This window comes from Streptomyces cyaneus (genome assembly GCF_004028635.1).
In the GTDB taxonomy this organism is placed as follows: Bacteria; Actinomycetota; Actinomycetes; order Streptomycetales; family Streptomycetaceae; genus Streptomyces; species Streptomyces cyaneus.
On sequence record NZ_RQJW01000023.1, the window covers coordinates 1 to 57,033 of the forward strand.

The window sequence follows — 57,033 nt, forward strand, 5'->3', positions numbered from 1 at the left end:
AGGTGATCACGGCGACACCGGAGGACAGGTCGAACTCGCCGCCGATCATCAGCAGCGCGACCGGCAGAGCCATGATCCCGATGGTCGACGACTGGTACAGGATGTTCGCCATCGAGCTGCCGTCACGGACCGGGGGTGCCGCGACCAGGAAGAAGATCAGCACCGCGACGGCGCCGAGAAAGACGCCCACCTCGGGGCGGGCGAGCAGCTGAAGCGCCACAGGGCGTGCCTTGGTCCGCCCGTCTTTCTCCTGACCGGGGCCGGGGGCCGGCGGTGAGGTCACCACCGGCCCAGCCTGCTGCGTCATGCTCATCACCGGGTGCCCTTCGCGGCGAACGCGGCGATGGTGTCCACATTGGCCTTGTCGACGAACGCCGGACCCGTCAGGATCGGCGCCTCACCGCCACCGCTGTAGTTGCCGTTGTTCTTGTAGAGCCACAGGGAGTCGATCGCCAGATAGCCCTGCAGGTAGGGCTGCTGGTCGACGGCGAACTCGATGTCGCCGTCCTTGATGGCCGCGATGAGCTCCTTGTTCAGGTCGAAGGTGGCGATCCTTGCCTTGCTGCCGGTCTCGTCCACGGACTGCGCGGCGGTCAGCGCGATCGGGGCGCCGAGCGTGACCACCTGGTCGATGGAGGAGTCCTGCTTGAGCTTCGCGGTGATCGTCGACTTCACGGACGGCATGTCGGCGCCGTTGACGTACAGCTTGTCGGTCTTGCCCTTGAAGCCCTTCTCCACACCGGCGCAGCGCTGCTCCAGGTTGACCGCGCCCTGGACCTGGACGACACACAGGGCGTGCTTGGCGTCGGTGGAGTTGAGCCGCGTGCCGAGAGCCTCGCCGGAGATGGCCTCGTCCTGGCCGAAGAAGGACAGCAGGCCCTGCTTCTGCCAGTCGGACATCCCGGCGTTGAAGCCGACGACCGGGATGCCGGCCTTGACGGCCTTCTCGACGACGGCCTTCATGGCGTCCGGCTTGGCGAGGGTGACCGCGATGCCGTCGACCTTCTGGTCGATCGCGTTCTGCACCAGGTTGGCCTGGTCGGCGGCGGTCTCGTCGTTGGAGTAGATCAGCTTGACGTTGTCCTTCGCGGCCGCGGCCTCGGCACCCTTGCGGATGGTGTCCCAGAAGGTGTCGCCGGAGGGCGCGTGGGTGACCATCGCGATCGTCATACGGGGAGTGGTGGCCTTGCCGGCCGACACGTTGCTGTCGGCTTCCTCGGCCTGCTTGCCGCCGGAGCTGCTGGAACAGCCGGCGAGGACCAGCGCGGCCGCGGCGGCCACGGCCACGGCGGAGGCGAGTCTGCGGGAGCGGGAGCGGGAGAGGGGTGTGCGGTTCATGCGCGTGCACCTCACTGTGCGAGGGGGCCGGGCCTGGATCGGCCAGGGGAGCCGGAGCCGGAGTCGGAGTCGGAGAGTGCGGAGCGATAGGCGCCCGCACGTTCCGTCCGGCGTGAACGGGGACTGACTTTGTCGGTACAACAGAATGTTTTAAAGCGCTTTAAGTGCTGGTACTATCAGTCCGGTTTCACGGATGTGTCAAGGGTGTTGCGCCAAGAGATTGCCGGGGAGGTCCAAGTGGGCGATGTCGACTCCGGGCGTCGGAACGGCACGAACAAGCGCCCCCGGCTGGAGGACGTGGCCGCGCGGGTCGGTGTGTCCACCGCGTCCGTGTCCCTCGTACTGCGCGGTGTGCCCGGGCCCAGTGAGCGCACCCGGCAGCGCGTCCTGAAGGCCGCCGCCGACCTCGGCTACCAGGTGGACCGCACCGCAAGCATGCTCGCCAGCAGACGCACCCGGTTGCTCGGCGTCATGGTCGACGTCCACAGCCCGTTCCACGCCGAACTGGTCGAGCATCTGCACACGGCCGCCGAAGAGGTCGGCTACGACCTCGTCCTGAGCACCCAGACCCGCACCCGCGACGAGCACACCGCCGTCGAGACGCTGCTGGCCTTCCGTAGCGAGGCCCTGATCCTGCTCGGCCCGACCGCCCCCGCCGACACCCTCGCCGCCCTCGACCGCAAGGCGCCCGTCATCGTCGTCGGCCGCCGCATCGCCGACGGCGAGCTGGATGTCGTCCGCACCGCCGACGACGAAGGGGTCGGCCAGATCGTCGACCACCTGGTGGGCCGCGGTCACCGCGAGATCGCCTATGTCGACGGCGGCAAGGGCGTGATCGCCACGGACCGGCGCCGCGGGTACCGCACCGCGATGCGTCGGCACGGCCTGGACGCGCAGATCAGGGTCCTGCGCGGAGACAACACCGAGGAGGCCGGCGAACGTGCCGCCCGCCAACTCCTCGACTCCGGCGACCTCCCTACCGCCGTCGTCGCCTTCAACGACCAGTGCGCCATCGGCGTCCTCGCCGCTCTCCAGCGCGCCGCAGTCGCCGTCCCCGGCGAGGTGTCCGTGGTCGGCTACGACGACGACACGCTCTCCCGCCTGAGCTGCTTCAACCTGACCACGGTCAGCCAGGGGGCCCGGGAACAGGCCCGGTACGCGGTCGCCGCAGCCGTGGAACGCCTGGACCAGGACCGCACCGAGCCGCGTGAGGTGGTCCTCACCCCGCAGCTCGTCGTACGCGGGACCATCGCCGGACCTCGTTGAGCCGTGGGACCGGCTGACGTGCGTGCCTCGCAGTCGCAGTCGCAGTCGCAGTCGGCGTCGGCGAAGGAGGCGGTCTCACCCCTCCCGCGCTGCAACCGCTGAGTCCCGAACGGCTCATCGCTCCAGCGGCTTGTGCGAGGTTTCCGGCAGCCGCAGATACACCAGCGACGAGCCGAGGCACAGCGCGGCGACGTACCAGGGGAACAGGCCCGCGTGACCCAGCTCCTTGAACAACGTGCCGACGTACGGCGCCGTACCGCCGAACATCGCGACCGTCAGCGAGTACGGGAACCCGATGCCCGCCGCCCGCACCCGGGGCGGAAACACCTCGGCGTTCACCGCCGCGCTGATCGAGGTGAACCCGGTCAGCAGCACCATGCCCGCGCACTGCACGAGCAGCAGCACCGCGAACGAGTCGCGCAGGGCGTGCAGCAGCGGGACGGTGAGGAGGGTGAAGCCCAGGCCGAAGAAGAGGAGTAGGGGGCGGCGGCCGAAGCGGTCGGAGAGCAGGCCGCCGAGGGGCTGGAGCAGGCCGAAGAAGGCCAGCGAGATCGTGCCCGCGAGCAGCGCGTCCGACTTCTCGATGCCCGCGTTGAGTTCGGCGTACGTCGGCAGGTACGACGTCCATGTGTAGTACGCGATGGTGCCGCCCGCCGTTATCCCGCAGATGAGGAGGGACTGGCGAGGGTGGCGGCGCAGTGCCTCCAACAGGCCGGGGCGTGGGGCCTGTTGCTGCTCGGCGCTCCTCGTCTCCTGTGCGCCCTGCCGGATCCAGAAGCCGACCAGGCTGAGTACGGCGCCGAGGACGAAGGGCAGCCGCCAGCCCCAGCCGTTCATCTGCCCGTCGCTCAACGTGTCCACCAGCAGCGTCGCGATACCGGACGCCACGAGCTGCCCGGCGGTCGTCGACACGTACTGGAAGCTGGAGAACAGGCCGCGCCGGCCCGGCCCCGCCGACTCGACCAGGAACGTCGTCGACGCCGCGAACTCGCCGCCCACCGAGAGGCCTTGGAGCAGGCGGGCGAGGACCAGGACCACCGGAGCGAGGACGCCGATCGCTTCGTACGTCGGGGTCAGGCCGACCAGCAGGCTGCTGCCGCCCATCAGCAGAATGGTGACCGTCAGGGCGGCGCGTCGGCCGCGGCGGTCCGCGATCGCGCCCATGAGCAGTCCGCCCACCGGACGCATGAAGAAGCCCACCGCGAAGACCGCGAACGTCGACAGCAGCGGCACCAGGGAGTTGTCCGCGCTCTTGGGGAAGACCTCGGCAGCGATATAGGTGGCGAGGAAGGTGTAGGCGTACCAGTCGTACCACTCCACGGCGTTGCCGACCGAGGCGGCGAGGAGCTGGCGTACGGGCCGTTTCGTCGGCGGGGAATCCGTGCGCGTCGTCTCTGTCATGATCGCGACCATCCCCGCACCCGGGTCCCGGCACACCTCCCGTACCGACGACTTTCACACGAGCGCCACCGGACCCTTCCCTGACGTTTGGTGCTCCTGGAACACTCCTTCCGCGCGGCTTCCGTCACCAGCCGGCGGTCAAATCACCCCCTATGGGAAGAGGTCCCTCACTCATGCCCGAAGTCAATCGCCGCAGATTCCTTCAACTCGCGGGCGCGACCACGGCGTTCACGGCCCTGTCGAGCAGCATCCAGCGTGCCGCCGCGATTCCCGCGAACCACCGCACAGGGTCGATCGAGGACGTCGAGCACATCGTCGTCCTGATGCAGGAGAACCGTTCCTTCGACCACTACTTCGGCAAGCTGCGCGGTGTCCGCGGCTTCGGTGACCCGCGCCCGGTGAAGCTGGACAACGGCAAGTCGAACTGGCACCAGTCGAACGGCACCAAGGACATCCTCCCGTTCCACCCGGACGCCGACGACCTCGGCATGCAGTTCCTGGAGGGCCTCCCGCACGGCTGGACCGACGGCCAGCAGGCCTACAACGGCGGCAAGTACGACAAGTGGATACCCGCCAAGGGCACCACGACCATGGCGTACCTGACCCGTGAGGACATCCCCTTCCACTACGCCCTCGCCGACGCCTTCACCGTCTGCGACGCCTACCACTGCTCGTTCATCGGCTCGACCGACCCGAACCGCTACTACATGTGGACGGGCTACACGGGCAACGACGGCACCGGCGGCGGCCCGGTCCTCGGCAACGACGAGCTCGGCTACGGCTGGACGACCTACCCCGAGCGCCTGGAGCAGGCCGGCATCACCTGGAAGATCTACCAGGACATCGGCGACGGCCTCGACGCGGCCGGCTCCTGGGGCTGGATCGAGGACGCCTACCGCGGAAACTACGGCGACAACTCGCTGCTGTACTTCAACAAGTACCGCAACGCCAAGGCCGGCGACCCCTGGTACGACAAGGCGCGCACCGGCACCGACGTCAAGAGCGGCGACGGCTACTTCGACCGGCTCAAGGCCGACGTCAAGGCCGGCAAGCTGCCGCAGATCTCCTGGATCGCTGCCCCCGAGGCCTTCTCCGAGCACTCCAACTGGCCCTCGAACTACGGCGCCTGGTACATCGCCCAGGTCCTGGACGCGCTGACCGCCAACCCGGAGGTCTGGTCCAAGACCGCCCTGTTCATCACGTACGACGAGAACGACGGCTTCTTCGACCACGTCGTGCCCCCGCTCCCGCCGAAGGACGCCTCGCGGGGCAAGTCCACGGTCGACGTCTCCCTCGACCTCTACCCGGGCGACAGCAAGCGCCCGGCCGGCCCGTACGGTCTCGGTCCGCGTGTGCCGATGCTGGTCGTCTCGCCGTGGAGCAAGGGCGGTTACGTCACCTCCGAGACCCTCGACCACACCTCGATCCTCCAGTTCATGGAGCGCCGATTCGGCGTCAAGGAGACCAACATCTCCCCCTGGCGCCGGGCCATCTGCGGCGACCTGACCTCGGCCTTCGACTTCTCCCGCAAGGACAGCCGCCCGGCCGCGCTGCCGGAGACGGACGAGTACGAGCCGCAGGACCGCGAGCGGCACCCCGACTACAAGCCGACTCCGCCGGCCGACCCGGACATGCCCAGGCAGGAGCGCGGTCTGCGTCGCTCCCGCCCGCTCAAGTACGTCCCGCACGTGGACGGTTCCGTCGACGCCGCGGCCGGCAAGTTCACGCTGACGTTCGCCTCCGGCGCCAAGGCCGGTGCCGCCTTCCATGTGACGTCCGGCAACCGCACCGACGGCCCCTGGACGTACACCACCGAGGCCGGCAAGACCATCGCCGACACCTGGAACTCGGCGTACTCGAACGGCTCGTACGACCTGACCGTGCACGGCCCGGCCGGCTTCGTGCGCTGGTTCAAGGGCTCGAACAATGCCGCCGGTCCCGAGGTCACCGCCCGGCACACCGGCGACGACGTCGAGCTGACCTTCACCAACAAGGGCCCTGCCGCGGTGGTGCTCAAGGTCACCAACGGGTACGGCGGCCGCCCCACGACGGTGACGGTACGGCCCGGCGCCACGGTACGGCGCACCGTCGACCTGACGGTGAGCCGGCGCTGGTACGACCTGACCGTCACCGCCGACGGCGACCCGGCGTTCCTGCGGCGGTTCGCCGGGCACGTCGAGAACGGGCGGCCGGGTGTGAGCGACCCGGCGATCATCACCGAGTAGCCCGGATCAGAGTGCTGTGAGGTGCCCCGGCTCCGGTTGCCGGGGCACCAACGCAGGCTCCGGCTTCGCCGATTCGGGCTCCAGGGCCAGTACGGCGGCCACGGGGTGCTCGTCGTCGACCGGCGCGGGATCGAGGTGCTCCTCGTCCGCGGCCGGCTCCGGTGTCGCCCGGGTGAGCAGCACCACGCCCCAGGACGCCAGCCCCGCCCCGGTCAGCGCCAGCAGGATGCCTGCCGCGCCGCCCTGCAGTCGCTCGCCGAGCAGGGCGAGGCCGATCACCGCGGCGGCCAGCGGGTTCGCCAGCGTCACCACCGCGAGCGGGGCGCCCAGGCCACCCTGGTAGGCGGTCTGCGACAGCAGCAGTCCGCTCGCCGCGAGGGCCGCGATCAGCAGCGCCACCCCGGCCACCTGGAGGCTGAGCAGTGGAGCGGAGTGGTCCGTCAGGGCCACGGTCACGGTCTGCGTGAGCGCCGAGGCCACCCCGGAGGCGAAGCCGGACGCGGCCGCGTGCCGCAACCCCGGCCGGGCCCCCGGCCGCGACAGCATGCCGATCAGCGCCACCGTCACCGCCGCGACCGCGAGCGCCTCGGACGTGCTCAGTACCTCGTCGGGCGCGTGCCCCGACGCCGTGACGAGGATCGCGGCCAGGCCGACGAGCGTCAGCGCCGTACCCCGCCACTCGACCGCGCTGACCCGCCGGCCCGCGATGCGCGCGCCCAGCGGCACGGCAGCCACCAGGGTGAGCGCGCCGAGCGGCTGCACCACGGTCAGCGGACCGTACTTCAGGGCCAGGACGTGCAGCAGCGCACCGGAGCCGTTCAGCACAACCGACCCCCACCAGGCGCCGGAGCCCAGCAGCCGCAGCGTTCCCGACCCCTGGACGCGGGAGGCCAGCCGCTCCTGGGCGACGGCCGCGGCGGCGTAGGCGACGGCGGAGAAGAGGGACAGGACGACGGCGAGGAGGGTGGCGTTCATCGGCCTGCTCCCACGAGTACGGCTTCCTCGTCCCGGGCTGCCGGTACGAGCTTGTCGGCGCCGCGTCCGGCCGTCGTCGCCGTGCGCTGCGGCAGGTTGATCACCGCGAGCGCGACGCCGAGCATGGCCGTCGCCACGATCGCGTCGAGCCAGTAGTGGTTGGCCGTGCCCACGATGACCAGCAAGGTCACCAGCGGGTGCAGCAGCCACAGCCGGCGCCACCGCGACCGGGTCGCCACGATCAGGCCGATCGCCACCATCAGCGCCCAGCCGAAGTGCAGCGACGGCATCGCCGCGAACTGGTTCGAGAGATGGTCGGTCTCGGGCGAGCCGTACACGGAGGGGCCGTAGACCTGCCCGGTGTCGATCAGACCGGTCGCGGCCAGCATGCGCGGCGGGGCGAGCGGGAACGTCAGATGCACCACCAGGGCGGCGGCGGTGACCGCGGCGAGGACGCGGCGGGCCCAGACGTAGTGCGTGGGGCGCCGCAGGTAGAGCCAGATCAGGAAGGCCGCGGTGGCCGGGAAGTGGACGGTCGCGTAGTAGGTGTTCGCGATGTGTATGAGCGTGTCGCCGTGCAGCAGCAGGTTCTGCACCGATCCCTCGCCGGGCAGATGGACGGCTCGTTCCAGGTCCCACACCCGGTCCGCGTTGCGGAAGGCCTCGGCGGTGTGGCCGGTCGCGAGCTGCCGGCCGAACTTGTAGACGAGGAAGAGCCCTACGACGAGCAGGAGCTCCCGGACGAGCGGAGGCCGCGCTATCGCGTCGGTCTCCGCCTGAGCAGGCTCGGTGCGGCCATTCATTCCCCCGGCCCTTTCGCAGACGGTGGGTGGTGCTGGGTGTTGCTGGGTGGTGCTAGGTGGTGCGGGTGGAGCTGGATGCTGCCGCGTGAGCTTGTCGAGCTGCTGACTGTGCGCGCTCGGCCAACTCATCGATACGTGGACGTACCGAAACGCCCCTGTACCGATACGCCACTGTACCGATACGGGAGCGTTCCGGTACAGTGGCGTATCGATAGACGTACGACACACTGGAAGCGCGGCCTCCTTCGCACCGCGGGGCCGCCGCACCCGAGTGAGGAGAAGAGCTCATGACGTCGCAGGCCGCGGACGGACCGGAGACGGTCGCCGCCTCGCGCCGCTCCAAGATCACGGCCGAGCGTGAGCAGGAGTTCTTCGACGCTGTGCTCGAACAGATCCGCGCGTGTGGCTACGACTCCGTCACCATGGAGGGCGTCGCCGCCAGCACGCGCTGCAGCAAGTCCACGCTCTACCGGCAGTGGAAGACGAAGCCGCAGTTCGTGGCGGCCGCCCTGCGCGCCAGCCGGCGGACCCGCTTCGAGGGCATCGACACCGGCACGCTCGCCGGCGACCTGTGCGAGGCCGCCCGGGCCGCGGGGGCGTGGTCGGGCAAGGACACCCGGCTCTTCCAGGCGCTCGGCCATGCCGTCATGCAGGACCCGGAACTCCAGCGGGCCCTGCGCGAGGCACTCATCGACCCCGAGCTCGACGCGCTGCGGGAGATCCTGCGGCGCGGGGTCGAGCGCGGGGAAGTCGCCGCCGACCATCCGGCGCTGGAGTACATCCCGGCGCAGATCTTCGGCGTGCTGCGGGCGCGTCCCATCCTGGAGGGCGAGGACGCCGACCCCGAATACATCGTCCGGTTCGTGCGGGCCGCCGTGCTGCCGACGCTCGGTCTGACCTGAGACTCAGGCCGCCGTCCATGGGATGACTGGACGACGACCTGTTCCGCGCCGCACCGTGGGGACGGGGGCGGCGCGCACCCCCCGGCCGGGTGGGGTGCCCCTTGAGCGGAGGGGCGCCCCACCCGGCCGCTTGATGTCCGGGGTGTGTCAGACGTCCTGGCCGTTGCCGCCGCCGGTGGACACCTTGATGCCCTTGGCGATCTCGTCGATGACCGACTGCTCCCCGGCGTCGACGCCGATGCGGACCACGACGATCTGCTGCTCACTGACGGGCGAGGGGAAGGCGAGGGACTCGACATAGCCGTCGGCGCCCTTGCTCGTGACCGCCTTCCAGCGGACCAGATAGCCCTTCTGCCCGGCCACGGTCACCGCCTCGGAGGCCAGCACCTCGTGCGAGGTGATCTCTCCGTACCCCTTGCCGTAGGACTCCTCGGCGTTCGCCGCGATGTCCGCCTTGGCGACCTCCTCGGCCGTGTCGCCCTTGGTGCCGAGCGCGAGCGCCGGGGCCGAGTAGGCGCCGCCCTTCATACAGGTCTGGGAGGTGTCGGAGGGGCACTTGTACGTCTCGTTCGACCCCACGTGCGCGCCCCAGTTGATCTGCTGGCCGTACCAGCCGTCCGGGATGGCGATGCTGATCCCGCTGACCGGGTCGGTCACCGAACCGCTCTCGACCCTCGGCGCCTCGGACTGGCCGGGGGAGGGGGACTGCCCGCCGGAACCGCCGCTGCCGCCGCCGTTGCCGCCACCGGAGTCCCCGAAGGGCCCGCCCTGACCGCCACCGGGCCCGCCCGGGCCCTGCTGCTGGGAGTTGGCGCTGCCGCCGCCCGAGCCGTCGTCGGCGGTCAGCGCGTACACGCCGACGCCGATGCTCGCGAGGACCACCGCGGCCACCCCCACGGCTATGCCCGTGCGCAGGCCGCGCCGCCCGCCCGACTGCAGTTGGCCGGGATACCCCGGATGCACCGGATACGCGCCGTCGGCCGACAGTTGCTCGGGAGGACCCCATACGTCGGCCGACCCCGCGGGCCGGACCTGGTCCGTCCATGCCTTGCCGTCCCACCAGCGCTCGGTGGGCGGACCGTCACTTTTCTGGCCCGGGTCGGGATACCAGCCGGGAGGAGTCACCTGCGTCATGGGTCCACCGTATGAGGCCTCGGTGAAAGTCGGATGAGAGGATCCGGCCTGGGCTCTTCGAGATCCGGCCTGGGCTCTTCGAGTTCGGGCCCCGGCTCTTCGGGGTGTGGTCTGGGCTCTTGGGGGTCGGGCTTGGGTTCTTTGGGTTTGGGTCCCGGTCCTTCGGGGTGTGGTCTGGGCTCTTGGGGGTCGGGCTTGGGTTCTTTGGGTTTGGGTCCCGGTCCTTCGGGGTGTGGTCTGGGCTCTTGGGGGTCGGGCTTGGGTTCTTTGGGTTTGGGTCCCGGTCCTTCGGGGTGTGGTCTGGGCTCTTCGGGGGCGGGCTTGGGCTCCTTGGGTTCGAGTCCCGGTCCTTCAGGGTTCGGGCCCGAGCCGTTCCGGATCCGGCCCGAGCTCTTTGGGTTCAGGCTCCGACTCTTCGAGATCCGGCTCGGGCTCCTCAGGATCAGTCCCCGGCCTTCGGCGTTGGGGCCCGGTCCTTCGGCGTTCGACCCCAGCTCTTCCGGATCCGGCCCCACGCTTTGCGATCCGGCCCTCCGCAACCACCTCGAGCGCCGGCCCTCCGCAACACCTCGAGCGCCGGCCCTCCGCAACCACCTCGCGCGCCGGCCCTCCACAACACCTCGCTGTCCGGCCCTCCACAACACCGCGCGATCCGGCCCCGCCCGCCGGGCTTTCGGTCCGAGTCAGTTCAGGACGAGCAGGACGGGTCGATCCCGAGCGGGCGGCGGGAGCCGGAGCCCGTCGCGGCCCGGGGTGATCGAGCCGAGCACGCGGGCGTGCCGGGCTCCGGTGGCCGCCGGATCGGTGCCGGGCAGCCCGTGCGCGGTCAGAAACCCCAGCACGGCGAAGGCGTACGCCTCCTTCGCGGCCGACGGCAGCCCCAACTCGTCGGAGGTGCGCAGCGCCACCCCCGGCAGCCGCTGCCCGAGCATGCGCATGAGTACGGGGTTGCGCGTCCCGCCACCCGAGGCGATCACCTCCGTGGCGCCCACCGCGCGCACGGCGTCGGCGACCGTACGGGCCGTGAGCAGGGTGAGGGTGGCGACGACGTCCTCGGCGGGCAGCGTCCCGAACCCGGCCAGCGCGTCGCGCAGATGGCCGAGGTGGAACAGCTCCTTTCCGGTCGTCTTCGGCGCGGGCAGCGCGTAGTAGGGCTCCTCCAGCAGCCGTCGCAGCAGCGGCTCGTGGACGCTGCCGCGACCGGCAAGCGCCCCGTCCACGTCGTACGCGAGGCGCCCACCGCTGAACCCCGTCGCCGCCGCGTCGATGAGCGCACAGCCCGGCCCGGTGTCGAAGGCGGTCCCGTCGGGCGCCGTGAGGTTGGCGATGCCGCCGAGGTTGAGGGCGACGGGCGTGCCCGGCCGGCCGCGCAGCCACAGCAGGTCGACCAGGCTGACCAGCGGCGCGCCCTGGCCGCCGGCGGCGATGTCGCGCGGCCGGAAATCGGCGACGACGGGAAGCCCGGTCGCCTCGGCGATCCACGCGGGCTGCCCGAGCTGCAGCGTGCCGTACACCTGCCCGTCCTCGGCCCAGTGGTACACCGTCTGCCCGTGCGAGGCGACCAACTCGGCCATCCCGTCGCACAGTTCACGGTCGGCGCGGACGGCCGCCGCCGCGAAGGCCTGCCCGATACGCGTGTCCAGCCGGCATACCTCGGCCATCGAGATCATCCCCGGTGGCAGCGCCGCCGTGAGCGTCTCCCGCAGTCGGTCGTCGTACGCCTCGCTCACCAGTCCCAGCGGCTTGAGGGCGAGGCTGTCGCCGACGAGGTCCAGTTCGGCCGCCGCCGCGTCGATGGCGTCGTACGACGTGCCCGACATCAGGCCGATCACCCGCATTCGTTCAACCCGCCTTCCGTCGTGGTGTCTTGGCCAGTGCGAGGACGCTCACCGCGCATGTCGCCGCCGCGTAGTACGCGGGGATGTCCACGTTCCCCGTTCGTTCGATCGTCTCCGTGATGATGAGGCCGGCGCAGCCCGAGAACACCGCATTGGACAGGGCGTAGGCGAGTCCCAGCCCCGTGTAGCGCACGTTCGTCGGGAACAGCTCGGCGAGCATCGCCGGGCCGGGGCCCGCCATCAGACCCACGACGGCACCCGCGCCACACACCGCCGCACCCTTCACGGTGAGGGAAACGCCCGGGTCCTGGAGAAGGTTGAGCAGCGGCACCGCGAGGACCACCACCAGCACCGCCCCCGTCAGCATCACCGTCCGCCGCCCGAAGCGGTCGCTGATCCGGCCGGCCGGCACGATCGTCAGCGCGAACCCCAGATTGGCCAGCACTGTGGCGATCAGGGCCTGCTGGAAGGTCGCGTCCAGCGTGGACTGCAGATACGACGGCAGCACGACCAGGAAGGTGTACCCGGCCGCCGCCCACCCCATGATCCGCCCGGCGCCCAGCGCGATCGCCCCCGCGACCTCACGCACGGGCGGCCGCTCGGCCTCCCGCTCCTCCCGGAACGCCGGCGTCTCGTCCAGCCTGAGCCGCAGCCACAGGGCGCCAAGACCCAGCGGCAGCGTCAGCAGGAACGGCAACCGCCAGCCCCAGTCACCCAGTTGCCGCTCGGTCAGCACGGTCGCGAGCAGCGCCGCCGCCCCCGCACCGCCGAGCAGCCCCAGCGCCACCGTGAACGACTGCCACGACCCGTACAGCCCGCGCCGCCCGGGTGGCGCGAACTCGGTCATCACCGACACCGCCCCACCGAACTCGCCACCGGCCGACAACCCCTGAAGCACCCTCAGGAACGTCAGCAGCCAGGGGGCGAGGGCGCCGACCGTGGCGTACGTCGGCAGCACCCCGATCAGGGTCGTCGCCCCGGTCATCAGCAGGATCACCACGATCAGCACCGGCCGCCGGCCGATCCGGTCGCCGAGCCGGCCGAACAGGGCCGCGCCGACCGGCCGGAAGAAGAACGCCAGGGCGAACGACGCGTACGTCCTCACCAGCGCCTCGGCCTCGCTGCCGCCCTCCGGAGTGAAGAAGCGCGCCGCGATGATCGTCGCGAAGTAGCCGTAGACACCGAACTCGTACCACTCGATGAAGTTGCCCACCGAACCCGCGACCAGCGCCCTGCGGGACCGGACCGTGCCTCGACCATGGGAAGTCAGCGTCATTCCCGCGCCTCTCGACTGTCGTTCGGACGTCGGTTTTTGACTGTCGGTAAGTAACTGCGGGGCAGGTCGGGGGCCCTTCGCGTCGCCCGCCCGCACCCGCTGTCACCCATCACGGCAACAGGTGCCCCGACCGGCCTCCACTTAGGCAGCCGGACGGCTACGCTCGAGGTCGTACGTCGTTCGGGCGACTTGGGGAGGTAGCGGGATGACGGAGGTACGGCCCACACAGGCCGCCTCGGCTTCCCTGTGGGAGCGCGACGAGGAACTCGCCGCCGTCGAGCGGGCCCTCGACACCCTGTGCGCCGACAAGTCCTCCTCGGGCAGTCTGCTGGTGCTGCGGGGCGAGGCGGGAATCGGCAAGACCGCGCTGCTGGCCGAGACACGCCGCATCGCCGAGGCCCGCGGCTGCACGGTGTGGTCCACCCGCGGCAGCGAGACCCTGAGTTCCGTGCCCTTCAACGTCGTACGGCAGCTGCTGCAGCCGGCGCTGCTGTCGCTGATGCCGGAAGAGGCGCGTGAATACCTCGGCGACTGGTACGACATCGCCGGACCCGCCCTCGGCATAACGGACCCCGGCGAGCGCCAGGCCGACCCGCAGGGCGTGTGCGACGGACTGGTGGCCGCCGTGCGCAGGCTGGCCCGGCGCGACTGGCCGCTCGTGCTCTTGATCGACGACGCCCACTGGGCCGACCAGGAGACCCTGCGCTGGCTCGCCGCGTTCGCCGAGCGCCTCGGCGAACAGAACGTCCTGGTCGTGGTCGCCCGCCGCCCCGGCGAGGTCAGCGGCGACAGCGCCCGCCACCTCGACGCGGTCGCCGCCGCCGGCAGCTCCGTCGCCAACCTGAGCGCCCTCACCCCGGACGCGACCGCCGGCCTCACCCGCGCCACCCTGGGCGCGCACGCCGACGCCCCGTTCTGCCGCGAGGTCTGGGCCGTCACCGGCGGCAACCCGTACGAGACCGTCGAACTCCTCGCCAAGGTGCAGGACAGCGAGTTCGAGCCGACCGAGTCCGCGGCCGGCGAACTGCGCGACCTGAACCGTTCGGCCCGCGGCGGCGGCCTCGTCGCCAGGCTCAAGGACCTCGGTGTCGAGGCCACCCGGTTCGCCTGGGCGGCCGCGATCCTCGGCACCGAGATCACCGTGGATCTGGTGGCGGAGCTGGCCCAGATGAGCACCGAGGACGCCGGGCGGTGCGCCGAACTGCTGCGCACCGCCCGTATCCTCACCGTGCCCGACCCCGCCAACCCGCTGGCGGACGACGGCGACCTGCAGTTCGTCCACCCGCTGATCGCCTCCGCCGTCTACAACTCCATCCCGGACGCCCTGCGCACCGCCATGCACGGCATCGCCGCCCGAGTCGTCACCGACAACGGACGCGGAGCCGCGGTCGCCGCCCGCCACCTGCTGGAGGTCCACCCGGACAACGACGAGGAACTCGTCGAGCAGCTGCGCGAGGCGGCCCGCGAACACCTCGCCGTCGGCGCCCCCGACGCGGCCCGCCGCTGCCTGGAGCGAGCCCTGCTGGAACCGCCCGTACCCGACGCCCATGCGCGCGTGCTGTTCGAACTCGGCTGTGCCACCCTGCTCACCGCGCCCGCCACCACCGTCGACCACCTCCAGACCGCGCTCGCCATGCCCGGCCTGGACGGCGGTGAGCGCGTCGACGCCGTCTTCCGCCTCTCCCAAGCACTGCTGCACAACGACCAGTTGGAGGAGGCGGTCCGCACGGTCGAGGCGGAGGCCGCCCGGCACCAGGTCGGCCCCGCCAAACTGCGCCTCCAGGCGGTGCAGTACATGTGGGAGAGCATCCACGCGGGCGAGGCGACATCGCCGAACCGCCGGGAGCGACTCGCCGAACTCGCCGGTACCTGCACCGGCCGGGACAACTCCGAGCGCGCCCTGCTCATGCTGCGCGGCTTCGACGCCATGGCCCGCGGCGAGAACGCCGAGGAAATCGTCGAGGTGTGCGACCGGGCGCTCGTCAACGGCCGCCTCGCGCCAGGACTCGGCTGGACCGACACCGAGTGGGGCCCCGAGATCATCTTCATGCTGGCCAACGCGTACGCCTACACGGACCGGCTCGACCGGGCCGAGGCCCTGTACATGGAGGCCCTGCGCACCTGGGAGTCGGCCGGCTGGCGCGGCGGTCACCTCGCCCTGGGCCATGCCTACGTCGGGCTCGGCCACCGCAGGCGCGGCCGGCTGCGCGAGGCCGAGGCGTCCCTGCGCCAGTCACTCGAACTCGCCGAGCGCGTCGGCCGCCGACTGCCCCTGCACTGGTCCGCCACCTGCAACCTCGTCGACACGCTGCTCGCCCGCGGCCATGTCGACGAGGCGTGGGAGATCGCCGAGCAGTACGGCTTCGCACCGCCGTACCCGTCCACCATCGTCCTGCCGGACCCGCGCTCGGTCCGCGGCCGTCTGCTCCTCGCCGTCGGCCGCACCCAGGAGGGCATCAACGAACTGGAGGAGGCGGAGAAGGCGGCGGCCGTGCGCGGTCACCACAACCCGGTGATGGTCCCCTGGGCCGTCGACCTGGCCCGCGCCCTCGCGAGCGTGGACCCGGCGCGCGCCGCCCGGCTCGCCACCGACGTCCGCCGGCACGCCGAGCGCTTCGGCACCGACACCGCCATCGGCGAGGCCCTGCGCTGCGCTGCCGCGCTGGAGACCGGGCAGCGCGCGGTGCGTCTGGCCGAACAGGCCGTCACCTATCTGGAGGCCTCGCCCTGCCAGTACGAACACGCCGCCGCCCGCGTCGAGTACGGCATCGTCGCCCGCTCCTCCGCGGAGCTGCGGCGGGGGCTGACGCTGGCGCGGTCGTGCGGTGCGGACGGGCTGGTGGCGCAGGCGGAGTCGGCGTTGCTGTCGGGCGTGGTGTGAGACGGGTCCGAAGAGGCGTGCGGCGGGTCAGAGGGCCAGCAGCTGATCGGTGACCGCGGCCAGCCGCTTGCGCACTTCCGGGTCGTACGTCCCCTCGTGCGCCCGGGACGGGCTCGTGCCGTCGAAGTAGGCGCCCGTGCCCAGGTCCTGGGTCGCCAGGGCCAGGACGCCCGGGGCGCCGTCGGCCACCGTGTTGAAGGAGGTGAACCCGCCTTCGCGCACCATCGCCGTGTCCATGAAGGTCGCCGGGTGGAGCACGTTCACGGTGACACCTGTGTCCGCCAACTCCTCGGCGAGGGCGAAGGTATGGGCCGCCAGGGCGAATTTGGCTCGCCGGTACGCCGCGAAGCCGTCGTATCGGCGTCGGAACTCGACGTCGTCGAAGTCGAGGGGCTCCTGGCCGACCGAGCCCACGTTGACGATCCGGGCGGGTGTGTTCGCACGCAGTACCGGAAGCAGGGCGCGGGTCAGTGCCACCGGCGCCAAGTAGTTGACGGCGAGCCGTAGTTCGTGTCCGTCGACGCTCAGTTCGCGTCCCGTGCCGGGGGCGCCCGCACCCACGCCCGCGTTGTTGATCAGCACGTCCAGGTCGGGATGCGCGTCGGCGACATGCGCGCCCAACTCGCGCACCTGCGTCAGCGAGGCCAGATCGGCGACGAACCCCTCGGCGTCACCCTCGGTGCGCAGCTCGGCGACCAGCTGCTCCGTACGGCCCGGGTCGCGTCCGTGCGCGAGGACGACGTGCCCCGAGCGGACCAGCTCGAAGGCTACGTACCGGCCGAGACCGGACGTGGCGCCGGTGATGAGAATCGTGGACATGCCTCCACCGTAGACACGTGGTGGAGGCATGCGCGAGGTGCTGCTGAGGCTACGACCAGCAGGGTCACCCTTCCTCTTCCGCGAGGACGCGCTGCGCCGCCGCGAACGCCGAGTTCGCCGCCGGCACCCCGCAGTACACGGCCGTCTGCAGCAGTACGGCGCCGATCTCGTCCGGCGTCAGCCCGTTGCGCCGGGCCGCCCGCACATGCATGGCCAGCTCGTCGTAGTGGCCGTGCGCGACCAGCGCCGTCAGGGTGATCATGCTGCGCTCACGGCGGGTGAGTGTCGGGTCGGTCCAGATCTCGCCCCAGGCGTAGCGCGAGATGAAGTCCTGGAAGCGTGCGGTGAAGGGCGTCTGCCGGGCCTGTGCCCGGTCGACGTGGGTGTCTCCGAGCACCTCGCGCCGCACCTCCATGCCCCGCTTGGCGCCCCCGGCTGCTCCGTCGAAGTGCGCCCGCAGTGCCGTCAGCACGGCCTCCGGACACTGTGCCGGCGCCAGGTGCGAGGCCCCCGGGATCTCGACGAGCGCGGCACCGGGCACGGCGTCCGCGATCTCCCGCAGATGCGGCGGCGGAGTCGCCGGATCGTCACGCCCGGCGATCAGCAGCGAGGGCGCGGTGATGGACGCCAGATCGTCCCGCAGATCGAACGCGGCCAGCGCGTCACAGCAGGCGGCGTACGCGCCCGGATCGGCGTTGCGATGGTCGGCGACCAGCTCCGGCACGGTGAACCCGGACGTGAACCACCGGGCGTCCGCGCTCTCCGCCAAGCCGGCCAGCCCCTCGCGCCGCACCAGCGCGGCCCGCTCCTCCCACGGCTTCGCACCGTTGAAGTGCGCCGACGAACAGATCACGGCCAGCGAGGAGAGGCGTTCGGGATGGCGCACGGCCAGATGCAGCCCCACCGCACCACCCAGCGACACCCCCGCGTACGCGAACCGTTCGACGCCGAGCGAGTCTGCGAGCGCGAGCACCAGGTCGGCGAGGTCACCCACCGTCGCGCCCGCCCCGATCAGATCGGCCGCCGAACCCCCGTGCCCCGGCAGGTCCCAGCGGATCACCCGATGGGTGATCGACAGCTCGGGAGCGACCTTGTCCCACAGGGCGTACGAGGTGCCGAGGGAGGGTCCGAGCAGCAGCGGGGGCGCCGAAGGGGATCCCTCGGCACGGTGGTTGAGGAGTTTGGTGGTCAACGTCGCTCCAGAGCACGGTCGGTGAGGACTCCGGCGGAGCCGGTGTAACGGGCGGGGTCGGTGAGCTCGTCGAGGTCGACGTCCTTCAACTCCGGTTCCTCGGCGAGCAGTTCGGCCAGCGAGCGTCCCTCGGTGTAGGTCCGCTTGGCCAGGTCCGTGAGCAGGGCCTTGGCGCGAGCCCGGCCCAGCATCGGAGCCAGCTCGGCGGACAGCCGCTCGGAGACGATCAACCCATGGGTGAGATCCAGGTGTTCCCGCATGACATCGGGCCTGGCCCGCAGTCCCTCGGCCAGCTCGACGGCATCCCGGGCGGCCCCGCCGACCAGCCGCAGCAACTCCCGCAGCGGCTCCCACTCCGCATGCCAGGCCCCGGCCGGCCGTTCGTCCTCCGCCGCCAGCGACCCGTACAACGTGGCCGCGAGCTGAGGCGCCCGCCGCGCGGCGGAGGCGATGAGGGTGGACCGTACGGGATTGGACTTGTGCGGCATCGCGGACGAACCCCCGCCGCTGCCTTCCGTGACCTCGGCGATCTCGGTGCGGGACAGGGTGAGGACGTCCCCGGCGAGCTTGCCGAGCGCGCCCGCCGTGAAGGCCAGGCATCCGGCGAGATCGGCGACGGGCGTACGCAGCGTGTGCCAGGGCAGGTCGGGTGCCCGCAGACCGAGTTCGCGGGCGTACGCCGCCGGCAGCGCGGTCGGATCGCTCGCACCGTACGCCCCGAAGGCCGCCAACGTCCCCGCCGCACCCCCGAGTTGGGCGGGCAGCGAGTCCCGTACGCCCGTCACCCGGTCCCGCGCGTCGAGTACCAGCGCCCGCCACCCGGCCGCCTTCAGCCCGAACGTCGTCGGTACGGCGTGCTGGGTGAGCGTCCGGCCCGGCATCACGGCGTCGCGGTACTCGGCGGCGAGGCGGGCCAGGGCCTGCTGGGTGCGGTCGAGGTCGGCCAGTACGACGTCCAGTGCGCGCGCCGCGACCAACATCGTGGCCGTGTCCAGGATGTCCTGGCTGGTCGCACCCCGGTGGACGTACGGGCCGTACTGCGCACCGACCGCCTTGGTCAGGTCGCCGACCAGCGGGATGACCGGGTTTCCGCCGCCGCGCGCACGCTCGGCGAGGGACCGAACGTCGAAGCGGCCGGCGTCGGCAGCCTCGGTCACCGCGGTCGCCGCCTCGGCCGGGGCCAGCCCCAGCAAGGCCTGCGCCCGGGTGAGAGCGGCCTCCGCGTCCAGCAGCGCCTGGAGATAGGCGCCGTTACCGGTTACGGAGGCGGCGGGGGAGCCTGCCCACCCGGGGGCCAGCAGGCCGGTGTCCGAATCGGGAGAAGTCACTGGAACTCCAGGAAGACCGTCTCGCCTTCGCCCTGAAGGCGGATGTCGAAACGGTAGGTGCCATCGCGCTGCTCTCGCGCGATCAGCGTGTCGCGCCGCTCGGCCGGCACGCGGGCCAGCAGCGGGTCCGCGGCGAGGGCCGCCTCGTCGCCCGGCAGGTAGATGCGGGTGAACAGGTGCACCAGCAGCCCGCGCGCGAACACGCACACGCTGATGTACGGCGCGCTCTGCCCGCGCGCCCCCGGCCGCAGCGTCCGTGCGGACCAGTGGCCGTTGGCGTCCGTCTGGATACGCCCCCAGCCCGTGAACTCCACCCCGTTGCGGCCCAGGAAGCCACCGCTCGCCGGGTCGCGCCGCATCGAGCCGTCGACCTGCGGGACGTTGCCGTCCGGGTCGGCGCCCCACAGCTCCACGAACGCGTCCGGCAGCGGGTTGCCCTCGCCGTCGTGGACGTATCCCTGGATCGCGATCGTGTCGGGGTGGCCGACCGGGGCGATGTCGCCGCCGCCGGGGAAGGGCAGGGCGTGGCCGTAGAAGGGGCCCACCGTGTGCGACGGGGTCGGGAGCACGGTCTCGGGACGGCTCGTGTCGATCTTCGTCATGGCAGGTCAGCGCCCTTCTTCGATCCAGGTGGCGTTCGGCCCGTCGAGCACGATGTCCCAGTGGTAGCCCATCGAGAACTCCGGCACCGACAGGCTGTGGTCGTAGGTGGCGACGAGCCGCTGGCGGGCCGCGTCGTCCGTCACCGACTGGATGATCGGGTCGTACGGGAACAGCGGGTCGCTGGGGAAGTACATCTGTGTCACGAGCCGCTGGGTGAACGCCGTGCCGAAGAGCGAGAAGTGGATGTGCGCCGGCCGCCAGGCGTTGACGTGCTGGCGCCAGGGGTACGGGCCCGGCTGGACGGTGGTGAACTCGTAGAAGCCGCGGTCGTCCGTCAGCGTGCGGCCGACGCCCGTGAAGTTCGGGTCCAGCGGGGCGTCGTGCTGCTCGCGCTGGTGGGCGTAGCGGCCGGCCGAGTTCGCCTGCCAGATCTCGATGAGCTGGCCGCGGATCGGGCGGCCGTCGCGGTCCAGCAGCCGGCCGGAGACGGTGATCCGCTCACCGATCGGCTCGCCGTTGTGCTGCTTGGTGAGGTCGTTGTCGATCTCGGTGATGTCCCGCTCCCCGAAGGCGGGGGAGGACAGCTCCACCAGCTCCGGGTCCTTGGTGACGTCGATCGCGATCGGCGGCTGCTTGGGGTGACGCAGGACCGAGGAGCGGTACGGCGCGTAGTCGCGGCGCGGCTGATGCTCGACGGGCGCTCCGTCGGCGACCCGCTTCTCGTACGCGGCGTGCTCGGCCGCGATCTCCTGGTCGATGTCGTGTTGCGTGAGAGTCATGAGGGTTCCTCGGGGGGTTCTTAGCGCTCCAGGACGAGGGCGAGGCCCTGGCCGACGCCGATGCAGAGGGTGGCGACGCCGGTTCCGCTGCCCTTGCGGGCGAGTTGATGGGCGACGGTGCCGGCGAGGCGGGCACCGGAGGCGCCGAGGGGGTGACCGAGGGCGATGGCGCCGCCCTGGGGGTTGAGGACGGCCGGGTCGAACTCGGGCCATTCGGCGACGCAGCCCAGGACCTGGGCGGCGAAGGCCTCGTTGAGCTCCAGGGTCGCCAGGTCGCCGAATCCCTTGCCCGCCTTGGCGAGCGCGCGATTGACGGCCTCGACCGGAGCGAGCCCGAAGTAGTGCGGGTCGATCGCGGAGACACCGGAGGCGCTGACGCGGGCGAGGGGCTCGCGGCCGGTGGCCCTCAGGCCCTCCTCGTCGACCAGCAGCAGGGCCGCGGCACCGTCGTTGAGCGGTGAGGCATTGCCCGCGGTCACCGTGCCCTCGGAGGTGCGGAAGGACGGCTTCAGCTTGGCCATCGCCGCGAGGGAGGCGTCCGGCCGTACGCACTCGTCGGCGCCGAAGACGACCGGGTCGCCCTTGCGCTGAGGGATCGACACGGGTGCGAGTTCGGCGTCGAAGAGGCCTGCCTCCTGGGCCTTGGCGGCCTTGTGGTGGCTGGCGAGCGCGAACTCGTCCTGCTGCTCGCGGCTGATCTTGTGCTTCTCCGCGATGAGCTCGGCGGACTCGCCGAGCGGGATGGTCCACTGCGGTTCCATCCTCGGGTTGACCATGCGCCAGCCCAGGGTGGTGGAGTACAACTCGGTGTGCCCGGCCGGGAACGGCCTGTCCGACTTGGGCAGCACATACGGTGCCCGGGTCATCGACTCCACCCCGCCGGCCACGGCGATGGAGGCGTCCCCGACCGCGATCGCGCGGGCCGCCTGGATCACCGCCTCCAGCCCCGACGCGCACAGCCGGTTGACCGTCACGCCCGGCACCGAGGTGGGCAGACCGGCCAGCAGGGCGGCCATGCGGCCGACGTTGCGGTTCTCCTCGCCGGCGCCGTTGGCGTTGCCGAAGTACACGTCCTCGATCCGGGACGGGTCCAACTCCGGGGTCCGGGCGAGGAGTTCACGGATGGCGTGGGCGCCGAGGTCGTCCGGACGCACGGCGGCGAGGGCGCCGTTGTAGCGGCCGATCGGGGTACGGACCGCGTCGACGATGTACACCGGGTTCACAGCAGGCCCTCCGCGACGGTGAGTTTGGCGTCGGTCTTGGCGATGATCTCGTCGACGCTCACGCCGGGCGCGGTCTCGGTCAACACCAGACCGTCCTGTGTCACGTCCATCACGCCCAGGTCGGTGATGATCCGGTTCACACAGGCTTTGCCGGTGAGCGGCAGCGCGCACTCGGTGAGGATCTTCGGGCTGCCGTCCTTGGCGGTGTGGGTCATCACCACGATGACCGTGCGGGCCCCGTGGACCAGGTCCATCGCCCCGCCGATCCCGGTGATCATCTTGCCGGGGATGGCCCAGTTCGCCAGGTCACCGGACTCCGACACCTGCATGGCGCCCAGCACGGCCACGTCGATGTGCCCGCCCCGGATCATCGAGAACGACAGCGCCGAGTCGAAGAAGGACGCCCCCGGCAGCACGGTCACGGTCTCCTTGCCCGCGTTGATCAGATCGGGGTCGACCTGATCCTCGGTGGGGTAGGGGCCGGTGCCCAGGATGCCGTTCTCCGACTCCAGGATCACCTCCACGCCCTCGGGCAGGTAGTTCGGGATCAGTGTCGGCAGTCCGATGCCGAGGTTGACGTACTGGCCGTCCTCGAGCTCGCGTGCGGCCCGCGCGGCCATCTCTTCCCGCGTCCACGTCATGACTGGGCCACCGTCCCTCGTGCCGTAGGCACGGCAATCGTGCGCTGTTCGATCTGCTTGTCCGCCGCCTGCTCCGGGGTGAGCGCCAGCACCCGCTGGACGAAGATCCCCGGCAGATGCACCGCGTCCGGGTCGAGCTCGCCGGGCTCCACCAGCTCCTCCACCTCGGCGATGGTGACCTTGCCCGCCATCGCCGCCAAAGGATTGAAGTTGCGGGAGGACTTGTTGAACACCAGGTTCCCGTGCCGGTCGCCCTTGGCCGCCCGCACCAGCGCGAAGTCGGTACGGATGCCCCGCTCCAGCACATACTCGGTGCCGTCGAACTCCCGCACCTCCTTCGGCGGCGAAGCCAGAGCGACCCCGCCCTGGCCGTCGTAACGCCAGGGCAGCCCCCCGTCGGCGACCTGCGTACCCACCCCGGCCGGCGTGAAGAACGCGGGGATCCCGGCGCCGCCCGCCCGCAGTCGCTCGGCGAGCGTGCCCTGCGGGATCATCTCCACCTCCAGCTCGCCGGCCAGGTACTGCCGGGCGAACTCCTTGTTGGCGCCGATGTAGGAGCCGGTCACCCGGGCGATCCGCCCCGCCGACAGCAACACCGCGAGCCCCGACTCCATCGCCCCGCAGTTGTTGGAGACCACCGACAGTCCGCCGGTGCCCTGCTCGTACAGGGCCTGGATGAGCACGTTCGGCACACCACTCAGCCCGAAACCGCCCACCGCGAGCGAAGCGCCCTCGGGCACATCGGCCACTGCCTCAGCGGCTGTGGCGACCACCTTGTCCATCCGTAAGCCCCATCTCTCCAATTACTCAGGGCACTGAGTATTTCAGCGAGGTCTTCCTCACGCTGCCACTGGAGCGGCCAGGCGTCAAGACCCCTGAATTAACGCAGGTCAGGTGGATCGAGTGAAGGCGGATGACAGAGACAGGGGTGGGTGTGTGCGGTTATCGTTCAGTACACCAACGAATTCGACCTCGGGAGCGCACATGGCCGCGGTGGACCTCACCACCCACCCCGGGCACCTCGCCCGGCGGCTCCAGCAGGCGCACTACCTGCTGTGGAACACGATGGTCTCCGAGGAGATCACCTCACCCCAGTTCGCCGTCCTCAACGCGCTCGTCGCCGAGCCGGGTCTGGACCAGCGGACGGTGGGGGAGCGGGTGGGGCTCGACCGGTCCACGATCGCCGAGGTGATCAGCAGGCTCGGCCGCCGCGGGCTGCTCGACAAGGTGCGCGACCCCCAGGACGGCCGTCGCTTCCTGCTGCGCCTGACGGACGACGGACTGCGCACCCACAAGAAGCTGACCGTCCGCACGGCCCGGATGAACCAGGTCTTCCTGGCCCCGCTGTCCGCCGAGGAGCAGACGCTGTTCTTCGACCTGATCCGACGGGTCGCGGACGCGGCCGAGGGGCTCCGCAACCCGGCCGAACCCCTCGTCACGCAAAGCTGATTCGCGGCCCTCCGGCTGCTCGCCCGGAAAGCCTCATCCCCGGGCCCCGGGCCCCGGGCCCCGGGCCCCGGACACCCGGAATGCTCAGGGCGCCTTCGCGAGCACCACCCACACCTGGCCGTGCTGGAAGTTCATCGGCTCGCCTTCGCCGGTCGTGAACGCGGTGCCCTCCGAGGCCTTCGGGCGCTTCCAGTTGACGTCGTAGGCGCGCCCGTCGCGCAGCACCTCCGCCTTCCCGGAGCCCACGGTCTCGGTGTACGGCGTGAAGTTGCCGCCGGAGTCATGGAAGGCGGACGTGCGTATCTTCACGTACTGCACGACGACCGTGCCGGCCGCCAGCCGCTTGCCGTCCGTCGTCTCGGCGGCCTTGCCGTCCATGGCGACCAGCCAGCGCTGCTGGCTCTCGGACCAGGTGAAGGTGAACCGGGCCGCCGGGTAACGCACCGTCCGCGAGGTCTCGGCCTCGCCGCCCGCGGGCGCCGCGCCGAAGCGGAAGCCGGTCGTCAGCACGGAGGTGCCCGGGGCGGCGGACATCAGCCGGCCGGGCCGCAGATAGAGGTTGTGCGGCGAAGGCCTGTCCGTGCCGCGGAAGTAGGCGTCGGCCGCCTTTTCGGGGGGCGTCGCCTGTAGTGGCGCCTTGTCGATCAGCGGCAGGAGCTTGCCCTGCGCACCGGAGAAGGCGAGCGTCGGCCGGTCGAACTGGCCCAGTAGCTCCAGATCGCTCTCCCGGGCGCTGCGCACCGGTCCGATGACCTCCGGCAGCTTCTGTGCGTACACCGCCATCAGCCGGCTCAGCCCGGCCTCGACCTGTTCGACGTACACGATGTCAGCGGCGTCCAGGCCCGTGGGGGGCCGGGCGGCGCGGACGTTGTCGATCTTCACGGCGAGCACTGAGGCGTCGTTCACGCGGCTCTCGCTCGTAGCCGGCGAGGGCGGACGCTCCCGGCCGCGGCCGTCCTCGCGTGGGCCGTCGGACGTCGTGCATCCGGCCGCCAGGGAAGCCGTCAGGATGACGGCCAGCAGCCCCGCCATGGTCGTGGCGCGTCTCGTGCGCGCCCCTGGTTGCCCGCTCACCGGTTGCCTGCTCACCGTCGTCACCCGCAGCCACCCGCCCTGTCCGTGTAGTTAATTGTGCACTTATCAGTTGATAGGAGGCCATACCTGAACCGGCGGCCCTACCTGACCAGCGGTTCGGCCGGGGAGCGCAGGGGTACCCGGGCGGCCACCGCACGAGCGGACGCGCACACGTGACGGAGGGAGCGCGGGCGATGAGGGCTGTGACCTGGCAGGGCAAGCGGGACGTGCGCGTGGAGAACGTGCCCGATCCGACGATCCAGGAGCCGACGGACGCGGTCATCCGCATCACGTCCACCGGGTTGTGCGGCTCCGACCTGCACTTGTACGAGGTGCTGACGCCGTTCATGACACCGGGGGACATCCTCGGTCACGAACCGATCGGCATCGTCGAGGAGGTCGGCGCCGCGGTGCCGGACCTGCAGGCGGGGGACCGGGTCGTGGTGCCGTTCCAGATCGCCTGCGGCAACTGCTGGATGTGCCTGACCGGGCTGCCGACCCAGTGCGAGACCACCCAGGTCACCGGCGAGGGCATGGGCGCCGCCCTGTTCGGCTACACCCGTCTGTACGGTGCGGTGCCGGGCGCCCAGGCCGAGTACCTGCGGGTCCCGCAGGCGCAGTTCGGCCCGATCAAGATCCCGGAAGGACCGGCCGACGACCGGTTCGTCTATCTCTCCGACGTCCTGCCCACCGCCTGGCAGGCGGTCCGCTACGCCGAGATCCCGGAGGGCGGCAGCATCGCCGTGCTCGGCCTCGGGCCCATCGGCGACATGGCCTGCCGGGTCGCCCAGGTGCTCGGTGCCGGGCGGGTGTTCGGCGTGGACCTGGTCCCCGAACGGCTGCGGCGGGCGCGCGAGCGGGGTGTCGAGACGTACGACCTCAGGAGCTTCGACGACGAGAAGGAACTGGTCGCCGCCATCCGTGACCAGACCGACGGCCGCGGTCCCGACGCCGTCATCGACGCGGTCGGCACCGAAGCCCATGGCAGCGCCGCCGCGCGGCTGGCCCAGCAGGCCTCGGCGATGCTGCCGCGCAAGCTGAGCGGTCCGCTCGCCGAACGCTTCAGCGTCGACCGGCTCTCCGCCCTCTACACCGCCATCGACCTGGTGCGGCGCGGCGGCACGATCTCCCTGTCCGGCGTGTACGGCGGCACGGCGGACCCGATACCGCTGCTCACCCTGTTCGACAAGCAGATCCAGCTCCGGATGGGGCAGGCCAACGTGCGCCGCTGGAGCGACGACATCATGCCGTACCTGACGGACGAGGACCCCCTCGGCGTCGACGACTTCGCCACGCACCGCGTGCCGCTGAGCGACGCCCCGCACGCGTACGAGATGTTCCAGCGCAAGCAGGAAGGTGCGGTCAAGGTGCTGATGAAGCCCTGACTCCGGCTCGGCTTTCCCGTCCGGCCTGTGGCGAAGTCCCTGTCACGCCTACTCCCTGTCAGGCCTGCGGCGCGAAGATCTCCGCGAGGTCGTAGCGGACCGGCTCCTCCAACTGCGCGTAGGTGCAGCTCTCGGGCGTGCGGTCCGGGCGCCAGCGGCGGAAGCGGGCCGTGTGCCGGAAACGCACCCCGTTCTCCATGTGGTCGTACGCCACCTCGGCCACCCGCTCCGGCCTGAGCGGCACCCAGGACAGGTCCTTCTTGCCCGACCAGCGGCTCGGCGCGCCCGGCAGCCGGGCCGACTCGTGGGCCGCCTCCTCGGCCCAGGCCGCCCAGGGATGCCCCGCGGCATCCGCCATGCGCAGCGGCTCCAGCTCCTCGATGAGTTCGGCGCGCCGCTTCATGGGGAACGCCGCCGACACACCCACATGCTGGAGGGTGCCCCGTTCGTCGTGGAGACCGAGCAGCAAGGAGCCCACGACCGGTCCGCTCTTGTGCAGGCGGTAGCCCGCGACGACGACGTCCGCCGTGCGCTCGTGCTTGATCTTGAACATGGCCCGCTCGTCCTGGAGGTAGCGCAGGGTGAGCGGCTTGGCGATGACACCGTCCAGTCCGGCCCCCTCGTACTGCTCGAACCACCCCTGAGCCGTCTCGATGTCGGTCGTCGCCGGCGCCACATGCACCGGCGCCGTCACCCCGGACAGCGCCATGGTGAGCATCGCCCGCCGGTCCGCCAGCGGGGTCTCCAGCAGCGACTCGTCCGCCAGCGCCAGCAGGTCGAAGGCCACGAACGACGCCGGGGTCCGCTCGGCCAGCATCCGCACCCGGGAGTCGGCCGGGTGGATGCGCTCGGTGAGCGCGTCGAAGTCCAGCCGTCCCTCCCGAGCGATGACGATCTCCCCGTCCAGCACGCACCGCTCGGGCAGCCGCTCCTTCAACCCCGCCACCAGCTCGGGAAAGTACCTGGTCAAAGTCTTGCCCGTACGGCTCCCCAACTCGACCTCGTCCCGATCCCGAAATGCGATCGCCCGAAACCCGTCCCACTTCGCCTCGTACTGCATGCCCGGCGGGATCTTCGCCACCGACTTGGCGAGCATCGGCTTCACGGGCGGCATCACCGGCAGGTCCATGCTGTCGATTCTGCTCGCATACGGCTGCCGCCGCCCGGTGTGCGAGGTGTGCCGGGTCCGCCTACCGTGGCTCGCATGGGCGAAGCGGTGGAACTGGAAGCGGGCGGCCGGACCGTTCGCCTGTCCAACCCGGGCAAGATCTTCTTCCCCGAGCGCGGCTTCACCAAGCTGGACCTCGCCCGCTACTACATCGCAGTCGGCCCCGGCATCCTGCGCGCCCTGCGCAACCGCCCCACCACCCTGGAGCGCTACCCGGACGGCGTCACCGGCGAGTGGTTCTTCCAGAAGCGGGCGCCCAAGAACATGCCCGACTGGATCCCCACCGCCCACATCACGTTCCCCAGCGGCCGCAGCGCCGACGAGATGTGCCCCACCGAGGAGGCCGCCGTCCTGTGGGCCGCCCAGTACGGCACGCTCACCTTCCACCCCTGGCCGGTGCGCCGCGACGACGTGGACAGCCCCGACGAACTCCGCATCGACCTGGACCCACAGCCCGGCACCGACTTCGACGACGCCGTCCGCGCCGCCCACGAACTGCGCGCCGTCCTGGACGAGTTCGGCGGCCTGCGCGGCTGGCCCAAGACCTCCGGCGGCCGCGGCCTGCACGTCTTCGTGCCCATCGAGCCGCGCTGGACCTTCACCCAGGTCCGGCGCGCCGCCATCGCGGTCGGCCGCGAGATGGAACGCCGGATGCCCGAGCAGGTGACGATCAAGTGGTGGAAGGAGGAGAGAGGCGAACGCATCTTCATCGACTACAACCAGACGGCACGCGACCGCACGATCGCCTCCGCCTATTCCGTACGACCACGCCCCCACGCCCCCGTCTCGGCCCCCCTGCGCTGGGAGGAGGTCGGCGAGGCCCACCCCCAGGACTTCGACCTCGCGACCATGCCCGCGCGCTTCGCCGAACTCGGCGACGTGCACGCGGACATGGACGACCACCGCTTCTCGCTGGACGCGCTGCTGGAACTGGCCAACAAGGACGAACACGACCACGGCCTCGGCGACCTGCCGTACCCACCCGAGTATCCGAAGATGCCGGGGGAGCCGAAGAGGGTGCAGCCGAGCCGGGCCCGCAAGACCTGAGTACGCCTCGGCTACTCGCCCTCTTCGACTGCCGGATCCGGATCGGGCTGCGGGACGTACTCCAGGGCCGCCTCCGGAGTGTCCTGGATCTCCTCCAGGATCTCGGGCGGTACCTCGGCCGGGCGGTCGCGGGACGTCCGCAGGCCGGGCACATACCCGTAAGCGGCCTCGATCCCCCGTAGGAACCTGCGGCGCAGCCGCAGCACCCGGTAGAAGGGTGTCACCGTAGCGCCGACCAGCTCGCACACCAGCTCGGAGGAATGGGTGCTGCGCGCCTTCGAGGCCAGATCGGCGAGGCCGGCCGGCCCCGCTCCGGCGGTTGCCCTCGCGGTGAACTCGATCGTGGCGCCCTTCTCCCGAGCCATGAGAACCGTGCCGGACTGCGCGGTCACGAGGTGGCTGACCACACACCAGTCCAACTCCCAGTCCCCGGCGAGATAGCGGTTCAGCAGTTGCTTCGCCACCTTCGGCTGGGACGCGAGATGATGTTCGCTCAACCCCTGGTACACGACGAGGACGGCGTACTTGCGGGTGAACGTGACCTTCATGCGGCCTTGGGCATCGGCCAGGTTCGCCACCGGTACGCCTGTCTGCGCCACGGTGCCGTGCGTCACCTCGACAGCGCCTTTGGTGTACCAGACCAGCCCGTCATCGGTTCGGGGATCCACAGAGGCCGACTCGATGTCCTGATCGCGGAGGTTGCCGACAGGCACGACGGTCCGCTTGAGTACCGTGCCGTACGCGCCCAGCGCCTGCCGTGACGACGGATGCCAGGTCACCCAGTAGCCCGGGCCCCAGAGCCCGGTGAGGGAGCGGACGAACTTCCGGGAGGGATCGGCCATCAGTCGACTCCGTAGTGTTGGAAGCAGTCGATGTACATGCTGTCGGCGAACGGGGGGTCGAACGGCGGCAGATCGTCGGTGTCCAGCAGCGAGGCCGCCTCGGCCCGGGACATGGTGGCGAGCCGTTCCCGTGCCGCTGCCAGCGCGGCGGACGGGCTGCCCTCGTACGCAAAGTAGAACGCCCGCATCAACAACGCCGCTGCCGAGTCGGAAGCGGGCCACAGGGATGCCACGACATTGCGGGCCCCGGCGACCAGGAACGCTCCGGGCAGACTGGTGAACTCGCTGGCCGCATGGAGCCGGGACAGCCCCGACGTGCACGCCGAGAGGACCACCAGCGTGCAGTGCGGCATGTGCAGCCGCCCGGTGATCTGCGCCGCGGTGAACAGGCCGGACCCGGACGCGGTCGTCCGCCGCGCCCCGAGCGGATCCGGCGAAGGCGACGGCAGCACCTCGAGCCCGGAGAGATAGGAGTTCTCGGCGTCGAAGTGTCCGTGGCAGGCGAAATGCACTCGCCCCGCCTCCGGCAGCGTGGCGAGCAACCGGCCGATCTCCGGAGCGCAGTCCTGATAGCCCAGCCCCGCCGAGACGTCCCCGGCGGCGTGCGGCAGTGTTCCGGAAGGGTCTCCCACCGAGATCCAGGGACGCCGGCCGTCACGCTGTCGCGCCCGCAGCAGAGGCAGGGCTCCGGGCGTCGGGAGCACGCTCACGGCACTGTTTTCCCACCGCGTCGCCAGCCGCCAGTACGGCAGGTGGAACAGCTCGTTCTCCGGACTGATCAGAACCCGCCGGGGCGGCCGGGAGCAGACCGACTCGACCGTCTCGGCCACGGGGCCGAGAAGTACCGTGTCGAGATCCCGGAGGGCCTCCCGCACGAGGAAGCGCGTCTCGTCCACCTCGTCGGGGTGGGGGTCCAGGGACTCGCGATAGGCGCGCTGCAGCCGGCGGAGGAACCGACGCCGCGTGCTCTCGTCCCAGGCGATCAGCCGAGCCGAGGCTTGTCCGGTGTCCGCGAGGCAGGTGACGACGACTCCCTCGGGCACGGTCAGCAGGTCGACGAGCACCTCCTGAGGGGCCAGCGCGGCGGCCAACTCGTCCGTCGGTACCGGAGCGGAACTCACGGCGAGTGTCAGCTTCCTGGCGTCGGCCGCCCGCTCCAGACGCTGTGCGGTCCGGTCCCGCTCGGCCACGGATTCGGTGAGGCTCTCGCGGTGCGCCGCGGCCAGCTGGACGGCGGCCTCGGCGGCCCGCAGATCGAGCATGGCGGACACCAGCTCGGGGTCGGCGTGCTCCTCGACGATCCGGCCGACGCGCAGCGCCTCGGTCGTGGTGGCAGCGCGGGCGCGCTGCCCCAGTTCCAGCAGCGCGTCGGGACGCGGTCGCATGCCGGTGCGACCGGGGCCCTCGCTGGTGTCGTCGCCGGCCTGGTGCAGGACGGCAGCCATGAAAATGGCGGTGTCGTACGCACGGGAGAGGGTGATCGCCACGTTCTGGCTCAGCTCGACGGTGGTGGCACCATCGCGCAGTCGCTCACCCAGCTCGATGGACTGATCGATCTCGTGGCGGGCCTCGTCCACCCAGGTCTGGTAGAGGAGGTGACGGGCGAGGTTGGTGCGGGAACGGACCTCCCGCAGCGCGTCGTCGGAGCGCCGGGCCGTAGCGATGGCCGCTCGCAGTGCCATCTCGGCCTGTTCCGGCTGTTTGCACTGAGCGAGCGCGGCCCCGAGCGCGTTGCGGGCGTCGGCTTCGAGGTCGGTCTGGTGCACACGGCGGGCGTCGGCGATGGCCTTCCGGAACAGCGGCACGGCCTCCGCTGCCCGCTCGGGCGCGCGCAACATGATCGCCGACGCGCGCTGCCATGCCGATGCGCCCTCCTCCCCGTCCGCCTCCAGCCCCGTCAGATCGTGCCGCCAGTGGCCCGCCCAGTTGCGGTGACCCGCGCGGTCGGCCTCCGCCGCCGCATCGTTGAGGAAGTAGTTGGCGCGCCGCACATCGCCGAGCATCTCCCACGTGATGCCCGCCTCACTGAGGGCGAACGCGGCTGTGAGACGATCGTCCGCGGCGAGCGCCAGGCTCCGGGCGTCCTCCAAGGCGGTGAGCGCCTCCTCGAACTGACCGGCCTGCCGGGCGAACAGGGCGTGCTGGATCGCGAATCTGGCCGGCGTGTGCAGGATCTCGCCGGCCCGGTCCGACGTGATGCGGGCACGGACCCGGCACGCGGCGCGCACCTGGTCCAGAGCCCTTACGGTGTCCCCGCTCCGTGCCGCCAGGGTCGCCTCGTCGAACAGCAGCATGCAGAGGTCGTTCGCACTCCCCAGCCGTTCGGCGGATGCGACGACCGCGGGACAGTCCTGGAAGAACTCCTCCCGACGGTCCAGCAGGACAAGCGCGCGAAGGCGGAACCTTCGGGCCTCCAGTTGTGTCAGTTCGTCGTCGGCCAGCAGGTCCACAGCCCGTTCGAGGAGCGGCAGGGCCGGTTCCGGAAGGTTCAGTTCGAGCAGGCGCAGAGCTCCGCTGCCGAGGACCTGGCCGCGCACGACACCGCCGAGCGGTTCGGCGGCCGCGTCAGCGAGGTCCGTCAGGACCAGGACGCCGTCCACGCTGTGGGCCGCGTCGATCATCGACTGAAGATGCGCCACTTCGGCCCATCGTCTCGACCAGTCGACGGCACCGGCCGTGCTGCGAATGATCTCCTCGGCATCGGCTTTGGCCAGTCGTCCGTCCAGCACGGCCGACACGACATCGACAACTCCTGTTCCGTCCCGGTCAGAAGCCATCGCCCAGCCTGTCACCGAGTTCCTCGACGAGGACGTTCAGATGCTCCAGGAACCCTTCGGGCCAGTCGCCGAAGACCAGTCGTGCGGCCTCGTCCGGATCATCCTGGAGCCACTCCGCGAAACGTCGGGTGCAGTGCAGGAACCTCGCGGCCTGGAGGATGACGCCTGGGTGGTCGAGCCGTACACCCCCTCCCGACCACGCGTCTTCCGGCGCCAGACAGGACAGCCAGGTGAACAGCGTCCCGAGACGCTCCGGCAGGAAGTAGTACGGCAGATAAGGCAGTCGTTCGGAGAGGAGGAAGACATAGGCCCGTACCTCGGGAACCTCCCACACCTCGCGCGGATCGTCCGGCGGGATGTCGAAGGAGATGGCCACCCGGCCGCGTAACTCCCTGAGCTGCTGAAGCCGTTCCGGTCCCCGCTCGCCCTCGTGGCGGGAGAACAGGGCGACGAAGGGATAGATGTCGGCCGAGTCGAGCATCTGTCGTTCCACCGTGATCAGCATCGGCCGCTCATCGGGCACTTCGTCGACGGAGATCAACCGGTCCGACTCGGCGTCGAGGATGCCGACTTCGGGTTCCGTGACCACGAGCCCCGCTGACTCGAGTTCGTCCGCCACCCATACGGACAGCGTGTCGTCGTCGAACTCGTCCTCGTACAGTGCGGCGAGTGTCTGCGCCAGCTGGGCGTGTCCGTGCCAGGTGCCGGCACGCTGCCTGGCGAGGTGTACGCACTGACGGCAGGTGGCCGCGGTCTGTTCGGGATCGGACCCGACGAGTTCCTTGAGGGCGTTGAGATTCATGTGCTGGGTGCCGTCCCCGAGGGGTACGCCCAAGGCCAGAACGCGCTGCTGGAAGGTGGGTTCGTCCCCTGTCGTGCCGTTGTCGTCGTCCAATTCGGGCATGCACGCCCCCGTCCCCCGTGGCGCTCAATCCGCCGTGATGCCGGAAGTGTAGAGGAGCGTCCCCGGACGAGGTCCCCTTCCGCGCGAATTGTGAGCCCGCGGAAGGGGACGACCCGCCTGCGTTCGGGAGCCGTTGTTACAGCTCCTTGATCCGGATGTCCCGGTACGAGACCACATCCGTCGTGCCGTGCACCTGGAGGCCGATGTGGCCGGAGGCGAACCGTCGTCCGTCCGTGCCCGGGTCGTCCGAGCGGGGCGGGGTGAAGTCCTGGCTGCCGATGTTGTCGAACTCGTTGATCAGCACGCCGTTGCGGTAGACCGAGTAGTGCTGGTCGACGACGCGGATCTCGTAGTCGTTCCAGGTGCCCTTCTGGGTGACGCCGGCACCGGCGAGGCCCACGCGGTCGAAGCCGTAGATCGAGCCCGTCTTGTACATGTCGCCGTCAGGACGGTCGAGCACCTGCACCTCGTGCCCGTACTTGATGGCGACCCACTCGGGCCGTGACTCCTCGGGGTGGTCGTGGATCCACGGGAAGCGGACGAAGACACCGGAGTTGGCGTTGCCGGTGCCCGGGGCGTCGTCGCGCCACTGGAGCCGGAGCGAGAAGTCGCCGTACTTGCGCTCGGGGAACCACAGCATGCCCAGCCCGGGCTTGCTGGTGCCACTCGTGATCGAGCCGTCGCCGTTCGGTGCGAACGAACCGCCGCCCACCTGCTGCCACTTGGCGAACGACTCCGCGCTGCCGTCGAGGATCGTGCGGTAGCCCTCGGTCTGTCCGGGCTTGCCGATGCCTGACTGCCGGGCGGCCTTGCGGATGGCGTCGTACTCGCGCTGGTCGACGACCCCTTCCTTGAGCAGCTTGTCGAGGACCGTCGTCACGTGCTTGAGGAACAGCGCGTGGGACGTCCATTGCTTCTCGTCCTCGATCAACTCGTTTATCCGGCAACGGTTGTTGGTGAGCCGGTTGGGGACGCCTGAGTCCACCGTGCCGACGATCACCGTCAACCGCTCGTCGAATTCGGGGCAGTTGGGGGCCGGGACCTGGCCGGCCACCACCGTGAAGGTCACCGTGCGGGCCGCGGAGGTGTTGCCGGCCTTGTCCGTCGCCCGGTACGCGAGGGTGTGCGTGCCCGCGCGGTCGACGACCACCGGGGCGCCGTACGCGAGATACGGCCCGCCGTCGAGCGAGTACTCGATCCGGTCGACACCCGAGCCGTGGTGCTCGTCGGTCGCGGTGACCGTCACCTTGGCGTTGCCGATGTACGCCCCGGACGAGTTCTTCGTGCCCTCGACACTCACGCCGGTGACCGGCGCGGTCGTGTCCGGCTGGGGCGCCGCCACGACCGTGAACTGCACGCTCTTCTCGGCCGCGACGTTCCCCGCCTTGTCGGTGGCCCGGTAGCGCACCGTATGGCTGCCGACCTCGTGCACCATCACGGGCGCGGTGTACGGCTGCCAGGCGCCGGAGCCGATCGCGTACTCGATGGTGTTGACGCCGGAACCGGTGTCGGAGGCGGAGACGGTGACGGTCGCCATGTCGACGTACGTGCCGTCGGGGTTCTGCTCCCCGCTGACCGTCGCCGACGTCTCCGGCGGGGTCGTATCGTCGGTCTGCGGCGCCGCGACCGTGAACGCGACACTCTTCTCTGCCGAGACGTTCCCCGCTTTGTCGAAGGCGCGGTAACGGATCTTGTGGTCGCCGACCTGGTCGACGACGACCGGGGTGGTGTACGGCTGCCAGGCGCCCGCGTCGCCGATCGCGTATTCGGCGTGGTCGACCCCGGAGCCGCCCGCCTCGTCGGTGGCGTGGATCGCCACGCTCGCCGAACCGACGTACTGCCCCTGCGAGTTCTGTGTCCCGCTGACGTGGGCCGACGCCTCGGGTGCCGTCGTGTCCTCGCCGCTGCCCTCGGTCACCACGAGGATGCCCTGCATCTGGCCGTGGCCGGGAATCGTGCAGTAGTAGCGGTAGCGGCCGGGAGTGAGCGTGACCTCGGCGGTGTGGCGGCCGCCCTGGTCGTCGTTCGGGTTGGCAAGGATGTTGAGCTGGACGTCGTTGTTGAACTCGGGGTCGGAGGTGTCGAACGTCAACGTGTGCGGCATTCCGGTGGTGTTGCCGGTCGCCGTGCTGTTCTCGAAGACGATCGTCGCCGTGCCTGCCACGGCGGTCGTGGGTGCCGAGGCGTACTTGGTGATGTCGTCGCCGGCGGTCCAGGTCAGGACCTGTTCGGCGGCTGCTTGCGGCTGCGGCAGCGGCTGTGGTTGTCCGGTCGCGGGCAACGCCTGCAGCCCGAGCACCACGAGCAGCGCGGCCAACAGGGCCGCCCACATTCTTCGTTGTCGTGTCACTGCGTCCCCCTCGCCAGCTGGTCGGCGGCCGGAGTGGGCCCGCCGCCCGTGTAAGTGACCCGCCACAGCGCCGACTTGACGTCCGAGGTGAAGAAGCCGCGGCCGTAGTCGAGTACGTACAGCGCGCCGTCCGGACCGAACTTCCAGTCCATGAGGTTCTTGATGCCGTCGTTGCCGATCGGCACGATCTTCTTCAGCGACTCCGAGTGGACCGGCAGACCGCCGTCACCGTGCGTCTTCGGGTCGGTGATCACCGCGTTGCGCGGCTGGTCGGCGTCGTAGAAGTCGCCGACGAACCACTTGCCGTCCCAGTAGGCCGGCCACTTGGTCTCGCCGGCGCTCGCCGCGTCGTACCGGTAGAACGGCCCGTTCATCGCCGCCTGGCCTCCGCCCTTGAGCCACGGCAGCAGATACGTGGACTCCTCCTGCTTGTACGACGGGACACCGTTGGCGTCGCGCGGGAAGTCCGGGGCGCCGCCCTGAGGCGAGTACCAGATGTTGTTGCCGGTGACCGGCGGGAGGTTGACGAGGCCGTCGTTGTTCGGCGACTCGTTCTTCGGGTGGTCGCAGTCGTACCAGCCCAGTGGCTTGGTCGGGTCGGGCAGATTGCGGTCCCGGTAGGGCTGCTTGTTGCCCATGCAGTACGGCCAACCCCGGTTGCTCGCTTTGGTGATGACGGCGAACGTGTCGTACTTCGCCGGGCCCCACGTGGGGGAGGGCGCCGAGGCGTCCGGGCCGACCCAGCCCGCGTACAGGATGTCCGTCTTCTTGTCGACGAAGATCCGAGCGGGGTTCCTGACCCCCATCACATAGATCTCGCCGCGCGTCTTGCCGCCGCCCTCGTCGGTCTCCCGGCCCGTGAAGAGGTTGCCCTCCGGCAGTGTGTACGTGCCGTCGGGCTCCGGGTGGATGCGCAGGATCTTGCCGTTGAGGTTGTTGGTGTTGCCGGCGGTGCGGCGCGCGTCGGCGAAGGACACGCCCTTGTAGTTCGGCTCGGGGTTGTTGCCCGAGTAACCGTCGCTGAAGCGGCTGGAGTTGTTGTCGCCCGTCGCGATGTACAGGTTGCCCTTGGAGTCCCAGGCCATCCCGCCGCCCGCATGGCAGCAACTGTGGACCTGCACCGGCCACTTGAGCAGCACTTTCTCACTGCCCATGTCCAGCTTGTCGGTGGCGAGGTCGAGCGTGAAGCGGGAGACGCGCCGCTCGGCCATCCTGGTGTCGCGGTTGATCTGGGAGTGCGGGGTGTAGTGCAGATACACCCAGCCGTTCTCCTCGAAGCGCGGGTCGAGTTCGATGCCGAGGAGCCCCTCCTCGACCTTGATCAGCTCGTCGCCACCGCCCTTGTTGCCGAAGACCGTCAACGCCCCGGCCAGGGTGACTTTCTTGGTCTTCGGGTCGTAGACGTGGATCTCGCCCTTGCCCTTGCCGATGTCCGGGTTGTTCCAGTCGGTGATCACCGGCTGGGAGGAGTCGGCGCCACCCCGGCCGATGTACAGGACGCGGCCGTCGGGAGCCGTGACCAGGCCGTGCGGCTCGCCGATCTGGTCGTTTTGGCCGGGCTGGTTGGGCTGGGTGAGGCGCTCGGCCTTGTAGTTGCCGGTGATGGTGGCCTTGCAGTCGGCCCGCACGAGCCGGGTGGTCCACAGCAGGGCGCCGCGCAGATGCGTACGGAAGTCGGTCTCGTCGTACGACGACACCGTGCCGCCCATGCCGGTGTAGAAGGAGCGGCCGCCGTCGTAGTCACGGCACCAACTCACCGGATGGTCCCAGCCGTTGGCGCCCGTGCCCGGCTGGTAGCTCGACTCCCGTACCCGGGCCACGGTGTGCACCGCACCCGACGGGTTCTTCGCCCAGTTCAGCCACTTGTCCGGCCGTTTCCACTGCACCGGCAGTTCCTTGGTGGCCGGATGCTGCCGGTCACCGACCTCGACGACGGCTCGCTGTACGTTCGTCGGGCCGCCGGCCGCCGGGCGGGCGCCGACGAGGCCGGTGAACCAGTCCGAGTACGGCTCGGCGCGGGCCGCGTCATGGATGCCGACGAAACCGCCGCCCGCCTCCATATAGGCCTCCAGGCCCGCCTCCTGCTCGGGGTCGAGGACGTCGCCGCCGCCGGTCAGGAACACGATGGCGTTGAAACGGCCCAGCTCGGTCTCATCGGTGAAGACCGAGGCGTCGTTCGTGGCCTCGACCTTGAAACGCTGGTCGGTCGGACCCGACAGGCCGATCTTCTCGATCGCCTCGATGCCGGCGTTCACCAGAGGCGACTCGTCGCCGGCGGCCGCGGACCCGTAGAAGATGAGCACCCGAACATTCGCGCCGCCCGGCGGCGACTTGACGGACATCGTTGTCAGGGGTGGTTCCGGAACCGGGCGCGCGTCGGCCGCCGGAGCCGACATCAGCCCGGCGGCGACGATCCCGGTGGTCACAGTGGCCACCCAGGTCTGTCTTCTCGTGCTCAACCCTCGTAAGTGCATGGGCACCTCCACGGTCACAGCAACAGCGACAAGGAAGCTAGACCCCTTTGAACGACTCGCCAATACCTATGGCCGTACTGGGACCAACTTTGTCCTGCATGTGGATAAACGGCGGAGTGGCCGGTACCGTCTCACCGGTTCATCCCCGTAATTTCCGTACCGCCGTAGGGAGTTCGGCATGAACGAGGGCAGCTTCGGCAGACGCGGCTTCGACCGGCGTGCCTTCAACAGACGCGTGTTGCTGGGCGGTGCGACCGTCGCGACATCGTTGTCCCTGGCGTCGGTGCCCGAGGCCGTGAGCGCCGAAACACCCCCGAGGACGGCCCCGGCCGGCGGCGAGGTCCGGCACATCAAGCTGTACGCCGAGAAGCTCGCCGACGGACAGATGGGCTACGGCCTGGAGAAGGGTAAGGCCACGATCCCCGGCCCGCTGATCGAGCTCAACGAGGGCGACACTCTGCACGTCGAGTTCGAGAACACGATGGACGTGCCGGTGAGCCTGCACGTCCACGGCCTCGACTACGAAATCACCAGCGACGGCACGAAGTTGAACAAGAGCGACGTCGAGCCCGGCGGCACCCGCACCTACACCTGGCGCACCCACGCCCCCGGCCGCCGCAAGGACGGCACCTGGCGGGCGGGCAGCGCCGGTTACTGGCACTACCACGACCACGTCGTCGGCACCGAGCACGGCACGGGCGGCATCCGCAAGGGCCTCTACGGGCCGGTGATCGTCCGGCGCAAGGGCGACATCCTCCCGGACGCGACCCACACCATCGTCTTCAACGACATGCTGATCAACAACAAGCCGGCGCACAGCGGTCCCGACTTCGAGGCGACGGTGGGCGATCGCGTCGAGTTCGTGATGATCACGCACGGCGAGTACTACCACACCTTCCACATGCACGGTCACCGCTGGGCGGACAACCGCACGGGCATGCTCACCGGGCCCGACGACCCCAGCCAGGTCATCGACAACAAGATCGTCGGCCCGGCTGACTCGTTCGGGTTCCAGGTGATCGCGGGGGAGGGGGTCGGGGCGGGGGCGTGGATGTACCACTGCCATGTGCAGAGCCACTCCGACATGGGGATGGTGGGGTTGTTCCTGGTGAAGAAGGCGGACGGGACGATTCCCGGGTACGAGCCGCACGAGCACGGAAATCAGTCGGGCGAGCACGAACACTGACGCATCATGGGCGGGTGACGCTTGTTCTGACGCGTGGTGACCTGGAGTCCGTACTACAGCCGCAGGCTTGCCTGACCGCGCTGCGAGAGGGATTCCGGGACGCGGACGCCATACGGGTCGCAGGGCAGCGGCTGCGGACCGATCTGCCGTTCCCGGGCACGGCCACCGCGCTGATCCCCGGCCTGCTGCCGGGCATCGAGGCGTACACCGTGAAGGTCAACGCCAAGTTCCCCGGCGCGCGGCCCGCGTTGCGCGGGGTGGTCTGCCTGCACAGCGGGCGGGACGGGGAGTTGCTGGCGCTGCTGGACTCGGCCACGGTGACGGCGTGGCGTACGGGGCTGTCGGCGGCGTTGGGTACGCACGTGCTGGCCGGCTCGGGAGAAGTCCTCGGCGTGATCGGTGCCGGCGCCCAGGCCGAGTTGATGGTGCGCGGGCTGGCCGTGCTGCGGCCGCGGCGCGCACTCGTCGTCCATGACACTGACGCGGACCGGGCCGCCGCGTTCGCCGCACGGCACGGAGGCGGCCGGGTGGTCGGCTCGGCGAGAGAGGTCGCGGCGACCGCCGACACCGTACTGCTGGCGACCTGGTCGCGGGCGCCGCTGCTGCGGCTGTCGGACACGCGGGACGGCCAGCACTTCACGAGCCTGGGCGCCGACGAGCCCGGCAAGCAGGAGCTGGCCGCCGATCTCCTTCGAGCCGCGCTGCTCGTCGTGGACGACCGTGAACTCGCCGCGAACATGGGGGCGTTGGCGGCGCCCGGCCTTCCGGTGGCGGCTGCGCAGGCCACCCTGGGGGAGGTGCTGCGGGGCGCGCATCCGGGGCGCGTGAGCGTCGAGGGCCGTACCGTCTACGCGCCGGTCGGGCTGCCCTGGCAGGACCTGGCGCTGAGCTGGGTGGCGTATCGGGCGGCGGAGCGGCAGGGTGTGGGGCGGCGGGTGGATCTGCTGGCGTGAGGCGTGAGTTCCAGCAGCGGTTTCGGTGATCCGAGAGCGCTCTCACCTCCGGCTCCCGCCACGGCTATCCTGATCCGCAGCCACCCACGAGGAGCCCCGAAGTGACCGACACCGCCCAGCGCCCCACCCTGGAGGCCGTGGCCGCACGGGCCGGGGTCTCGCGGGCCACCGTGTCCCGGGTGGTCAACGGCGGGGACGGGGTGCGCGAGCCCCTCGTGGAGCGGGTCCGCAAGGCGGTGGAGGAGCTCGGGTACGTGCCCAACCAGGCCGCTCGCAGCCTGGTCACCCGGCGGCACGACGCCATCGCCGTCGTCGTCGCCGAACCGGAGACCCGCGTCTTCGCCGACCCCTTCTTCGCGCTGCAACTCCGTGGGATCAGCAAGGAGTTGACGGCACACGACAACCAGCTGGTACTGCTCCTCACAGAGGGTCGCGACGACCACGCCCGGGTCGGCCGCTATCTCGCCGGCGGGCATGTCGACGGAGCGCTCGTCTTCTCACTGCACCTCGACGACCCGCTGCCCGGACTGATCCAGCACGCCGGAGTCCCCACCGTGTTCGGCGGACGCCCCGACTGGAGCGGCGACCGGCGTGGCGTGGTGTACGTCGACAGCGACAACCGTGGCGGCGCCCGCGACGCTGTACGCCACCTCGTCGGCCTCGGCCGCAGCCGCATCGCGCACATCACCGGCGCCCTCGACCAGACGTCGGCGGTGGACCGGCTCGACGGCTACCGGGATGTCATGGTCGACGCCGATCCGCGGCTCATCGTCGAGGGCGACTTCACACCGGCCGGCGGCGAGCGGGCGATGCGGGAACTCCTCGTACGCTGCCCGGACCTGGACGCCGTGTTCGCCGCCAACGACCTCACCGCGGCGGGGGCACTGCGGGTGCTGCGTGAGTCGGGGCGGCGGGTGCCGGAGGACGTCGCGGTGGTCGGGTTCGACGACATGCTGCCGGTCGCGGAACAGACCGAGCCGTCGCTCACGACGGTCCGTCAGGACATAGAGGAGATGGGCCGGTTGATGGCCCGGCTGTTGCTCCGGGGCCTCGACCGGCACGCAGTCGAGCAGGGCGTCGGCGCCGCACCGTCCAGTGTGGTGCTGCCTACCACGCTGGTACGTCGCGCGTCCGCGTAGTCCGGTCGTCCGTGTAGTCGGGTCGTCCGTGTAATCCGGCCGTCCGCGCAGTCCGGTCGTCCGTGCGCAGTACGGCCGGCCGAGGCATTGGTCCCCCCCTCAGCTCTGCGGCGGCGCGCTCTTGATCACCGCGAAGCGTGCGCCGTACGGGTCGGTGAGCTTGGCGATACGGCCGACGTCCGGCAGGTCGGTGGCCGGCATACGGACCGTGCCGCCCAGCTCCTGCGCCTTGGCGACCGTGGCGTCGGTGTCCGTGACCTCGAAGTACGGCAGCCAGTACGCCGGTCCCTGCGCCTCCGCCGGGTCGTCGGCCTTGTCGACGACCCCGCCGAACATGGCGTCCTCCCCTTCTCCGGCCGGGCCGAACGTCGTGTACGTGCCGCCGTAGAAGTCCAGAGCGAAGGTCTCCAGTCCCAGCGTCGCGTGGTAGAAGCCTGCCGCGGCCGGTACGTCCGTGGTGTACAGCTCCAACCAGCACAGCGAGCCGGGCTCCTGGACGACGTCGAGGCCCTTGTTGCTTCCGGGCTGCCAGAGGCCGAAGGACACGCCCGCCTTGTCGGCGAGGATGGCCATGCGGCCCAGGTCCATCACGTCCATGGGCTGGATCAGCACCGAGCCGTGCGCCTGCTCGGCCGCCTTCGCGGTGGCGTCCGCGTCCGGTGTCTGGAAGTACACCGTCCAGGACGGCGGACCCTGCTCCTCGGTGGTCTGCATACCGCCGGCCGTCGTCCTGCCGTCCAGTTGGAAGAGCCCGTACCCGCCGGTCTCGGGCCCACCCGGCTGGAACCGCCAGCCGAACAGGCCGCCGTAGAAGGAACTGGCGCCCTCGATGTCGGGTGTGCCGAGATCGATCCAGTTCGGCGCGCCGGTGACATAACGAGTGGTGAGCATCATCGCCCTCCTCGGAAGGGTCCCGTTGCCTGTTGTGCTGTCCGTTCTGCTGTCTGCTCTGCCGAGTCTTGCACCGCCCACTGACAATCGCTGCCGGAGCGCTGCCGCCGGCTGAGGCGACGGCCGTGGTCACCGTAGGTGACCGGCAAGGGCCTTCCTGGTTTTCACCCGTTTCCGCGCGCCGCCGTGCACCGCGGCGCGCGGAGGGAGACCATCGAGTCGGCCGGGGGCCCTGCGGCGCGGCGTTGATCCCGCGTTGATCGAACGTTTTTCGCCGACCGGCACGATCCTGCGCATGCACATCGACACGATCACGACGGTCACCTCGCCCGAGCTGGACTGGCAGCAGGAGGCGTTGTGCGCGCAGACCGGGGCGGACTTCTTCTTCCCCGAGCCGGGCAGCTCCGTACGGGAGGCGAAGCGGATCTGCGGCCTGTGCCCGATCCGCTCCGCCTGCCTCGAGTACGCGCTCGACAACGACGAACGCTTCGGCGTCTGGGGCGGCCTGTCGGAGAAGGAACGCCTGGCGCTCAGGCGTACGTCACGCTGAACCGCCACGTCCGCGTCGGCGTTGCCGCGCCTCACCCAACCAGCATCTCTGCCCCTGCGGCGCCCAGCGTGACCGCCTGCTCCGGCCGCCGTCAGGCAGCCCGCGGCGCTCGTCCAGCCGAGCAGCGCGTCCTTGCGCGCCGGGGCACCGGCGAGCGGATACGCGTGCGGCAACTGCAGGGTGGGGAGGCCCTTACGCATTCCAGGCCGCCTCGTGCCGGAAGCCGCCGGTGACGAAGTGGGCGTACATCGTGCCGAGCGTGAAGCGTGCCGCAAGCACGGTCGCCGTGCCGATCATCGTCGAGTCCAGGCGCCCCACGTCAACCGGTGGTCCAGGCTCTCGGGCTGATACTCCGGCCCCGGCACGTACCTCGGCGCTCAATCCCGACCTGTAGCCGTAGCCTTGGCCTCGGCCTGTAGCGCGGGCCCGTAGGTCCGGCGCCCTGGCCGTAGCTCCGGCCCTCGGCCTTCAGCCCTCGTCGCGTAGCCCAGGCCCTCGGCCTGTAGTCCCGGCCTGGGGACGTGCCGGCGGTACTCAACCCCGGCCCCTTGGGCCGTGGCCGCAGCACGTAGCGCCGGTGCTCAACCCCGGCCCTCAGCTCCTGGCCTTCAGCCCCCGGCCCTCGGCCTCGACCCGTAGCTTTGGTCCTCGGCCTGCAGCGCGGGCCCGTAGGCCCGGCGTTCTGGCGGTAGCCCCGGCCTGGGGACGTGCCGGCGGTGCTCGACCCCGGCCTCTCGGGCCGTGGCCGCGGCACGTAGCGCCAGCGCGCCACCCCGGCCGTCAGCTCCTGGCCTTCAGCCCCCGGCCGTCAGCTCCCGGCCTTCAGCCCCCGCCGTCAGCTCCCGGCCTTCGGCCCTCGGCCCCCGGCCCCCGACCTTCAGCTCCCGGCCCTCAGCCCCCAGCCCGAGCCGCCATCCGGGCCTTTCGGGCTGCCAGCTTCTCGTCGAACTTCAGGGCTTCCGCGTCCAGGCCGCCCATGTAGAGGCCCAGTTCCTCCTGGGCCTTCTGGCCCTCGGGGCCGAGGCCGTCGATCTCCAGGACCTTCAGGTGGCGGAGGACGGGCTGGAGGACGTCGTCGTGGTGGATGCGCAGGTTGTAGACCTCGCCGATGGCCATCTGCGCTGCCGCGCGCTCGAAGCCGGGGATGCCGTGGCCGGGCATGCGGAAGTTGACGACCACGTCCCGTACCGCCTGCATCGTCAGGTCGGGGGCGAGTTCGAACGCGGCCTTCAGCAGGTTCCGGTAGAAGACCATGTGGAGGTTCTCGTCGGTCGCGATGCGCGCCAGCATGCGGTCGCAGATCGGGTCGCCCGACTGGTGCCCGGTGTTGCGGTGCGAGATGCGGGTCGCGAGCTCCTGGAAGGCGACGTAGGCGACCGAGTGCAGCATCGAGTGCCGGTTGTCCGACTCGAAGCCCTCGCTCATGTGGGACATGCGGAACTGCTCCAGCTTGTCCGGGTCCACCGCGCGCGAGGTGAGCAGGTAGTCGCGCATCACGATGCCGTGCCGCCCCTCCTCGGCGGTCCAGCGGTGCACCCACGTACCCCAGGCGCCGTCACGGCCGAAGAGCGAGGCGATCTCGTGGTGGTAGCTGGGCAGGTTGTCCTCGGTCAGGAGGTTCACCACGAGCGCGATGCGGCCGATCTCGGTGACCTTGGACTGCTCCTTGTCCCAGGCCTCCCCGTCCTCGAAGAGGCCCGGGAAGTTGCGGCCGTCCGTCCATGGCACGTACTCGTGCGGCATCCAGTCCTTGGCGACCTTCAGATGCCGGTTGAGTTCGGTCTCGACCACTTCCTCCAACGCGTACAGCAGTCGGGCGTCGGTCCAGGCGGAGGACGGGCTGCCGAGGTGAGGGGAAGTGATCGTCACGGGAACTCCAGGGGGACGCACAGCACAGGAAACTGACCGGCGAGCGGTTGCCGGAACTTACGGGATCGTAGGCTACGAACCCGTAGGTTACGAAGCCGTAGGTTAAGGGCGACGTAAAGAGTGCTGATCAGCCGCCGTGCGGCCGGGATTTCACGGGTATGCGCAAAGCCCCGGGACCCGCAGGTCCCGGGGCTGAAGGCGCGATCCGCTCAGGCGGTCAGGCGTACAGATCCCGCATCCGCACCGAGAGGCATGTCACACATCCTTCGAGCTTCTCGAACTCGCTGATGTCGACCTGAACGGGCTCGTGGCCGAGGTCGGCGAGCAGCTCCGCCGTCTTCGGCGCGCTCGCGGCCATGAGCAGCTTGTCGCCCCCGAGCAGCACCACATGCGCCCCGGACTCCTCCGGCACCGGCAGGAAGCGGGGGAAGAGGGAGGGGACGTCCAGCTGCGGGATGCGCCCGAGGATCGTACCGTCGGGCAGTGCGGTGATCGCCGACTTCAGGTGCAACACCTTGCTCACCGGTACGGCGACGACCCGCGCCCCCAGCGGCTCGAAGGCGGCCCGCAGCTGCTGGACGCCGGCCGCGTTGGTGCGGCCCCCACGGCCGACGTAGATCGTGTCGCCGACCTTCAGCACGTCGCCGCCGTCCAGCGTGCCCGGCTCCCAGATCCAGTTCACGGAGCAGCCGAGCGAGGCCACGGCCTCCTCGACGCCGATGGTCTCCTCGCGCCGGGACTCGGCGCCGGGCCGGGTGATCAGCGCGACGTTCCGGTACATGACGACCGTGTCCTCGACGAACACCGAGTCGGGGCAGTCGTCGGCCGGATCGACCTCGATCGTCTCCCAGCCGTGCGTGCGCAGGGCCTCCGTGTACGCCTCCCACTGCTCGACCGCGAGATCGACGTCGACCTTCTCCCGCTCGATGTGCGTCACCAGCCCTTCGGCGAGGCGCGGGCTCGGGCGGCGGACGAGGGCCTTCTTGCTGGGCACGGCGGGATCTCCGGATCGGTGGCGGGTTGCGGCGCCCATGATGAAGGGGCACCGACCCGCCATCATGCAGGGCCTACCCGCCCGTACAAAACCCTCGGGGGCAGGCTGTGGCCCTCCTGAGATGCTCCGCGGTGAAGGAGGCGGGGGATTCGAGGAGCTGTCGCGGAGAGCCCTCGAAGATCATCCTTGAGACTCCCCCAGTGCCTGAAGGGCCTGGGGGACCCCAGTCGTTCACCGCCGGAGAGCGCGGACAGTCCCGCAGGGCGCGCAGCCGGCGCCGGGTGTCGGCAGCCGGTGCTGCACACCGACCGAAGCTAGGCGGGATACCCGACAGCTTCTGGCGTGATTTCCCTGAGTTCTCCGTCCTCCATCATCAGCCAACGTGTGATGCCGATCGACTCCAGGAACGGCAGGTCGTGGCTGGCCACGAGCAGCGCCCCCTCGTACGACTCCAGGGCCGTGGTGAGCTGCCGTACGCTCGCCATGTCCAGGTTGTTCGTCGGCTCGTCCAGCATCAGCAGCTGCGGCGCGGGCTCGGCCAGCAGCAGCGCGGCCAGCGCCGCCCGGAAGCGCTCACCGCCGGACAGGGTCGCCGCCTTCTGGTCGGCGCGGGCGCCCCGGAACAGGAAGCGGGCCAGCCGCGCCCGGATCCGGTTGTTGGTGGCGTCCGGCGCGAACCGGGCCACGTTCTCGGCGACCGAGAGCTCGCCGTCGAGCACGTCGAGCCGCTGCGGCAGGAAGCGGAGCGGGACGTGTGCCGTCACCTCACCCGACACCGGCGGCAGCTCCCCGGCGATCGTCCGCAGGAGCGTCGTCTTGCCCGCGCCGTTGCGCCCGATCAGCGCGATCCGCTCCGGTCCGCGCAGATCGAAGCCGCCGCTCACGCGCGCACCGTAGGCCAGCTCCAGGTCCATGAGCGTGAGGACGTTCCGGCCCGGTGGTACGGCCGTGTACGGCAGGTCGACGCGGATCTCGTCGTCGTCCCGTACGGCGTCCACCGCTTCGTCGAGCCGTTCCTTGGCCTCGGCGAGCTTCTCCTCGTGCATGATGCGGTGCTTGCCGGCGGACTCCTGTGCCGCCCGCTTGCGCGCACCCATGACGATCTTCGGCTCGCGCTTCTGGTCCCACATCTTCTGCCCGTACCGCTTGCGTCGGGCCAACTTGACCTGGGCGTCGACCAGTTCGCGCTTCTGCTTCTTCAGATCGGCCTCGGCGACGCGCACCATGCGCTCGGCGGCCTCCTGCTCGGTGGCGAGTGCCTCCTCGTACGCGGAGTAGTTTCCGCCGTACCAGGTGATCTCCCCCGAGCGCAGATCGGCGATCTGGTCGACGAGGTCCAGGAGTTCGCGGTCGTGGCTGACCACCACCATCACCCCCGGCCAGGCGGCGACGGCTGCGTAGAGCCGCCTGCGTGCGTACAGGTCGAGGTTGTTGGTGGGCTCGTCGAGCAGCAGGACGTCAGGTCGGCGCAGCAGCAGTGCGGCCAGGCGCAACAGCACCGACTCGCCGCCCGACACTTCGCCGATCGTCCGGTCCAACTCGACGTGGCCGAGCCCCAGTTCGCCGAGGGTGGCCAGGGCCCGCTCCTCCACGTCCCAGTCGTCGCCGACGGTCTCGAAGTGCTCCTCGGCCGCGTCGCCCGCCTCGATGGCGTGCAGTGCGGCTCGCTGGGCCGCGATACCGAGGGCCTCGTCGACCTTGAGGGCGGTGTCGAGCGTGACGTTCTGCGGGAGGTAGCCGACCTCGCCCGCGACGCGCACGGCGCCGTCGGCCGGGGCGAGTTCACCGGCGATGAGCTTCAACAGGGTTGATTTCCCTGACCCGTTGACGCCGACCAGCCCGGTCCGGCCGGGGCCGAACGCGACGTCGAGGCCCTCGAAGACGGGAGTGCCGTCGGGCCAGGTGAAGGAGAGGGACGTACAGGTGATGGAAGTAGACATACGGGCCTCCGCGGATGCTCGAAGCGATCAAGGGCAAACGCGTATCGAGACACCGGCGACCAACGGGGAGGCCTCATGGGGCCTCTGGGCCATGAGAAAAGCCCTGCTCCGGAGGACGGCTCGAACGCCGAGGTCGCACGCAGCGCACACACACCTCAGGTGTGACGCGGTGTCTCAGGACCTCAGACGAGCAACGTCCTTCTCCAATCGACGGCAACAGGACCGTTGTAGACGTTAGGAGGGGGGCCCGGGGCTGTCAACGGAATTAAATGAGCGCAGGTTCGGCTGGACTACCCCGAGCCCCCTCCAAGGACGGGACGGGACGGGGCGGGACGGGTGGGAGCGGCGGGGCGAGAATCCCGCCTCAGCAAGCGTCCCGCATCAGTTCCGCCAGGTCACGGTCCAGGTCGAGCTGGAGGTGCTCCAGACCGAGAGGCACCAGCTCGCTGGTGGACCGCAGGAAGCGCTGCACGTCGCCCGTGCGGATGTGCACGACGGCCGTGCCCTCGGGCGCATGGAACTCCAGCACCGTACGCTCGAAGCCGTACGGCCGCACCCGGACGTCGCCGTGCCCCTCGGGCCCCTCCAGGCCGGCCACGAGCAGCTCGCGGCTGAAGGTCCAGCAGACCTCCACGCCCTCCAGGGTGGCCGGGGCCGGGAACGTCATGCGGACGGCGAACGGGTCGCGCCGGTCGTAGTGAAGGGTCGCGGGAATGCTCGGCATCCGCGGTGCGGCGGCGACGAGACGGGCCTCAACGGGCTGCTCGATTACGGTGGACAACGCCATGCTCCCTTGTGACAGCTGGACGAACTTCCGGGCGGACGAGACCGGGCACTGGTAGAGACGACGGAATCAGCCAATCCGTGCATCCCAGATTCGAGTGACCTCTGTCACCGCCGTCATGCATGGGAGTGGCTCGTTCGTCCTCCCGTGCCGGGAAAGTCACATGTGGCCGGCGGGGCCATCTGGACGACACCGGGGTGGTGGGCTAGCTTCCCCCGCCATGAGGCGTTCGGGGAGCACGCGACGGTCGGGGCGTACATTTCGGACAGTGGCCGCGGGGGTGGCGTGCGGGGCGGCGCTGGCCGCGCTGACGGCCGTACCTGCGCAGGCGCACGAGCCGGAGCGCCGGGCGCCGCACTGGGAGCTCAAGGACAGCGGCACTGCCGAGGTGCGCTTCCGTGGGCTGTCCGCGGTCAGCCGGAACACCGCCTGGCTGGCCGGAACCCAGGGCACCGTCCTGCGCACCACCGACGGCGGCGCGACCTGGCGGAACGGCTCGCCGCCCGGCGCCGCCGAGCTGCAGTTCCGGGACATCGAGGCGTTCGACGGGCGGCGCGCCGTGGTGCTGGCCATCGGAGAGGGCGAGGCGTCGCGCGTGTACCGCACGGAGGACGGCGGCGCGACATGGACCGAGTCCTTCCGCAACACCGACGCGCGGGCCTTCTACGACTGCATGACCTTCTTCGACCGCCGCCACGGCCTGGCGATGAGCGACCCGGTGGACGGAAGGTTCCGCATCCTGTCGACCAGTGACGGCGGCCGCTCGTGGAAGGTGCTGCCCGGCGAGGGAATGCCCGCCGCGCTGGACGGCGAGGCCGGGTTCGCCGCCAGTGGACAGTGTCTGGTCAGTTCCGGGCCGAAGGACGTCTGGCTGGCCACCGGCGGGGCCGCACGCGCGCGTGTGCTGCACTCCGCCGACCGGGGGCTGACCTGGACGGCCGCCGACACGTCGATCCCGGCGGGCGACCCGGCCCGCGGCGTCTTCGCGCTCGCCTTCCGCGACCGTACGCACGGCCTTGCGGTCGGCGGCGACTACCGCCCCGACCAGGCCTCCCCGCAGGCCGCCGCACGCACCGCCGACGGCGGCCACAGCTGGTCGCCCGCCGCCACGCCCCCGCCCGCCTACCGTTCCGGCGTCGCCTGGCTCCCGCACAGCCGTACCGCCGCCCTCGCGGTCGGCCCCACCGGCACCGACCTGACGACGGACGGCGGCCGCACCTGGCGGGCCGTCGACACCGGCTCGTACGACACCGTGGACTGCACGCCGGATCTGGGCTGCTGGGCGGCGGGCGAGAAGGGCCGGGTCGCGCGGCTGGAGAGCTGACGCCGGAATGTGGGTACTCGGGCGCCGACTGCGAGAGGAGTGACCGGACATGCCACGCGGTTCGAGCCCCAAGCGGGAACGCCAGTACGAGCACATCAAGAAGAGCGCCCAGGACCGGGGCGAGAGCACCGAGCGAGCCAAGGAGATCGCATCGCGGACGGTGAACAAGGAGCGCGCCCGCTCCGGTGAGTCGAAGACCGCCAGCCGCACGTCCACCCAGGACATGTCCTCGGGCAAGCGGGGCGGCCAGCGGTCCGGTAAGGGCTCCCAGGGCCCCACTTACGACCAGTTGTACGAGGAAGCCAAAAAGCGCAACATCCACGGGCGTTCGGACATGAACAAGACCCAGCTCAAGCAGGCGCTGGGCAACAAGTGAGGCTCAGCCGGGCGTCTCGCGGTAGCGCTCCAGCTCCGGCGCCGTCTTCGTGGCGGCGAACTCGGTGACGCGGTACGCGCAGACGCCGGCGCCGACGAACGGGTCCGTCGCGACGAGCTCCTCGATCCGCGCCCGGTCCTCCGCGACGGCGAGGATCACCCCGCCGTCGCGGGGGTTCTTGCGCCCGGACGCGAGGAACGTCCCCTTCTCGTACTGCTCGTCGAGCCACGCCACATGGGCCTCCAGCACGGCGTCGACGGCATCGAGCGGGGCGGTGTAGGTCAGCTCGAGTACGAACATGATCACGAGCGTACCCCCGAGCCCGTCGCGGCCGCCCCGGGCCCCGTACGCTCGTCCCCACCATGACGACCGTACGCATTCCCGCGGGCTGGCCCGCGACCGAGGAAGAGGCCCGCGCCGTCCAGGACGAACTGCGGGCGCGGGTGGTGCTCGACGAACCGGGTCCGCCGCCCGGAGTCGGCCACGTGACCGGGGTCGACGTGGCCTACGACGACGAGCGGGACGTGGTCGTCGCGGCGGCGGTCGTCCTGGACGCGGCGACCCTCGACGTCGTCGCCGAGGCCACGGCAGTCGGCCGGATCTCCTTCCCGTACGTCCCCGGCCTCCTCGCCTTCCGCGAGATCCCCACGGTGCTGGCCGCCCTCGACGCCCTGCCCCGCGAGCCCGGCACGGTCGTCTGCGACGGCTACGGCCTCGCCCACCCCCGCCGCTTCGGCCTCGCCAGCCACCTCGGCGTCCTCACCGGCCTGCCGACGATCGGCGTGGCCAAGAACCCCTTCACCTTCACCCACGACGAACCCGCCCCGGCACGCGGATCGTCCGCGCCGCTCATGGCGGGCGACGAGGAGGTCGGCCGCGCCCTGCGCACCCGCGACGCCGTCAAACCGGTCTTCGTCTCGGTCGGCCACCGCATGAGCCTCGACAACGCCTGCGCCCACACCCTCGCCCTGACCCCCGAGTACCGACTCCCGGAGACGACACGCCGCGCGGACTCGTTGTGCCGCCAGGCACTGAAGGAGGCGACGGCTCCGAGGCCGGAACTCGCCGCTCGGGCGGCGGCGGACCCCACCCGGACGTGGGGGCGGTCCCTGTTCGAGCGCCAGCCCCTGCCCGTGGCGTGGGCGGGGCGGGTGCTCGCGGCAGCGGCGGCGGGCCTGGGCCGGACCCCGGAGATCGACGCCGCGGTGGAACTGGCGGGCGACCGCGATCGGTGGAGCCGGGGCAGCGAGGTGTTCGGGCTGGTCCGCGGGCGAGGACTCGATGCCTGGGAGCATCCGACGGACCAGCAGCGGCTGCTGGTTCGCCTCGCGGAGCTGGTCGGCAAAGTCGCCCACAACGAGGCAGGGCCCCCTCCCTTCTACGACCATCACGCGGGCTGGCAGATCGGCCCCCTCGCCGTCCGGATCGCCACGTCCGCGCCCGATCCGGCCGTGCGGGAACGGATCGCGGAAGCGTTGGGGGACTGGCCGACGACCGACGGGGCCGACTGAGTACGTCGTCTGAGTACCCGTACGGATGTCGCCCCCTGCGCTGATCGGCAGGCTAGCCCTCATGACGACGCACCGCTCCCCGAAGCCTCTCGCCGACCCCGACCGCCCCGTCGAGCGTGCTGTGACGGCCGCGCTGGTCCTTGCCACGCTGGCCGGGCTGGGCTGGATCGTCGGGATGATCTACACCATCGCGGGGTGGCCGCTCTAAGGGTTCCGCTGGAAGAACGGTGACAGACCTGCTCCGGTGAGGGTTGGTCGTGCCCTGCGGCGGAGCCGCATATCGATACAGCCCCGCGCTCCTTGCGGGGAGCGGTACCGCACCGGACTTCGCCAGACCGCTCAGGGGCAGGGCCGTTCCACCGTCAGGTGGAACGGCCGCCGCAGAATCGGTTCAGCGGGTCGCGGCCACCCGGAACGTGATCCCCGCCCCGCGCAACCGCTCGATCAGCGCGTCCCCCATCGCGACGGCCGTCGTGACCTGGCCGGCCGTGGGCGGCAGGTCGTCGAAGGCGAGGGACAGGGCCGACTCGGCGAACATCTTCGCCGTCTCGCCGTATCCGGGGTCGCCGCCCGCCACCTCGGTGAAGACCCGTCGGCCACCGCCCTCGCCGACGAAGCGGACCGAGAACCAGCTCTTCGCGCGCTTTTCGGGGCTCGGCCCCTCGCCGGGCTTCAGCCGGTCGGACAACCAGCGCCGGGCGGGCGGCAGTTGGGCGGCCGTGACGAGCGCGCCCATCGCGGCGACCCCGCCGACGGCGATGGGCAGATGCCGTACGGCGGCGTAGTGGCGGTAGCGGAAGTCGGGGCCGTAGCGCTCGAGGGCCCTCGCGGAGCGCTTGACGATCTGCGGGTCGATCGTCGGTAGCGGCACCGCCCAGGCGCCGACCTCCTTGGCGAACCGGGGCGCACCCGTCGGTGCCAGTGCCCGGCGCCCCATCAGCCGCGGCTCGTGGCGGGCGCGGTCACGTGCGGCGGTCAGCATCTGGCGGCCGCGTGAGAACTGGTTCAGCGCCGACGCGAAGGTGCCGCCCGAGAACGTGGCGTCGGCGGTCACGAACCCGTCAACGGTCAGCGGAACGCCCTCCGGCAGTTGCCGGACGGTGAAGTACACGCCCAGGTCGTGCGGGACCGAGTCGAAGCCGCAGGCGTGCACCAGACGCGCACCCGTCTCACGCGCGCGTGCGTCGTGCCGGACGTAGGTCCGGTCCACGAACTCCGGCTCACCCGACAGGTCGAGGTAGTCGGCCCCGGTGTCCGCGCAGGCGGCGACCAGGTCCTCGCCGTAGGTCACGTAAGGGCCCACCGTCGTGGCCACCACGCGCGCGTGCTCGGCGAGACGGCGCATCGAGGCCGGATCGGCGACGTCGGCCTCCAGCACCCCGATCCCCGCGCCGCCGGGCAGCGACTCGCGCAGCCGCTCCAGCTTGCCCTTGCTGCGGCCGGCGATCGCCCAGCGCAGCCCCTCGGGGGCGTGCGCGGCGAGGTACTCCGCGGTGAGCGTCCCGACGAAGCCCGTGGCCCCGAAGAGCACGATGTCGTACGGACGATCCGTCCTGTTCAGCCTGGTCATGACACCCCTCGGTCTCGCAGCACGCGCCGTTGTCGGTGGCCGAGGCTAGCGTGAGGTGTGCGGAGCCCGACGACGAGGCCGGGAGGTAAGCGGTGGCCGTGCCCAGGAATGCCCTGAAGAAGTGGGAGAAAGTGCGCGAGTTCGCCCTCGCGATGCCGGGCGCGGCCGAGGAGTTCCCGTGGGGTGAGACGGTCGCGAAGGTCAACAAGAAGGTGTTCGTCTTCCTGGGCGTCGACGACGGCAGCTATCCGCTCGGCATAACGGTCAAGCTCAAGGACGAATCGGCCCACGCCCACGCCCTGACCTGCCCGGGCGCCGAGCCCGCCGGGTACGGCTTGGGCAAGTCGGGCTGGGTGAGCATCCCGCTCGAGCAGAAGGGCGCCCCGGCGGCGGAGCTGCTGTGCGACTGGGTGGAGGAGAGCTACCGGGTGATCGCGCCGAAGCGGCTGATAGCGGAGCTCGACGCACGGTGACTGGCCGGTAAATTGGCTAAGCGCTTGCTCTCTCAGGTCTTGTGTCCGCTGGGACACATTCCTAGCATCACTGGTGTTACATCAGTTGTGTCACGCCGATGGGGGCTGGATGACAAAGGCAACGACGCCCGGGCACGGCCCGCTCACCGGCGTGCGCGTGGTCGAGCTGGCCGGAATCGGGCCCGGCCCGTTCGCCGCCATGCTCCTCGCCGACCTGGGCGCCGACGTGGTCCGCGTGGACCGGCCCGGCGGCACGGGACTCGCCATCGACACCGAGTACGACGTCACCAACCGCAACAAGCGCTCGGTGATCGTCGACCTGAAGTCCCCCGACGGTCCCGCCCGCGTCCTCGACCTCGCCACCCGCGCCGACGTCCTCATCGAGGGCTACCGCCCGGGCGTCGCCGAGCGCCTCGGCGTCGGCCCCGAGGCCTGCCACGCCCGCAACCCGGCGCTGGTCTACGGCCGCATGACCGGCTGGGGCCAGGAAGGGCCGCTCGCCCATCGCGCCGGCCACGACATCGCGTACATCGCGCTCACCGGCACCCTCGGCATGATCGGCAGTCCGGACGAGCCACCGGCCGTCCCCGCCAACCTGGTCGGCGACTACGCGGGCGGCTCCCTCTACCTCGTCGTCGGCGTCCTCGCCGCGCTCCACCACGCGCGCGCGAGCGGCACCGGCCAGGTCGTCGACGCCGCCATCGTCGACGGCACCTCCCACCTCGCCGCGATGATCCACGGCATGCTCGCCGCCGGCGGCTGGCAGGACCGACGTGGCGCCAACCTCCTCGACGGCGGCTGCCCCTACTACGGCACCTATGAGACGGCCGACGGCAAGTACATGGCGGTCGGCGCCCTGGAACCCCAGTTCTACGCCGAGTTCCTGGAGCTGCTCGACCTCACGGACTTCGCCTCCGCCCGCAAGGACTGGTCCCGCTGGGGCGAGCTGCGCGAGGCGGTCGCGGCCCGCTTCAAGTCCCGTACCAGGGATGAGTGGACGGCCGTCTTCGAGGGCTCCGACGCCTGTGTGGCCCCCGTCCTGTCGCTGCGCGAGGCCCCGCACCACCCCCACCTCGCCGCCCGCGGCACCTTCACCGACCACGGCGGCATCACCCAGCCCGCCCCCGCGCCCCGCTTCTCCGCCACCCCCACCGCCGTACGCACCGGCCCCGCGCAACCGGGCGCCGACACGGCGGAAGTGGCCCGCGACTGGGACGTACCCGAACTGACGAAGGGCCCCGACATGAGCGGCCACGACACGAAGGGCCTCGAATGAAGCGGCAGATCTTCGCCCCCGAGCACGACGCGTTCCGCGCGACCGTGCGCAGCTTCCTGGACCGTGAGGTGTTGCCGTACTACGACCAGTGGGAGAAGGACGGCATCGTCTCCCGCGACGTCTGGCGTGCGGCCGGAAAGCAGGGCCTGCTCGGATTCGCCGTCCCCGAGGAGTACGGAGGCGGCGGCACCCCCGACTTCCGCTACAGCGCCGTACTCGCCGAGGAGTTCACGCGCGCGGGCGCCCCGGGACTCGCCCTCGGCCTGCACAACGACATCATCGGCCCGTACCTCACCTCGCTCGCCACCGACGAGCAGAAGCGGCGCTGGCTGCCCGGCTTCTGCGACGGCACGCTGATCACCGCCATCGCCATGACCGAGCCCGGCGCCGGCTCGGACCTCCAGGGCATCCGCACCCACGCCGAGGACCGCGGCGACCACTGGGTGCTGAACGGCTCCAAGACGTTCATCTCCAACGGCATCCTCGCCGACCTGGTCGTCGTCGTCGCGAAGACCACCCCCGACGGCGGCGCGCACGGACTGTCGCTGCTCGTCGTCGAGCGCGGCATGGACGGCTTCGAGCGCGGCCGCAACCTAGACAAGATCGGCCAGAAGGCGCAGGACACGGCCGAGCTGTTCTTCCACGACGTACGCGTGCCCAAGGAGAACCTCCTCGGCGAGTTCAACGGTGCCTTCGTCCATCTGATGACGAACCTCGCCCAGGAGCGCCTGAGTATCGCCGTCTCCGCGATCGCCGCCGCCGAGCATCTGCTGGAGATCACCACCGAGTACGTCAAGGAGCGCGAGGCCTTCGGTCGGCCGCTCGCCACCAAGCAGCACATCCGCTTCGAGATAGCCGAGATGGCCACCGAGTGCGCCGTCACGCGCGCGTTCCTCGATCGCTGCATCGAGGACCACGCGAACGGCACGCTCGACGCCGTGCACGCCTCCATGGCCAAGTGGTGGGCGACCGAGCTGCAGAAGCGGGTCACCGACCGCTGTCTCCAACTGCACGGCGGCTACGGCTACATGACCGAGTACCCCATCGCCCGGGCCTTCACGGACGGCCGCATCCAGACCATCTACGGCGGGACCACCGAGATCATGAAGGAGATCATCGGCCGCTCCCTGCTCGGCTGAAGCCCTGTTGCTCGGCTGACCTTCACCCCGAAAGGCTTACCAGTGAGCACCGAAGCGTACGTGTACGACGCGATCCGCACCCCGCGCGGCCGCGGCAAGGCGAACGGCGCCCTGCACGGCACCAAGCCCATCGACCTGGTCGTCGGCCTCATCCACGAGCTCCGCGACCGTTTCCCCGGCCTGGACCCGGCCGCGATCGACGACATCGTGCTGGGCGTCGTCGGCCCGGTCGGCGACCAGGGCTCCGACATCGCCCGCATCGCCGCGATCGCCGCCGGACTGCCGGACACCGTCGCGGGCGTACAGGAGAACCGCTTCTGTGCGTCGGGCCTGGAGGCCGTGAACATGGCCGCCGCCAAGGTCCGTTCGGGCTTCGAGGACCTCGTCCTCGCGGGCGGCGTGGAGTCCATGTCCCGGGTGCCGATGGCCTCCGACGGCGGCGCCTGGTTCAACGACCCGATGACCAACCTCGCCGTCAACTTCGTGCCGCAGGGCATCGGCGCCGACCTGATCGCCACCATCGAGGGCTTCTCGCGCCGCGACGTCGACGAGTACGCGGCCCTGTCCCAGGAGCGGGCGGCGACGGCCTGGAAGGAGGGCCGGTTCGACCGCTCGGTCGTCCCCGTCAAGGACCGCAGCGGCCTCGTCGTCCTCGACCACGACGAGCACATGCGCCCGGGCACGACCGCCGACTCCCTCGCCAAGCTGAAGCCGTCCTTCGCCGACATCGGTGACCTCGGCGGCTTCGACGCCGTGGCGCTGCAGAAGTACCACTGGGTCGAGAAGATCGACCACGTCCACCACGCGGGCAACTCCTCCGGCATCGTCGACGGCGCCTCGCTGGTCGCCATCGGCTCCAAGGAGGTCGGCGAGCGCTACGGACTCACGCCCCGCGCGCGGATCGTCTCCGCCACCGTCTCCGGCTCCGAGCCCACCATCATGCTCACCGGCCCCGCGCCCGCCA

General features: G+C 70.8%; 48 protein-coding genes and 2 pseudogenes (1 of these 50 only partly in view). 19 read left to right on the top strand and 31 right to left on the bottom strand.

What is annotated here, in order from left to right; genetic code table 11:
* Positions 1-313 (bottom strand): annotated as a pseudogene (locus EHO50_RS41540) (ABC transporter permease); the annotation flags it as partial.
* Entirely contained in the window at positions 313-1,338 is a 1,026-nt protein-coding gene (locus EHO50_RS41545) for a sugar ABC transporter substrate-binding protein (protein WP_128437058.1), read from the bottom strand. The gene EHO50_RS41545 and the pseudogene EHO50_RS41540, both read right to left, overlap by 1 nt.
* A gap of 237 nt (positions 1,339-1,575) precedes the next feature.
* Here EHO50_RS41545 and EHO50_RS41550 point away from each other — a divergent pair, with 237 nt between their 5' ends.
* Positions 1,576-2,604, top strand: a complete 1,029-nt coding sequence (locus EHO50_RS41550; protein ID WP_128437059.1) for a LacI family DNA-binding transcriptional regulator — start codon at positions 1,576-1,578, stop codon at positions 2,602-2,604.
* Positions 2,605-2,718: 114 nt separating this feature from the next.
* On the opposite strand, the gene EHO50_RS41555 is transcribed toward EHO50_RS41550, so the two are convergent.
* On the bottom strand, positions 2,719-4,017 hold the full coding sequence (locus tag EHO50_RS41555; protein WP_128437060.1) for an MFS transporter: 1,299 nt from the start codon (positions 4,015-4,017) through the stop codon (positions 2,719-2,721).
* A gap of 161 nt (positions 4,018-4,178) precedes the next feature.
* Here EHO50_RS41555 and EHO50_RS41560 point away from each other — a divergent pair, with 161 nt between their 5' ends.
* Positions 4,179-6,230 (top strand): phosphocholine-specific phospholipase C, encoded by a 2,052-nt coding sequence (locus EHO50_RS41560; RefSeq protein ID WP_128437061.1) that lies wholly within the window; start codon positions 4,179-4,181, stop codon positions 6,228-6,230.
* A 6-nt stretch (positions 6,231-6,236) separates the two neighbouring features.
* Here the strand turns inward: EHO50_RS41560 and EHO50_RS41565 are convergent, their stop codons facing one another.
* The gene (locus tag EHO50_RS41565) at positions 6,237-7,205 is read right to left on the bottom strand and encodes a DMT family protein (protein WP_128437062.1); all 969 of its coding nucleotides are present in this window, start codon (positions 7,203-7,205) and stop codon (positions 6,237-6,239) included.
* The gene (locus EHO50_RS41570; RefSeq protein ID WP_128437063.1) at positions 7,202-8,008 is read right to left on the bottom strand and encodes a phosphatase PAP2 family protein; all 807 of its coding nucleotides are present in this window, start codon (positions 8,006-8,008) and stop codon (positions 7,202-7,204) included. The genes EHO50_RS41565 and EHO50_RS41570 overlap by 4 nt, the downstream gene beginning before the upstream one ends.
* A 287-nt stretch (positions 8,009-8,295) precedes the next feature.
* Between EHO50_RS41570 and EHO50_RS41575 the strand changes: the two genes are divergently transcribed.
* Positions 8,296-8,910: a TetR/AcrR family transcriptional regulator gene (locus EHO50_RS41575; protein WP_128437064.1), complete on the top strand. Its 615-nt coding sequence runs from the start codon at positions 8,296-8,298 to the stop codon at positions 8,908-8,910.
* A gap of 147 nt (positions 8,911-9,057) precedes the next feature.
* On the opposite strand, the gene EHO50_RS41580 is transcribed toward EHO50_RS41575, so the two are convergent.
* The 3 genes from EHO50_RS41580 to EHO50_RS41590 all read right to left on the bottom strand — a co-directional run bounded on the left by EHO50_RS41580 (position 9,058) and on the right by EHO50_RS41590 (position 13,158).
* Complete coding sequence (locus tag EHO50_RS41580; RefSeq protein ID WP_128437065.1) at positions 9,058-10,044, bottom strand: DUF2510 domain-containing protein; 987 nt, start codon at positions 10,042-10,044, stop codon at positions 9,058-9,060.
* 683 nt (positions 10,045-10,727) lie between these two features.
* On the bottom strand, positions 10,728-11,882 hold the full coding sequence (locus tag EHO50_RS41585) for an anhydro-N-acetylmuramic acid kinase (protein ID WP_128437066.1): 1,155 nt from the start codon (positions 11,880-11,882) through the stop codon (positions 10,728-10,730).
* A 4-nt stretch (positions 11,883-11,886) separates the two neighbouring features.
* A complete protein-coding gene (locus tag EHO50_RS41590) occupies positions 11,887-13,158 on the bottom strand; it encodes an MFS transporter (protein ID WP_128437067.1) in 1,272 nt (423 codons plus the stop codon).
* Between the two features lie 205 nt (positions 13,159-13,363).
* Between EHO50_RS41590 and EHO50_RS41595 the strand changes: the two genes are divergently transcribed.
* On the top strand, positions 13,364-16,039 hold the full coding sequence (locus EHO50_RS41595; RefSeq protein WP_128437068.1) for an ATP-binding protein: 2,676 nt from the start codon (positions 13,364-13,366) through the stop codon (positions 16,037-16,039).
* A 27-nt stretch (positions 16,040-16,066) separates the two neighbouring features.
* On the opposite strand, the gene EHO50_RS41600 is transcribed toward EHO50_RS41595, so the two are convergent.
* The 8 genes from EHO50_RS41600 to EHO50_RS41635 form a co-directional block, all read right to left on the bottom strand.
* Positions 16,067-16,858: an SDR family NAD(P)-dependent oxidoreductase gene (locus EHO50_RS41600; protein ID WP_128437069.1), complete on the bottom strand. Its 792-nt coding sequence runs from the start codon at positions 16,856-16,858 to the stop codon at positions 16,067-16,069.
* 64 nt (positions 16,859-16,922) lie between these two features.
* A complete protein-coding gene (gene pcaDC / locus EHO50_RS41605; protein WP_128437070.1) occupies positions 16,923-18,050 on the bottom strand; it encodes a bifunctional 3-oxoadipate enol-lactonase/4-carboxymuconolactone decarboxylase PcaDC in 1,128 nt (375 codons plus the stop codon).
* Positions 18,047-19,378 (bottom strand): 3-carboxy-cis,cis-muconate cycloisomerase, encoded by a 1,332-nt coding sequence (gene pcaB / locus EHO50_RS41610; RefSeq protein WP_128437071.1) that lies wholly within the window; start codon positions 19,376-19,378, stop codon positions 18,047-18,049. Before pcaB ends, pcaDC begins: the two co-directional genes overlap by 4 nt.
* Positions 19,375-19,980: a protocatechuate 3,4-dioxygenase subunit alpha gene (gene pcaG, locus EHO50_RS41615; protein ID WP_128437072.1), complete on the bottom strand. Its 606-nt coding sequence runs from the start codon at positions 19,978-19,980 to the stop codon at positions 19,375-19,377. The genes pcaB and pcaG overlap by 4 nt, the downstream gene beginning before the upstream one ends.
* Positions 19,981-19,986: 6 nt before the next feature.
* Positions 19,987-20,760, bottom strand: a complete 774-nt coding sequence (gene pcaH, locus EHO50_RS41620) for a protocatechuate 3,4-dioxygenase subunit beta (protein WP_128437073.1) — start codon at positions 20,758-20,760, stop codon at positions 19,987-19,989.
* 20 nt (positions 20,761-20,780) lie between these two features.
* Complete coding sequence (locus EHO50_RS41625) at positions 20,781-21,983, bottom strand: thiolase family protein (RefSeq protein WP_128437074.1); 1,203 nt, start codon at positions 21,981-21,983, stop codon at positions 20,781-20,783.
* Positions 21,980-22,624 (bottom strand): CoA transferase subunit B, encoded by a 645-nt coding sequence (locus EHO50_RS41630; protein WP_128437075.1) that lies wholly within the window; start codon positions 22,622-22,624, stop codon positions 21,980-21,982. The genes EHO50_RS41625 and EHO50_RS41630 overlap by 4 nt, the downstream gene beginning before the upstream one ends.
* Positions 22,621-23,406 carry a CoA transferase subunit A gene (locus EHO50_RS41635; RefSeq protein WP_128437076.1) on the bottom strand — a complete coding sequence of 262 codons (786 nt, stop codon included), beginning with the start codon at positions 23,404-23,406 and terminating at the stop codon, positions 22,621-22,623. The genes EHO50_RS41630 and EHO50_RS41635 overlap by 4 nt, the downstream gene beginning before the upstream one ends.
* Positions 23,407-23,608: 202 nt before the next feature.
* Here EHO50_RS41635 and EHO50_RS41640 point away from each other — a divergent pair, with 202 nt between their 5' ends.
* Positions 23,609-24,073, top strand: coding sequence for a MarR family winged helix-turn-helix transcriptional regulator (locus EHO50_RS41640; protein WP_128437077.1), 465 nt, complete (start codon positions 23,609-23,611; stop codon positions 24,071-24,073).
* 84 nt (positions 24,074-24,157) lie between these two features.
* On the opposite strand, the gene EHO50_RS41645 is transcribed toward EHO50_RS41640, so the two are convergent.
* Positions 24,158-25,105 (bottom strand): DUF3048 domain-containing protein, encoded by a 948-nt coding sequence (locus tag EHO50_RS41645; protein WP_128437145.1) that lies wholly within the window; start codon positions 25,103-25,105, stop codon positions 24,158-24,160.
* 236 nt (positions 25,106-25,341) lie between these two features.
* Between EHO50_RS41645 and EHO50_RS41650 the strand changes: the two genes are divergently transcribed.
* Positions 25,342-26,532, top strand: coding sequence for a zinc-dependent alcohol dehydrogenase (locus EHO50_RS41650; protein WP_128437078.1), 1,191 nt, complete (start codon positions 25,342-25,344; stop codon positions 26,530-26,532).
* A 58-nt stretch (positions 26,533-26,590) separates the two neighbouring features.
* Here the strand turns inward: EHO50_RS41650 and EHO50_RS41655 are convergent, their stop codons facing one another.
* The gene (locus EHO50_RS41655; protein ID WP_128437079.1) at positions 26,591-27,661 is read right to left on the bottom strand and encodes an ATP-dependent DNA ligase; all 1,071 of its coding nucleotides are present in this window, start codon (positions 27,659-27,661) and stop codon (positions 26,591-26,593) included.
* A gap of 75 nt (positions 27,662-27,736) precedes the next feature.
* Here EHO50_RS41655 and ligD point away from each other — a divergent pair, with 75 nt between their 5' ends.
* Positions 27,737-28,747: a non-homologous end-joining DNA ligase gene (ligD, locus tag EHO50_RS41660; protein WP_128437080.1), complete on the top strand. Its 1,011-nt coding sequence runs from the start codon at positions 27,737-27,739 to the stop codon at positions 28,745-28,747.
* Positions 28,748-28,758: 11 nt separating this feature from the next.
* On the opposite strand, the gene EHO50_RS41665 is transcribed toward ligD, so the two are convergent.
* From EHO50_RS41665 to EHO50_RS41685, 5 genes are all read right to left on the bottom strand, one after another.
* Complete coding sequence (locus EHO50_RS41665) at positions 28,759-29,589, bottom strand: hypothetical protein (protein ID WP_128437081.1); 831 nt, start codon at positions 29,587-29,589, stop codon at positions 28,759-28,761.
* A complete protein-coding gene (locus tag EHO50_RS41670) occupies positions 29,589-32,327 on the bottom strand; it encodes a CHAT domain-containing protein (RefSeq protein ID WP_128437082.1) in 2,739 nt (912 codons plus the stop codon). Before EHO50_RS41670 ends, EHO50_RS41665 begins: the two co-directional genes overlap by 1 nt.
* 28 nt (positions 32,328-32,355) lie before the next feature.
* Entirely contained in the window at positions 32,356-33,270 is a 915-nt protein-coding gene (locus EHO50_RS41675; protein WP_128437083.1) for a chlororespiratory reduction 6 domain-containing protein, read from the bottom strand.
* A 136-nt stretch (positions 33,271-33,406) separates the two neighbouring features.
* Positions 33,407-35,602: an OmpL47-type beta-barrel domain-containing protein gene (locus EHO50_RS41680; protein ID WP_128437146.1), complete on the bottom strand. Its 2,196-nt coding sequence runs from the start codon at positions 35,600-35,602 to the stop codon at positions 33,407-33,409.
* 14 nt (positions 35,603-35,616) lie between these two features.
* Positions 35,617-38,094, bottom strand: a complete 2,478-nt coding sequence (locus tag EHO50_RS41685; protein WP_181449796.1) for a ThuA domain-containing protein — start codon at positions 38,092-38,094, stop codon at positions 35,617-35,619.
* 178 nt (positions 38,095-38,272) lie between these two features.
* On the opposite strand from EHO50_RS41685, the gene EHO50_RS41690 reads away from it, so the two are divergent.
* From EHO50_RS41690 to EHO50_RS41700, 3 genes are all read left to right on the top strand, one after another.
* Positions 38,273-39,280 carry a multicopper oxidase domain-containing protein gene (locus tag EHO50_RS41690; RefSeq protein ID WP_128437084.1) on the top strand — a complete coding sequence of 336 codons (1,008 nt, stop codon included), beginning with the start codon at positions 38,273-38,275 and terminating at the stop codon, positions 39,278-39,280.
* A 14-nt stretch (positions 39,281-39,294) separates the two neighbouring features.
* On the top strand, positions 39,295-40,233 hold the full coding sequence (locus EHO50_RS41695) for an ornithine cyclodeaminase family protein (protein ID WP_128437085.1): 939 nt from the start codon (positions 39,295-39,297) through the stop codon (positions 40,231-40,233).
* A gap of 101 nt (positions 40,234-40,334) precedes the next feature.
* A complete protein-coding gene (locus EHO50_RS41700; RefSeq protein ID WP_128437086.1) occupies positions 40,335-41,372 on the top strand; it encodes a LacI family DNA-binding transcriptional regulator in 1,038 nt (345 codons plus the stop codon).
* Between the two features lie 99 nt (positions 41,373-41,471).
* Here the strand turns inward: EHO50_RS41700 and EHO50_RS41705 are convergent, their stop codons facing one another.
* The gene (locus EHO50_RS41705) at positions 41,472-42,263 is read right to left on the bottom strand and encodes a VOC family protein (RefSeq protein ID WP_128437148.1); all 792 of its coding nucleotides are present in this window, start codon (positions 42,261-42,263) and stop codon (positions 41,472-41,474) included.
* A 295-nt stretch (positions 42,264-42,558) separates the two neighbouring features.
* On the opposite strand from EHO50_RS41705, the gene EHO50_RS41710 reads away from it, so the two are divergent.
* A complete protein-coding gene (locus EHO50_RS41710; protein ID WP_181449797.1) occupies positions 42,559-42,813 on the top strand; it encodes a WhiB family transcriptional regulator in 255 nt (84 codons plus the stop codon).
* A gap of 192 nt (positions 42,814-43,005) precedes the next feature.
* Here EHO50_RS41710 and EHO50_RS45750 read toward each other — a convergent pair whose 3' ends face one another.
* The 5 genes from EHO50_RS45750 to ssgD form a co-directional block, all read right to left on the bottom strand.
* A complete protein-coding gene (locus EHO50_RS45750) occupies positions 43,006-43,131 on the bottom strand; it encodes a hypothetical protein (protein WP_281288319.1) in 126 nt (41 codons plus the stop codon).
* A gap of 573 nt (positions 43,132-43,704) precedes the next feature.
* On the bottom strand, positions 43,705-44,682 hold the full coding sequence (locus tag EHO50_RS41720) for an acyl-ACP desaturase (RefSeq protein WP_128437088.1): 978 nt from the start codon (positions 44,680-44,682) through the stop codon (positions 43,705-43,707).
* Positions 44,683-44,899: 217 nt separating this feature from the next.
* Positions 44,900-45,676: a dimethylargininase gene (gene ddaH / locus EHO50_RS41725; protein WP_128437089.1), complete on the bottom strand. Its 777-nt coding sequence runs from the start codon at positions 45,674-45,676 to the stop codon at positions 44,900-44,902.
* Between the two features lie 314 nt (positions 45,677-45,990).
* Positions 45,991-47,616, bottom strand: a complete 1,626-nt coding sequence (locus tag EHO50_RS41730; RefSeq protein ID WP_128437090.1) for an ABC-F family ATP-binding cassette domain-containing protein — start codon at positions 47,614-47,616, stop codon at positions 45,991-45,993.
* A 364-nt stretch (positions 47,617-47,980) separates the two neighbouring features.
* Complete coding sequence (gene ssgD, locus EHO50_RS41735; RefSeq protein ID WP_128437091.1) at positions 47,981-48,397, bottom strand: spore wall synthesis regulator SsgD; 417 nt, start codon at positions 48,395-48,397, stop codon at positions 47,981-47,983.
* 223 nt (positions 48,398-48,620) lie between these two features.
* Here ssgD and EHO50_RS41740 point away from each other — a divergent pair, with 223 nt between their 5' ends.
* Together EHO50_RS41740 and EHO50_RS41745 are read left to right on the top strand one after the other, a co-directional pair.
* A complete protein-coding gene (locus EHO50_RS41740) occupies positions 48,621-49,724 on the top strand; it encodes a WD40/YVTN/BNR-like repeat-containing protein (RefSeq protein ID WP_128437092.1) in 1,104 nt (367 codons plus the stop codon).
* Positions 49,725-49,773: 49 nt separating this feature from the next.
* Positions 49,774-50,100 (top strand): plasmid stabilization protein, encoded by a 327-nt coding sequence (locus tag EHO50_RS41745; protein WP_128437093.1) that lies wholly within the window; start codon positions 49,774-49,776, stop codon positions 50,098-50,100.
* 3 nt (positions 50,101-50,103) lie between these two features.
* On the opposite strand, the gene EHO50_RS41750 is transcribed toward EHO50_RS41745, so the two are convergent.
* Complete coding sequence (locus tag EHO50_RS41750; protein WP_128437094.1) at positions 50,104-50,400, bottom strand: YciI family protein; 297 nt, start codon at positions 50,398-50,400, stop codon at positions 50,104-50,106.
* A gap of 62 nt (positions 50,401-50,462) precedes the next feature.
* Here EHO50_RS41750 and EHO50_RS41755 point away from each other — a divergent pair.
* Positions 50,463-51,146 (top strand): annotated as a pseudogene (locus EHO50_RS41755) (endonuclease V); the annotation flags it as partial.
* 526 nt (positions 51,147-51,672) lie between these two features.
* Entirely contained in the window at positions 51,673-51,819 is a 147-nt protein-coding gene (mmpA, locus tag EHO50_RS41760) for a morphogenic membrane protein MmpA (RefSeq protein ID WP_164905106.1), read from the top strand.
* 183 nt (positions 51,820-52,002) lie between these two features.
* On the opposite strand, the gene EHO50_RS41765 is transcribed toward mmpA, so the two are convergent.
* Positions 52,003-53,181 carry a saccharopine dehydrogenase family protein gene (locus tag EHO50_RS41765; protein ID WP_128437096.1) on the bottom strand — a complete coding sequence of 393 codons (1,179 nt, stop codon included), beginning with the start codon at positions 53,179-53,181 and terminating at the stop codon, positions 52,003-52,005.
* 92 nt (positions 53,182-53,273) lie between these two features.
* On the opposite strand from EHO50_RS41765, the gene EHO50_RS41770 reads away from it, so the two are divergent.
* The 4 genes from EHO50_RS41770 to EHO50_RS41785 all read left to right on the top strand — a co-directional run.
* Positions 53,274-53,654 carry an MmcQ/YjbR family DNA-binding protein gene (locus tag EHO50_RS41770; RefSeq protein WP_128437097.1) on the top strand — a complete coding sequence of 127 codons (381 nt, stop codon included), beginning with the start codon at positions 53,274-53,276 and terminating at the stop codon, positions 53,652-53,654.
* Positions 53,655-53,763: 109 nt separating this feature from the next.
* Entirely contained in the window at positions 53,764-54,930 is a 1,167-nt protein-coding gene (locus tag EHO50_RS41775) for a CaiB/BaiF CoA transferase family protein (RefSeq protein ID WP_128437098.1), read from the top strand.
* Positions 54,927-56,069 (top strand): acyl-CoA dehydrogenase family protein, encoded by a 1,143-nt coding sequence (locus EHO50_RS41780; protein ID WP_128437099.1) that lies wholly within the window; start codon positions 54,927-54,929, stop codon positions 56,067-56,069. Before EHO50_RS41775 ends, EHO50_RS41780 begins: the two co-directional genes overlap by 4 nt.
* Before the next feature lie 42 nt (positions 56,070-56,111).
* Positions 56,112-57,033, top strand: the 5' portion of a protein-coding gene (locus EHO50_RS41785) for an acetyl-CoA C-acetyltransferase (RefSeq protein ID WP_128437100.1). It continues 293 nt past the right edge of the window; 922 of the gene's 1,215 nt are visible here — the first part of the coding sequence; its start codon is at positions 56,112-56,114; the stop codon falls past the right edge of the window.

Bases quoted from the DNA above. Each gene is read 5' to 3' on its own strand.
- EHO50_RS41740 (WP_128437092.1), top strand. From the start codon at position 48,621: ATGAGGCGTTCGGGGAGCACGCGACGGTCGGGGCGTACATTTCGGACA.
- EHO50_RS41685 (WP_181449796.1), bottom strand. From the start codon at position 38,094: ATGCACTTACGAGGGTTGAGCACGAGAAGACAGACCTGGGTGGCCACT.
- EHO50_RS41600 (WP_128437069.1), bottom strand. From the start codon at position 16,858: ATGTCCACGATTCTCATCACCGGCGCCACGTCCGGTCTCGGCCGGTAC.
- EHO50_RS41750 (WP_128437094.1), bottom strand. From the start codon at position 50,400: ATGTTCGTACTCGAGCTGACCTACACCGCCCCGCTCGATGCCGTCGAC.
- EHO50_RS41635 (WP_128437076.1), bottom strand. From the start codon at position 23,406: ATGGACAAGGTGGTCGCCACAGCCGCTGAGGCAGTGGCCGATGTGCCC.
- EHO50_RS41780 (WP_128437099.1), top strand. From the start codon at position 54,927: ATGAAGCGGCAGATCTTCGCCCCCGAGCACGACGCGTTCCGCGCGACC.
- EHO50_RS41585 (WP_128437066.1), bottom strand. From the start codon at position 11,882: ATGCGGGTGATCGGCCTGATGTCGGGCACGTCGTACGACGCCATCGAC.
- EHO50_RS41705 (WP_128437148.1), bottom strand. From the start codon at position 42,263: ATGCTCACCACTCGTTATGTCACCGGCGCGCCGAACTGGATCGATCTC.
- EHO50_RS41580 (WP_128437065.1), bottom strand. From the start codon at position 10,044: ATGACGCAGGTGACTCCTCCCGGCTGGTATCCCGACCCGGGCCAGAAA.
- EHO50_RS41575 (WP_128437064.1), top strand. From the start codon at position 8,296: ATGACGTCGCAGGCCGCGGACGGACCGGAGACGGTCGCCGCCTCGCGC.
- EHO50_RS41555 (WP_128437060.1), bottom strand. From the start codon at position 4,017: ATGGTCGCGATCATGACAGAGACGACGCGCACGGATTCCCCGCCGACG.
- EHO50_RS41675 (WP_128437083.1), bottom strand. From the start codon at position 33,270: ATGCCCGAATTGGACGACGACAACGGCACGACAGGGGACGAACCCACC.
- EHO50_RS41690 (WP_128437084.1), top strand. From the start codon at position 38,273: ATGAACGAGGGCAGCTTCGGCAGACGCGGCTTCGACCGGCGTGCCTTC.
- EHO50_RS41730 (WP_128437090.1), bottom strand. From the start codon at position 47,616: ATGTCTACTTCCATCACCTGTACGTCCCTCTCCTTCACCTGGCCCGAC.
- ligD (WP_128437080.1), top strand. From the start codon at position 27,737: ATGGGCGAAGCGGTGGAACTGGAAGCGGGCGGCCGGACCGTTCGCCTG.
- EHO50_RS41595 (WP_128437068.1), top strand. From the start codon at position 13,364: ATGACGGAGGTACGGCCCACACAGGCCGCCTCGGCTTCCCTGTGGGAG.
- EHO50_RS41640 (WP_128437077.1), top strand. From the start codon at position 23,609: ATGGCCGCGGTGGACCTCACCACCCACCCCGGGCACCTCGCCCGGCGG.
- EHO50_RS41710 (WP_181449797.1), top strand. From the start codon at position 42,559: ATGCACATCGACACGATCACGACGGTCACCTCGCCCGAGCTGGACTGG.
- EHO50_RS41645 (WP_128437145.1), bottom strand. From the start codon at position 25,105: ATGGCGGGGCTGCTGGCCGTCATCCTGACGGCTTCCCTGGCGGCCGGA.
- EHO50_RS41560 (WP_128437061.1), top strand. From the start codon at position 4,179: ATGCCCGAAGTCAATCGCCGCAGATTCCTTCAACTCGCGGGCGCGACC.
- EHO50_RS41630 (WP_128437075.1), bottom strand. From the start codon at position 22,624: ATGACGTGGACGCGGGAAGAGATGGCCGCGCGGGCCGCACGCGAGCTC.
- EHO50_RS41650 (WP_128437078.1), top strand. From the start codon at position 25,342: ATGAGGGCTGTGACCTGGCAGGGCAAGCGGGACGTGCGCGTGGAGAAC.
- pcaH (WP_128437073.1), bottom strand. From the start codon at position 20,760: ATGACTCTCACGCAACACGACATCGACCAGGAGATCGCGGCCGAGCAC.
- EHO50_RS41565 (WP_128437062.1), bottom strand. From the start codon at position 7,205: ATGAACGCCACCCTCCTCGCCGTCGTCCTGTCCCTCTTCTCCGCCGTC.
- EHO50_RS41665 (WP_128437081.1), bottom strand. From the start codon at position 29,589: ATGGCCGATCCCTCCCGGAAGTTCGTCCGCTCCCTCACCGGGCTCTGG.
- EHO50_RS41745 (WP_128437093.1), top strand. From the start codon at position 49,774: ATGCCACGCGGTTCGAGCCCCAAGCGGGAACGCCAGTACGAGCACATC.
- EHO50_RS41655 (WP_128437079.1), bottom strand. From the start codon at position 27,661: ATGGACCTGCCGGTGATGCCGCCCGTGAAGCCGATGCTCGCCAAGTCG.
- EHO50_RS41545 (WP_128437058.1), bottom strand. From the start codon at position 1,338: ATGAACCGCACACCCCTCTCCCGCTCCCGCTCCCGCAGACTCGCCTCC.
- EHO50_RS41765 (WP_128437096.1), bottom strand. From the start codon at position 53,181: ATGACCAGGCTGAACAGGACGGATCGTCCGTACGACATCGTGCTCTTC.
- EHO50_RS41680 (WP_128437146.1), bottom strand. From the start codon at position 35,602: ATGTGGGCGGCCCTGTTGGCCGCGCTGCTCGTGGTGCTCGGGCTGCAG.
- EHO50_RS41775 (WP_128437098.1), top strand. From the start codon at position 53,764: ATGACAAAGGCAACGACGCCCGGGCACGGCCCGCTCACCGGCGTGCGC.
- EHO50_RS41590 (WP_128437067.1), bottom strand. From the start codon at position 13,158: ATGACGCTGACTTCCCATGGTCGAGGCACGGTCCGGTCCCGCAGGGCG.
- EHO50_RS41570 (WP_128437063.1), bottom strand. From the start codon at position 8,008: ATGAATGGCCGCACCGAGCCTGCTCAGGCGGAGACCGACGCGATAGCG.
- pcaG (WP_128437072.1), bottom strand. From the start codon at position 19,980: ATGACGAAGATCGACACGAGCCGTCCCGAGACCGTGCTCCCGACCCCG.
- mmpA (WP_164905106.1), top strand. From the start codon at position 51,673: ATGACGACGCACCGCTCCCCGAAGCCTCTCGCCGACCCCGACCGCCCC.